The 55,487-nt window shown below is 60.9% G+C and carries 43 protein-coding genes and 1 tRNA gene (1 of these 44 cut by a window edge); 14 read left to right on the top strand and 30 right to left on the bottom strand.

All coding sequences use genetic code 11. The features are described from left to right. Positions 1-83: 83 nt before the first annotated feature. The 8 genes from ACFT1A_RS08045 to ACFT1A_RS08010 form a co-directional block, all read right to left on the bottom strand. Complete coding sequence (locus ACFT1A_RS08045) at positions 84-839, bottom strand: enoyl-CoA hydratase/isomerase family protein (RefSeq protein ID WP_378446529.1); 756 nt, start codon at positions 837-839, stop codon at positions 84-86. 121 nt (positions 840-960) lie between these two features. Further along, positions 961-1,812, bottom strand: coding sequence for a Bax inhibitor-1/YccA family protein (locus tag ACFT1A_RS08040; protein WP_378446528.1), 852 nt, complete (start codon positions 1,810-1,812; stop codon positions 961-963). A gap of 194 nt (positions 1,813-2,006) precedes the next feature. Next, positions 2,007-3,143, bottom strand: coding sequence for a class I SAM-dependent methyltransferase (locus ACFT1A_RS08035; protein ID WP_378446527.1), 1,137 nt, complete (start codon positions 3,141-3,143; stop codon positions 2,007-2,009). Positions 3,144-3,198: 55 nt separating this feature from the next. Continuing rightward, positions 3,199-3,885 (bottom strand): nitroreductase, encoded by a 687-nt coding sequence (locus ACFT1A_RS08030; protein WP_378446526.1) that lies wholly within the window; start codon positions 3,883-3,885, stop codon positions 3,199-3,201. A 68-nt stretch (positions 3,886-3,953) separates the two neighbouring features. Beyond that, positions 3,954-4,859: a TIGR03619 family F420-dependent LLM class oxidoreductase gene (locus tag ACFT1A_RS08025; RefSeq protein ID WP_378446525.1), complete on the bottom strand. Its 906-nt coding sequence runs from the start codon at positions 4,857-4,859 to the stop codon at positions 3,954-3,956. A 3-nt stretch (positions 4,860-4,862) separates the two neighbouring features. Next, positions 4,863-5,714: an SDR family NAD(P)-dependent oxidoreductase gene (locus tag ACFT1A_RS08020; RefSeq protein ID WP_378446524.1), complete on the bottom strand. Its 852-nt coding sequence runs from the start codon at positions 5,712-5,714 to the stop codon at positions 4,863-4,865. A gap of 46 nt (positions 5,715-5,760) precedes the next feature. Then, positions 5,761-8,151: a putative bifunctional diguanylate cyclase/phosphodiesterase gene (locus tag ACFT1A_RS08015; protein ID WP_378446523.1), complete on the bottom strand. Its 2,391-nt coding sequence runs from the start codon at positions 8,149-8,151 to the stop codon at positions 5,761-5,763. After that, positions 8,144-10,447, bottom strand: a complete 2,304-nt coding sequence (locus ACFT1A_RS08010; RefSeq protein ID WP_378446522.1) for a putative bifunctional diguanylate cyclase/phosphodiesterase — start codon at positions 10,445-10,447, stop codon at positions 8,144-8,146. The genes ACFT1A_RS08015 and ACFT1A_RS08010 overlap by 8 nt, the downstream gene beginning before the upstream one ends. A 299-nt stretch (positions 10,448-10,746) precedes the next feature. Between ACFT1A_RS08010 and ACFT1A_RS08005 the strand changes: the two genes are divergently transcribed. Both ACFT1A_RS08005 and ACFT1A_RS08000 read left to right on the top strand, forming a co-directional pair. Then, on the top strand, positions 10,747-11,424 hold the full coding sequence (locus ACFT1A_RS08005; RefSeq protein WP_378446521.1) for a tellurium resistance protein: 678 nt from the start codon (positions 10,747-10,749) through the stop codon (positions 11,422-11,424). 286 nt (positions 11,425-11,710) lie between these two features. Further along, positions 11,711-11,905, top strand: coding sequence for a hypothetical protein (locus ACFT1A_RS08000; RefSeq protein WP_378446520.1), 195 nt, complete (start codon positions 11,711-11,713; stop codon positions 11,903-11,905). 679 nt (positions 11,906-12,584) lie between these two features. On the opposite strand, the gene ACFT1A_RS07995 is transcribed toward ACFT1A_RS08000, so the two are convergent. Continuing rightward, the gene (locus ACFT1A_RS07995) at positions 12,585-13,625 is read right to left on the bottom strand and encodes a HEPN domain-containing protein (protein ID WP_378446519.1); all 1,041 of its coding nucleotides are present in this window, start codon (positions 13,623-13,625) and stop codon (positions 12,585-12,587) included. Then, positions 13,622-14,962: a DUF262 domain-containing protein gene (locus ACFT1A_RS07990; protein WP_082654791.1), complete on the bottom strand. Its 1,341-nt coding sequence runs from the start codon at positions 14,960-14,962 to the stop codon at positions 13,622-13,624. The genes ACFT1A_RS07995 and ACFT1A_RS07990 overlap by 4 nt, the downstream gene beginning before the upstream one ends. A gap of 290 nt (positions 14,963-15,252) precedes the next feature. Here ACFT1A_RS07990 and ACFT1A_RS07985 point away from each other — a divergent pair, with 290 nt between their 5' ends. After that, entirely contained in the window at positions 15,253-16,299 is a 1,047-nt protein-coding gene (locus ACFT1A_RS07985) for a DNA methyltransferase (RefSeq protein WP_058226239.1), read from the top strand. Positions 16,300-16,568: 269 nt separating this feature from the next. Here the strand turns inward: ACFT1A_RS07985 and ACFT1A_RS07980 are convergent. The 6 genes from ACFT1A_RS07980 to ACFT1A_RS07955 all read right to left on the bottom strand — a co-directional run bounded on the left by ACFT1A_RS07980 (position 16,569) and on the right by ACFT1A_RS07955 (position 21,242). Next, a tRNA-Leu gene (locus ACFT1A_RS07980) sits at positions 16,569-16,645 on the bottom strand. A 34-nt stretch (positions 16,646-16,679) separates the two neighbouring features. After that, positions 16,680-17,645, bottom strand: coding sequence for an exopolyphosphatase (locus tag ACFT1A_RS07975; RefSeq protein WP_378446518.1), 966 nt, complete (start codon positions 17,643-17,645; stop codon positions 16,680-16,682). Continuing rightward, positions 17,642-18,187, bottom strand: coding sequence for a DUF501 domain-containing protein (locus ACFT1A_RS07970; protein ID WP_378446517.1), 546 nt, complete (start codon positions 18,185-18,187; stop codon positions 17,642-17,644). Before ACFT1A_RS07970 ends, ACFT1A_RS07975 begins: the two co-directional genes overlap by 4 nt. After that, positions 18,184-18,621 (bottom strand): septum formation initiator family protein, encoded by a 438-nt coding sequence (locus ACFT1A_RS07965; RefSeq protein WP_153212074.1) that lies wholly within the window; start codon positions 18,619-18,621, stop codon positions 18,184-18,186. The genes ACFT1A_RS07970 and ACFT1A_RS07965 overlap by 4 nt, the downstream gene beginning before the upstream one ends. 308 nt (positions 18,622-18,929) lie before the next feature. Beyond that, positions 18,930-20,216, bottom strand: a complete 1,287-nt coding sequence (gene eno / locus ACFT1A_RS07960; RefSeq protein ID WP_347874312.1) for a phosphopyruvate hydratase — start codon at positions 20,214-20,216, stop codon at positions 18,930-18,932. A gap of 213 nt (positions 20,217-20,429) precedes the next feature. Further along, a complete protein-coding gene (locus ACFT1A_RS07955) occupies positions 20,430-21,242 on the bottom strand; it encodes a lytic transglycosylase domain-containing protein (RefSeq protein WP_378446516.1) in 813 nt (270 codons plus the stop codon). A gap of 140 nt (positions 21,243-21,382) precedes the next feature. Here ACFT1A_RS07955 and efeU point away from each other — a divergent pair, with 140 nt between their 5' ends. The 3 genes from efeU to efeB are packed head-to-tail and all read left to right on the top strand — an operon-like array spanning position 21,383 to position 24,711. Further along, a complete protein-coding gene (gene efeU, locus ACFT1A_RS07950; protein ID WP_378446547.1) occupies positions 21,383-22,285 on the top strand; it encodes an iron uptake transporter permease EfeU in 903 nt (300 codons plus the stop codon). Between the two features lie 14 nt (positions 22,286-22,299). Then, positions 22,300-23,430 (top strand): iron uptake system protein EfeO, encoded by a 1,131-nt coding sequence (efeO, locus tag ACFT1A_RS07945; protein WP_317556398.1) that lies wholly within the window; start codon positions 22,300-22,302, stop codon positions 23,428-23,430. Beyond that, complete coding sequence (gene efeB / locus ACFT1A_RS07940) at positions 23,431-24,711, top strand: iron uptake transporter deferrochelatase/peroxidase subunit (protein WP_378446515.1); 1,281 nt, start codon at positions 23,431-23,433, stop codon at positions 24,709-24,711. A 15-nt stretch (positions 24,712-24,726) separates the two neighbouring features. On the opposite strand, the gene ACFT1A_RS07935 is transcribed toward efeB, so the two are convergent. Then, the gene (locus ACFT1A_RS07935) at positions 24,727-25,986 is read right to left on the bottom strand and encodes an Hsp70 family protein (protein WP_378446514.1); all 1,260 of its coding nucleotides are present in this window, start codon (positions 25,984-25,986) and stop codon (positions 24,727-24,729) included. Between the two features lie 141 nt (positions 25,987-26,127). Between ACFT1A_RS07935 and ACFT1A_RS07930 the strand changes: the two genes are divergently transcribed. Together ACFT1A_RS07930 and ACFT1A_RS07925 are read left to right on the top strand one after the other, a co-directional pair. Then, complete coding sequence (locus tag ACFT1A_RS07930) at positions 26,128-27,966, top strand: serine aminopeptidase domain-containing protein (protein WP_378446513.1); 1,839 nt, start codon at positions 26,128-26,130, stop codon at positions 27,964-27,966. Next, positions 27,963-29,195 (top strand): lipase family protein, encoded by a 1,233-nt coding sequence (locus ACFT1A_RS07925; protein ID WP_378446512.1) that lies wholly within the window; start codon positions 27,963-27,965, stop codon positions 29,193-29,195. The genes ACFT1A_RS07930 and ACFT1A_RS07925 overlap by 4 nt, the downstream gene beginning before the upstream one ends. A 1-nt stretch (position 29,196) precedes the next feature. Here ACFT1A_RS07925 and ACFT1A_RS07920 read toward each other — a convergent pair whose 3' ends face one another. The 7 genes from ACFT1A_RS07920 to ACFT1A_RS07890 form a co-directional block, all read right to left on the bottom strand. After that, positions 29,197-30,612 (bottom strand): glycoside hydrolase family 71 protein, encoded by a 1,416-nt coding sequence (locus tag ACFT1A_RS07920; RefSeq protein WP_378446511.1) that lies wholly within the window; start codon positions 30,610-30,612, stop codon positions 29,197-29,199. A 194-nt stretch (positions 30,613-30,806) separates the two neighbouring features. Next, positions 30,807-32,618, bottom strand: coding sequence for a Wzz/FepE/Etk N-terminal domain-containing protein (locus ACFT1A_RS07915; protein WP_378446510.1), 1,812 nt, complete (start codon positions 32,616-32,618; stop codon positions 30,807-30,809). After that, the gene (locus ACFT1A_RS07910; protein WP_378446509.1) at positions 32,615-34,030 is read right to left on the bottom strand and encodes a hypothetical protein; all 1,416 of its coding nucleotides are present in this window, start codon (positions 34,028-34,030) and stop codon (positions 32,615-32,617) included. The genes ACFT1A_RS07915 and ACFT1A_RS07910 overlap by 4 nt, the downstream gene beginning before the upstream one ends. Then, positions 34,027-34,830, bottom strand: a complete 804-nt coding sequence (locus tag ACFT1A_RS07905) for an SGNH/GDSL hydrolase family protein (RefSeq protein ID WP_378446508.1) — start codon at positions 34,828-34,830, stop codon at positions 34,027-34,029. The genes ACFT1A_RS07910 and ACFT1A_RS07905 overlap by 4 nt, the downstream gene beginning before the upstream one ends. After that, positions 34,827-36,263, bottom strand: a complete 1,437-nt coding sequence (locus ACFT1A_RS07900) for an oligosaccharide repeat unit polymerase (RefSeq protein WP_378446507.1) — start codon at positions 36,261-36,263, stop codon at positions 34,827-34,829. Before ACFT1A_RS07900 ends, ACFT1A_RS07905 begins: the two co-directional genes overlap by 4 nt. Continuing rightward, positions 36,260-37,564 carry a hypothetical protein gene (locus ACFT1A_RS07895; protein WP_378446506.1) on the bottom strand — a complete coding sequence of 435 codons (1,305 nt, stop codon included), beginning with the start codon at positions 37,562-37,564 and terminating at the stop codon, positions 36,260-36,262. Before ACFT1A_RS07895 ends, ACFT1A_RS07900 begins: the two co-directional genes overlap by 4 nt. Before the next feature lie 164 nt (positions 37,565-37,728). Then, on the bottom strand, positions 37,729-38,991 hold the full coding sequence (locus tag ACFT1A_RS07890) for a hypothetical protein (RefSeq protein WP_378446505.1): 1,263 nt from the start codon (positions 38,989-38,991) through the stop codon (positions 37,729-37,731). Between the two features lie 409 nt (positions 38,992-39,400). Between ACFT1A_RS07890 and ACFT1A_RS07885 the strand changes: the two genes are divergently transcribed. The 6 genes from ACFT1A_RS07885 (at position 39,401) to ACFT1A_RS07860 (ending at position 45,029) form a co-directional block, all read left to right on the top strand. Then, entirely contained in the window at positions 39,401-40,693 is a 1,293-nt protein-coding gene (locus tag ACFT1A_RS07885) for a glycosyltransferase family 4 protein (RefSeq protein ID WP_378446504.1), read from the top strand. A gap of 82 nt (positions 40,694-40,775) precedes the next feature. Then, positions 40,776-41,813, top strand: a complete 1,038-nt coding sequence (gmd, locus tag ACFT1A_RS07880) for a GDP-mannose 4,6-dehydratase (RefSeq protein WP_378446503.1) — start codon at positions 40,776-40,778, stop codon at positions 41,811-41,813. Further along, positions 41,810-42,790: a GDP-L-fucose synthase family protein gene (locus ACFT1A_RS07875; protein ID WP_378446502.1), complete on the top strand. Its 981-nt coding sequence runs from the start codon at positions 41,810-41,812 to the stop codon at positions 42,788-42,790. The genes gmd and ACFT1A_RS07875 overlap by 4 nt, the downstream gene beginning before the upstream one ends. Beyond that, positions 42,787-43,323, top strand: a complete 537-nt coding sequence (locus ACFT1A_RS07870) for a DapH/DapD/GlmU-related protein (protein WP_378446501.1) — start codon at positions 42,787-42,789, stop codon at positions 43,321-43,323. Before ACFT1A_RS07875 ends, ACFT1A_RS07870 begins: the two co-directional genes overlap by 4 nt. Continuing rightward, the gene (locus ACFT1A_RS07865; protein ID WP_378446500.1) at positions 43,320-44,441 is read left to right on the top strand and encodes a glycosyltransferase; all 1,122 of its coding nucleotides are present in this window, start codon (positions 43,320-43,322) and stop codon (positions 44,439-44,441) included. The genes ACFT1A_RS07870 and ACFT1A_RS07865 overlap by 4 nt, the downstream gene beginning before the upstream one ends. A gap of 33 nt (positions 44,442-44,474) precedes the next feature. After that, complete coding sequence (locus ACFT1A_RS07860) at positions 44,475-45,029, top strand: YdcF family protein (RefSeq protein WP_378446499.1); 555 nt, start codon at positions 44,475-44,477, stop codon at positions 45,027-45,029. Positions 45,030-45,053: 24 nt separating this feature from the next. On the opposite strand, the gene ACFT1A_RS07855 is transcribed toward ACFT1A_RS07860, so the two are convergent. The 6 genes from ACFT1A_RS07855 to ACFT1A_RS07830 form a co-directional block, all read right to left on the bottom strand. Then, entirely contained in the window at positions 45,054-46,436 is a 1,383-nt protein-coding gene (locus ACFT1A_RS07855) for a sugar transferase (RefSeq protein ID WP_378446498.1), read from the bottom strand. 420 nt (positions 46,437-46,856) lie between these two features. Then, positions 46,857-47,693: a MazG family protein gene (locus ACFT1A_RS07850; protein WP_378446497.1), complete on the bottom strand. Its 837-nt coding sequence runs from the start codon at positions 47,691-47,693 to the stop codon at positions 46,857-46,859. 7 nt (positions 47,694-47,700) lie between these two features. Beyond that, positions 47,701-51,327: a transcription-repair coupling factor gene (mfd, locus tag ACFT1A_RS07845; RefSeq protein ID WP_378446496.1), complete on the bottom strand. Its 3,627-nt coding sequence runs from the start codon at positions 51,325-51,327 to the stop codon at positions 47,701-47,703. Positions 51,328-51,455: 128 nt separating this feature from the next. Then, positions 51,456-54,059, bottom strand: coding sequence for a glycosyl hydrolase (locus tag ACFT1A_RS07840; protein ID WP_378446495.1), 2,604 nt, complete (start codon positions 54,057-54,059; stop codon positions 51,456-51,458). 2 nt (positions 54,060-54,061) lie between these two features. Beyond that, positions 54,062-55,048, bottom strand: a complete 987-nt coding sequence (locus ACFT1A_RS07835; RefSeq protein WP_378446494.1) for a DUF1839 family protein — start codon at positions 55,046-55,048, stop codon at positions 54,062-54,064. Continuing rightward, positions 55,048-55,487, bottom strand: partial view of an amino acid--[acyl-carrier-protein] ligase gene (locus tag ACFT1A_RS07830; RefSeq protein ID WP_378446493.1) — the final stretch only. Its footprint extends 532 nt past the window's final position; the window shows 440 of its 972 coding nt (coding positions 533-972); the start codon falls outside the window, past its right edge; its stop codon occupies positions 55,048-55,050. The genes ACFT1A_RS07835 and ACFT1A_RS07830 overlap by 1 nt, the downstream gene beginning before the upstream one ends.

The following is a 55,487-nucleotide window of genomic DNA, read 5'->3' as shown; positions in this document are numbered from 1 at the left end:
GATCCCCTGAGCACGTCTAAAGCGGCCGCCCGGCTTCTGCCGGGCGGCCGCTTTCGTGTGGTCGTGTTCAATGTTCACGGTTTTCATGTTGTCGTGAATTTCTGAGCAAAACTCCCCAACTCGCGAATCAACTCTCGCGCAGCCTCGTCCTCACGCTGCACGGCGGCGCGAGCCTCTTCCGCCCAACCGTGACGGAGCAGTCGCTTGGCGGCCAGGACTGCCGGTCCGACGTTGGCGGCAATCTGCTCGGCACTCTCACGGGCACGCGCATGTACCTCGTCGGCAGCTACGGCTGCGGTCGCCAAGCCGTAGTCAGCCGCGTCGATGCCGCTGAGCCACCGGGCCGACAGGATCAGCTCGACGGCGCGCTGTGTTCCGATCACCTTGGGCAGCAACCAACTACTGGCAGCTTCGGGCGCCGTGCCCAGCGAGGTGAACGGTGCCCGCAAGCGTGCGTTCTCGGCAACGTAGACGACGTCGCAGTAGAGCAGCATGGTCAGGCCGATGCCGACGGCGGCGCCGTGCACCGCGGCGATCAAAGGCTTCGGAAACTCCACCAGCGCAATGATCAGCGGCGCGAATGCGTCGCCGAAGTCGGCATTGTCCGTGCCGGGTTCGGCCAGTGCGCGTAGGTCGACGCCACTGGAAAATGCCTTGCCTGCGCCCTCGACGATCACCACGGCCACGGAATCGTCCGACGCCGCGTCGTCGAGAGCCTTGGTCAAAGCTCGAAAGCCGGCCGCATTGAAAGCGTTCAGGCGGCTCGGATTGTTGAAGGTCAGCGTTCGCACTGCTCCGGCATCCGCGACCAGGACGGGTTCAGTGGTGTTTGTCGACATTCGCGCACCCTTCATTGAAAACCAAGCAGTTGCTAGGTACAAAGCACCGTAACCGCCCGCAGACGACAAAAGAAGGGCCCCTCGCGGGACCCTTCTTTTGTGTTACGAAACGACTCGAGAACTAGTCGTTGTTGAAGTAGCTCAGCAGACGGAGGATCTCGACGTACAGCCAGACCAAGGTGACGGTGAGGCCGAATGCAACGCCCCAGGCCGCCTTCTCCGGAGCCTGCGCGCGGATCAGCTGATCAGCGGCGTCGAAGTCGAGCAGGAAGCTGAAGGCCGCGATGCCGATGCAGACGAGGCTGAAGATGATGGCAAACGTTCCGCCGTCACGCAGTCCCAGTCCACCCTCGGTGAAGAAGCTGGCGACGAGGTTGCCGAGCGCCAGAACGACAACACCGATGAGCGCGCCGATGATCATTCGCGTCAGACGCGGGGTCACCCGAATCGCTCCGGTCTTGTAGACCACCAGCATTCCGAAGAACACGCCGAAGGTGCCGAGGACTGCCTGCGCGATCAGAGCCGATCCGCCGACGCCACCGAATTCGACGCTGGTGAACATGAACGACAGCGCACCGAGGAACAGACCCTCCGCGACGGCGTATGCCAACACGATTGCCGGGTTGTCCATCTTGCGGCCGAACGTGGCGACCAGAACCAGTACCAGGCCGACGAGACCGCCGCCGATGACCAGCGGGCCTGCGAGGTCGGAGTTGTTGTTGACGAGGAAGTACGACACCAAGGCCGAGATCGTCAGCACACCGAGCGTGATGCCCGTCTTGGTGACGACGTCGTCGATCGTCATGGCCCGCGAGGTGGGACCGGTCTGGTACGGCTCAGCCGGAGCGTACTGCGGCTGACCGAACTGCTGGGTTGCCTGCGAGGCGCCCGCCGTCGCAGATCCGAACGAGGCGTATCCGTTGCCCTCTTGCTTGGGCAGATTGCGGAACACCGGGTTGCTGGTGGTGCGCACCGTGATCATCCCTTCATCGTGGTGGCCTACGACGGGTGCGTCGCGGGTTCGCCGGACGGATCCGAGTTTCCGACACGGTCCGTGTACCTAACTAAAAGTAAAGCACTCGTAATTTACAACGTCGAAGCATCCGTTGTAGTTCCCGGCGCGTTTCCGGAAGGTCAACAGTCTTCGACACTCGTCCCTTTTCGATACTAGGACGGTTTGATCGACTTCATCACGATGAACTTCGCGTTCTTCGCCATCGCCTCACTGGGACCCACCGCGGCTTTCAACGGTTCGCGATAGCCCAGATGCGCGTTGTGGACAGTCCACAGCTCCCCTCCGGGGCGCAGGACGCGACCGGCGGCTTCGAACATCTTGAGCGCTCCGCCGGTGTGAACCGCCGCGCCGACGTGGAACGGCGGGTTCAACAGAACCAGATCCGTGCTCGCGTCGGGCAGCGAGCTCATCGCGTCGTCGCGCAGACCGCTCACCCGATCGCCGACGCCGTTCGCGGACGCGGTCGCCAGTGCCGAAGCGACGGCTGCCGAGGACTGATCCGTCGCGATCACGTGCACGTCCGGGAACTTGCGTGCGATCGCCGTCGCGAGAATGCCGCTGCCGCAACCCAGATCGACCACATCGCTCAACGGGTCGACCGCTATCTTGCCGAGATTCTCCAGGAGCAACCGGGTGCCGATGTCCAGGCTCGCACCGGCGAACACTGTGCCGTGAGCAACGACGTCGAGATCGAACTCGTCGAGGCGTTCGGTCAACGGGAACGTGATCGCAACATCGGCCTTGGGTTCCGAAGCCTTGAGTACGCGCGACTTCTGACGCCCACGCGAGGCGCTGACGTCGGAAAACGATTCGCCGAGAACCTTGTTCATCGCCGGGGTGATGTGCTTGTCACGCCCACCGGCGAAGACACGAACCGCCGGGTGGGCGTGGAGCGCGATCAGCTGAGCGATCTCGGCAAGTTCGGCGAGGCTACGCGGCAATTGCATGAGCACGACGCGGGCGCCGCTGAGCAACTCCTCGTCCAGTCCGTGGGAGGTGAAGGCGTCACTGAAACCGAGTTCGCGCGCATTGTTCGCGAGTGCCAGTTCTCCGGTGAGCGGATCCTGGTGAACCCGCACGCCGGCAATTCCGTGAACGAGCGCAACACCGGCGGTCAGCGCACCGTAGTGATCGCCGATCACGACGACGGAGTCCGCCGGCGCGGCAGCCAGAGCATCGGCGGCCTCGTCGAGGATCAGACGATCAGCCGCGTCGACGGCAAAGAGATTGGGTGCCTCGACATCGGGGAATCGGCGCAGACGATCGAACAGTTCGGGTGTGTCGGACATGCCACCAGTCTTTCAGGTGAATCAGCTCAACACTCAATCCTGGAAGTGCAGGTGATCAGTTCGACATCCACTGCACGACGTTGTCGACGGTTTCGCGTTCGGTGCGGAATCCGTTCACCGGGTGGTCGGTATCGGGGTATCCGAACGAGATAGCGCAGACGACCTTGCGGGTGTCGTCGATGCCGAAGTGTTCGTGAATGAACTTGGAACTGCCTGCGAGTGCCGCCTGCGGAATGGTGGCCACACCCAGACTCTGGGCCGCGAGCAGGAAGCTGTTCACGTACAACCCGCAATCGACGGCTCCGTAGGTGCCCAATGCCTCGTCGGTGGTGATGATCGCGACGTGGGGAGCGCCGAAGAGCTCGAAATTCTTCATCGTCTGCGCCGCGGACCCGGCGCGGTCACCGTGCTCGATTCCGACGCTCGAATAGAGCGCCATCGCGCAGTCGAACCGACGCGACTTGTAGATGCCCTGGTATTGGCGTGGGAACTCGAAGTCCGACTCCTGGGCGTTGGCGATCACGTACTCACCGAGGCCGGCGCGGAATCGTTCGGTGCCCTCCCCTTCCGTGATCGCGACCTGCCACGGTTGCGTGTTGCACCACGACGGCGTCTTCTGCGCCAACCGAAGGATCTCCTCGATCACCTCACGCGGCACCTGACGGTCCTCGTAAGCGCGGCAGCTGATCCGGGCATCGAGCAAGGCTTCCAGGCTCGTATCCACGACGATGCTCTCGGTCATGCGTTCTCTCCTCGATCAGGCTGCACTACAACACTTCGCACGATAGAACTACCGCCTCGACGCGATGGTCAGCGGGTCACCTTTGCGAAGGCCGCCACCAGCTCGCCGAACTCCTCCATCGCCGCATCCGGGTCGGGATCAACCGCTGCCAGTGCGACCAACACATCGGTAGCTCCGGATTCGAGCAGCTGTTCGGCGCCGAGCATCGTCGTCGGGAGGTCGATCGAGCCGTCAGACCCGCGAACGACGGTCAATCGCCCACGAATCTGCAATTCCGCCGGATCGCGTCCGAGATCTGCCATTGCCTTGCCGATGACGTTGATCCCAACACGTAGGTCGTCGTCGACGGCGCCCATGATCGGAATCCACCCGTCGCCCCAGGTTGCGACGCGTCGTACGACTGCTTTGGAGAGCGAACCCGACACCCAGATCGGGATTCCTGCGGACGGCCGGGGTGCGCAGTACACGTCGTCGAATTTCAGTCGAGGAGTGTCGATGCTCGCGGGCGCCGAACTCCACAGGGCCCGGCACACCGCGAGAGCGTCGTCGAGCAGGGGTCCTCGTTTGCCGAAGTCCATGCCGGCAGCTTCGTATTCGCGTTCCTGCCAACCGGTTCCGACGCCCAGGTCGAGGCGGCCGCCGGAGAGCAGGTCGAGTGTCGCGGCAGTTTTGGCCAGTACCGCTCCCCCGCGCAGTGCGGCGATGACGATTCCGGTACCCAGGCGAATCGTTTGTGTCTGTCCGGCAACAAAAGCCAGGACGGTCAGCGGTTCGAGCCAGTTGGCGTCAGGCTCGGTGGGAAACGCCGACCACGTGTATGCCGAGTTGTCCGAGCCCATCACCACGTGATCGGTCACGAGGACCCGGTCGAAGCCGGCAGCTTCCGCGCTCTGACAGACCTGGACGAGTTTTCCGTAGGAGTCCTCCGCGAGAGTAGTGCCGAAATTGGGAACATTGAGACTGAAAGTTGTCATGTGTCAAGCCTTTCGGGGCCGGTTGGTCCAGCCACCCTCTTCTGTGGGGAACCAGCCACCAGCAGCGTGCGAGCCGCCGTCGACGTGGATGACAGTTCCGGTGATGTATCTCGCCAGGTCGGAAGCCAGGAACAGTGCGGGACCGGCAATGTCGACCGGCTGGCCTGGTCCACCCAACGGCGCCCACCCCGGCCACTTGTCCCAGTCGTCCGCAGAAACGATCTTGCGGTACGGCACCTGCACCGACTCGATCAGATCCGGGGCAATCGCGTTGACGCGCACTCCGGTTCGACCGATCTCCACACCAAGACTTCTGGTGAACTGTGTGAGTGCCGCCTTGTATGCCGAGTACATCGTGTGGCCCGGGATCGCTCGATGCGCCTCCACCGTCGTCAGGTTCACGATCGATCCACCCGAACCGCGGTCGATCATGCCGGGAAGCAGGGCATGGGTCAGACGCACGACGTGATCGAAATTGATGTTGCCGGCCTCGGACCAGAAACCCGGATCAGTTCCGGTGAACGCTGTCGGCGGATTCAGGAAATGCCCCACGTTGTTCACCAGGACATCTGGTGCGAACTCGGTCAACGCGACGGGGACTTCCGGCGCCCGCACGTCGCACTCGAGATGTTTGATCGAACCACCTGCAGCGGAGTCGAATTCGCTCTCGTTCAGCGGAGCCACGTCGACAACCAGAACTGACGCGCCGTGCGATGCGAATGCTCGAGCTATCGCTGCTCCGATTCCCTGGGAGCCGCCTGTGACCACTGCCTTCTTACCCACCAACATCGGCCCTGGGGAGTATGCCGATCCGACCTCCACGAAGACACCCTTCTGCAGTTCGATGTGAATCACTTCGGCGTACCGTCACACATCGATTCGCAAAACGGGCACTAAGTTCTCACTCAGTGGTAGCCGCTACACCCCGCCTGCTCGGACCGCCGAGTCGCCGGTTCAAATAGTCCGGAATCTCGGCTGCCCGTATCGGCACTCCCTCCAGGTACCCCTGGATCACGTCGCATCCGCACTCGGTCACTATCGCGCGCTGCCTATCCGTCTCCACCCCTTCGGCGACGGTGTCCAGCCCGAGAGATTTGGCAATCGCAATGACGGCTCGCAGGACAGCGAATCTCGAACTCGAGGGATCCGCGTCCAGTGGTGCGACGAACGCCCGGTCGATCTTCAACCGATCGAGTGGCAGGCGGGCCAAGCTGGCAACCGAGGAGAACCCTGTGCCGAAGTCGTCCATCGCAATGGCGATTCCGAGCGCCGACAGCTGTACCAATACGTCTCGGTCGGCGTCGTCGATGACCAGCGATTCGGTCACCTCGATCTCGAGTCGGCTGGGGTCGAGGTTCACCTCGTTCAGTGTCCGGCGTACCGACTCGACGTATCGACTCGAACGCAGTTGCACCTGAGAAACATTGACGGCTACCCGAATGTCCTCCGGCCACGTTGTCGCTGCCGTGCAGGCAGCCCGCAAAACACCTGCACCGATCGGCACGATCAAGCCTGTTTCCTCGGCGACCGAAATGAAGTCTCCCGGCGAGACGAGACCTGAAGTCGGATGGTTCCACCGCAGCAGAGCCTCGAACCCGACGACAACTCCCGTCGCGGCTGAAACCTGCGGTTGATAGACCAACTCGAACTCTTCGTCGATCAGCGCACGACGAAGATCCAACAGTGCCCTGGCCCTACCGGTCGCACGATCGCGCAAAGTCGCATCGAAGGCGCGGATCTGGTTCCGGCCGCTCTCCTTTGCGTGGTACAGCGCGAGGTCGGCAACAATCACCAGGTCTTCGAGGCTGTCGGCATCGTCGGGCATAGAGCCGTAGCCCAGGCTGGCGCGAATGCGAATCTCGTTGCCGACCAGTGAAAACGGTCGTTGGAATGCGTCGAGAATTGTTTGGAATCGCTCCTGCACCTCGTCTGCATTCCCGATGTCGTCGAAGGCTATGTCGTCGAAGGCGATGGCAAACTCGTCACCCCCCAGTCGGCCACAGATCTCGTTCGATCGCAGAACGCTGTGCAGTCTGCTCGCTACATCACGAAGCACGTCGTCTCCGACGTGATGGCCCAACCGGTCGTTGATCGACTTGAAGTTGTCCAGATCCAAGATCGCCAACCACACTCTGCGCCCGTCCCGAAGCCGCGAAGACAGTTGAGCGTTGAAGCTGTACCGATTTCTGAGCCCGGTCAGCGAATCGACCTCCGCCAGTCTCAAGATGTTTTGACGCTGGTGATAGGAGTGCGTGATATCGGATCCGACGCCGCGCCATCCGTAGTCCGACCGCTCGCCGTTGCCGGGGTGACCTGACATCGACCACCAGCGAGTGTCGCCCCGCACGACGACCTGCAGTGTGAGGTCCCGAAACGCCGTCCCTGCATCAAAATTCGCAGCGAGGAGAGCCAGGGACTTCCTGCCCGCGTCTGTTCGGGATGCGCCGATTCCGATCAGAATCTCGTGCATGGTGCGGCCCCGGATCTTCGCTGCCGGTAAACCGACCTGCTCGGCGAATCGATACGACACGGTACTGGCGATACCGCGCGAATCGGTCTCCCAGAGCCAATCCTGGGCACCGTCTTCGAGATCGTTGAGCAACAATTCCACGAGATCTCGTTCGTCCTCGGCGATGAGCTCGGCACGTAGCCGTCTCTCGAAAAGGTTGGCCAACAGCAATGTTCCGCTGTAGAGCGAACCCAGAAAGATGACCAGTACCCCGATCAGTACGTAACGCGACGTGCCTGGTTCCGTCCAAAACGCTCCGACCAGACCGGCCCCGACCAGGCTGATCCAGACGACCGTGATTCCGCGAAACATCATCGTGGGAAATACGCCGACCGCGATCCCGCCGATCAAGGTCGAGCTCAGTACCAATTCGTCACCAGGTTCGAGCATCGGGAAGAGAACGAGAGCCAAACATGCCAGGAGCAGTCCCCAGACAACGATTTCGACTGTGAGCACCACCAATTCGGCGGTCTGCGACTCGGAGACGCCGAGACGCGCGCGCCGCAGCCAATAAACACTGAATCCGGCGCTCGACAACAGCATGACACTCGACCAGGCGAAGCTGAACCATCCGGCATCCACCGGCAAGAGCACCACGATCGCTGACAACGCAACGGCTGCGGTCAGAAACGACCACGGAAGAACCCGCGCGGTGAACCGCAGCCGTCGATCGAGTAGACGACGGCGATCGTAATCCGAGAGGTGTTGTTCCGAGCCGCTTCGACCGAGCTTGCGCACCGACGTCTCGACACGACGCCTACGGAGTGCTGCCGGGTCATCCATGATGGCCTGCTGTCACCAGTGCAACCTCGTCGACCGACATGACTCCGCCGGCGGCGTATCCCTGGACAGTCCGCACTCCTGCTGCGGCCACGGACTTCAGGTCCTCCTCACTGTCCACTCCCGAGACGACGACTTCCATTCCCAGGGCGCCGACCAGATCTACGACAGCTTCGAGAATCGGCCGGCCGCCGGGCGCCGCACCGGAGATGGAGCGTTCGATCCGGACTCTCGTGAAAGGAAGGCCGGACAGTGATGCAAGGGAGGAGAATCCGGCGCCGAACTCGTCCACCGTCAGCGATACCCCCATTTCCGCGATGGCGTGCAACGCCGCCCTGGACTCGTCGGTGATCGCCGAGGATTCGTTGAGTTGGAGTTCGAGTTGGTCTGCACTGGCACCTGATCGTCGAAGCGAATCCCCTATCGAGTCGACGAAGGAATCCGATTCGAGCTGACGCGTCGATACCGCGACTGCTACCCGCAAGTGATCGGGTAGGCGTGACGCCGCCGCGCAGGCCAGCTCGAAAACTGTTGTCCCGAGCGAGTACGCCAAACCGGTGTCGTCGGCGACGCTCATGAATTCTGCGGACGTCACAGCCCCCAACCGGGCGTTGTGCCAGATCACACGAACCTCCACAGCCACGATCTCGCGGGAGACGACGTCGATCCGGGGAAGCAGCTCGAGTTCGAGGTCCTTGTCGGACACGGTGTTCCCCAGATCCTCGAGAAGGCGGGCACGCCGATCTGCCACGGACTTCATCGAGTCTCGATATTCGCGTACAGCGCCACGCCCGGATTCCTTCGCGGCGAACAACGCCAAGTCCGCTGCGCCCATCAACTCGTCGGCGGAGGCCGGGAGAGTGTCAGGGCGGTAGTACCCGATGCTGCACCCGATCTCCAACCGCGTACCTGCCACTGTGATCGGCTCATGGAGTGCTTCGATGTAGCGGCCGAGCAGAGTTCGCACGTGCGAACTGTCACCGACATCGGTGAAAAGAATCGCGAACTCGTCGCCGCCCAAGCGGGCGAACAACTGTGACACCCCTCCGGCTTCGGACAGGCGATCCGCGACCTCCCGCAGAACCGCGTCGCCAACCGTGTGTCCCAGTGTGTCGTTGACCGATTTGAAGTTGTCGAGGTCGAGCATGGCCAACGCGAGACCGCTTTCGCTTGTGTGCGGATCGCGCAGCAGACGTTCCAGCTCGGTCCAGAAGCTGTGCCGATTCGGCATTCCGGTGAGTGCGTCCACCCGCCCCATCCGCACGATTTCGTCGCTCTGCAGTTTCACTTCGGTGACGTCGGAACCGACTCCTCGCCAGACGAACTCGTCGGGTGTGCGGCCGGGCCGGGGCCGTCCGGACACCTGCCACCACCGGATTTCTCCGTGCACTCGGACAGGAACGAGGACGTCGACGAATGCAGTTTTCGTGTGGCGGGCTTGCTGCAACTCCATGAGCGCATCGATTCCGCCCGGGATTCGTAACGTGCCCAGCTCCATGAACAGGTCCTGCCACGCCGTTCCTTGCAGCTCGGTGGAGTCCAGCCCCGCTTCGACCGCCAGCCGCGTCGGGATTCGGTTGAACTTTCCTTTCTGGTCCGTTTCCCATACGAAGTCCCCGGCGTTGCCTTCGAAATCTTCGAGAAGCATCTGCACGACCGATCGTTCCGACGCTGCGCTCAGCTCAGCTCGGTAACGCGATTCCAGATTGCCCGAGACCACTATCGTGCCGCCGATCAGAGCGGCTCCGTAGGCGATCATTCCAATGAGTATTCGCTCGAACTCGGGTCCAGGTTGAAGCCAAAATGCCACCCCGAGGATGACGAGATTGGACAGCACCCAGGTGAGCCCCACCACCCGCAACATCGCGGTGGCCACGGCTCCGGCCCCGGTGATGGATGTGGTGACCACTATCAGGATCAGATCGCCGGAATCGTCCAGGACCGGGTACAGGACCAGGGCGAGCGAGGAATACAGGATCCCGACAACGGCAAATTCGACGATGAGAAACGCGTAGGACATCCGGTAGGTGGGCGTTATCAGGTTGAAATGAATGGCGAGCCCGACGCACATCCCCACCAACCCGATCACCCCGGACAGAAATGGCCACAGGCTTGGTAACAGTCCGCTGTCCGGTGGAATCACATACAGCGCCAACCCGAGTGTGACGACCAGGTGGACAGCTGCGGCCCATGGCAGCACGCCGAAGGTGACGGCGATCTGTTCACGCGTTACGTCATCGCGTTGCGCGGGAGTCAGTCTTTCTCTCGGGTGCGGTTGCAGACGAGAGAGGACCGTCATCACTTACCTCCCACTCCCACGCCGCAACTCGAAACGGACGTCCGACTGAGCAATTCTCCCGTAAATGGGCACTGTCGTGTCAACCAGTACGTCCGACCTTTTTCGGAGTGAGGTCCGCCCACAGACACAGTAATCAGCAAACTGCTGGTCTGCCCGGTGGTTGGCGCAGCGAGTTGCGTGTCCTCGGATCGAAATTCGGATATGAGGGACAATGGCCGGAGATCGCCGATCACGTCGGTGGAGATTCCTCGACGGGTAACACGATCGGACTCATTCGAGTTCAGACAAGGACAATCACGATGGCAATCGACTACACCCGACGTTCCGGCGAGTCCACACCGTCGCAGGCACCGGTCAGCCTGAGCAAGATCACGCTCACCAAATCAGCGCCGACGGTCAACCTCGCGAAGGCGGGTGAACGACAAGGCAATATGCGCGTGAACCTCAACTGGTCACAGGGAGCGCCGGCGAAGAAGACCGGTTTCCTCGCCAAGCTCGCCGGCGCAGGTTCCGGCGCGGTCGACCTGGATCTCGGTTGCCTCTACGAACTCGCCGACGGGTCCAAAGGAGTAGTCCAGGCCTTGGGCAACAGTTTCGGTTCGCTGACTTCCCCGCCGTACATCTCCCTCGACGGCGACGACCGCAGTGGCGCGAACACCGGCGGCGAGAACATGCACGTCAATCTCGGTGACCCCAGCGCTTTCCGGCGAATCCTCATCTTCGCGATGATCTACGACGGCGCTCCCAACTGGGCGGCCGTGGACGGCGTCGTCACCCTGTATCCCACCAACGGGCCCGAGGTGGAAGTGCGACTGGACTCCGCGAGTAATCAGGAGCGACTGTGCGCGATCGCGCTCATCCAAAGTTCAGGTCAAGGCGTGACGGTGACCCGCGAAGTGCAGTACGTCAACGGTAGTCAGTCCGATCTCGATCGGGCATACAACTGGGGAATGAAATGGGCAGCCGGACGAAAGTAGGTGTCGCGGCCGGGGTGTCCCCCATCCGAATGACAAAGTCCGAATCGTCCCCAATGTCGCAAATTACTGGATAGTGTCGAGAAGTGGGGTCGGACATGAGGGGTCACGCTCGACACCGATAGTGGGTCGGTGACGCTATGTGCTTGGCGACGCCGACGTTCGACCGGAAAGGCCCTCGATTTCCCCCGAGATCGAGGGTCTTTTCGTATCTTGCGTCACTGTTCGCCCGTTCGTACTAGTTGATTGTTAAATTAAACGTTCACCACTGCACTGATGGAGAACGTGAATGTCCACGAATTCAGATCGACGCCCTCGCCTGCCCGTGAGAATCGCCTACCTCGCCGCGGGGATTCTTTTCGTCGCCGCAATGCTCCTACTGGCGAGCGTCGTCAACCCCGACCGGGACCGCGATTTCTCCATGAACCACGTCCCCGCGGGGACGTCGGCGACGTCCATCGTCGCCACCGCTGACCTCGGCTAACGAAGGTACTGGTACGTAAGTGGCGCGCATCACGAAGTGTGGGTACCTTCAACGCCAATGGTTTGCCGTAGGTCGGTATTGAGAGGGACGGCCAACCACTGCCCTGCCTGGTTGCCCCACCCAAGCAGGTAGGGCACCCCTTCAACTCCATCGACTTTTCTGCGGATCCACGCCGACACACTCCGGCGTCCGGACTGTCTCACCGCAGCGCCGGCAGTAGTGAGTCCGATGCCCGCCGTTCTCTGTCGCGGCACACCCACACACCTCCCAGCCGACAAGGCACGTATTCGCCGTGAGTCGGTGTCCATTCGGGCAGCGGTCCGGGGATCGCTCGGTCAACCGCATCTCCACATTTTCGCACACGCGTTCGATGATTGGCAGCGGGTGACAGATCGTCACGGGTAGCTTCTACCCATCCGTCAACACACGTGAACCACCAAACGAAGATCGTCGACAAGTCGATGCCTTCACCATCGACGCCGGACTGTCCAAGGCGCCGGGTGACAGAATCTACGTTGACTTTACAAGACCACGACGACGCCCCGCCTTTCCCAAACAAAGCTCGGGAACACTTCCCTTCCACCACACAACCAGGGCGAATCCCCGGAAGGTCGATACACCCTTTCGTCAGCAGTCAGTTCCGAGTGGTGAGATTCGGCCCTAACTGCTACGCAGTGACTTATGTACCGGACGGAGATTCCAAGGGGCCCCGGTCCCCGAAAATCTTGCCGGGTGGCGGACTTAAATCTTCTATCGGCGTGCGCCAAAGGTGCAAATCCGAATTCTTATGCATCACAAAATCCAGCTCAATTCCCGCTTCAACGCCCGGCGGCGCACAATCAACGGATTCATCTTCAAGCTGAATTCCTAGTACAGTTCCCCAGCGAGTCTTCTCCGAGTTGGAGGACCACACAACGTCACCCACGGAGATTTCCGCACCCAGCGATGCGATTATCACGACTCGGCGCGCTTGGTAAAGGTCCGCAGGAGCACCCAAACTGACACTATCCCCCCTGGACAATGTTGACTTCAGTATACGACCACCCAAAGATGCAATTAGAGCCAAAGATATCACTTCAATATACTCAACAATATCAACTACCCGTTCAGGCGACAATATCTCATCAGGGATACCTCGATGAGCAATTTCATTGCGCCGTTCTACAAGCAATTTTAGCTCACTTTCGATTGTGTCGACAGCAGCCAGGTCTGGACGCTGCGCAAGCCCTAGCCACTTCGTCACTGCATCCGTTTTTCCTACACTCGCGCGAAGGTCTTCGAACGCCCACGCAAACAGCGCGGACAGTGCGTCCCAACGCAAATTTGAGTTATGCAAAGTTACTATTTCTTCACGAAGATCGTAGGAATCAGAGTCATCAAGGCATGACATCAGACTCCTCGCTACATCAAGCTCTGTTACATTCTCATATCGACCCGAACCCAACGTTTTTGCCAGTAATGTAGACGAGTTGGCGATGTAGCGCTTTCTCAATCGACTCATCTCTTCCGCGTTGAGACTGTCGGGGTAACTCAACATTATCTGAGCAAACCGGAAGGCGACACGTTCTGCATAGCTCTCAAACGAGGAGTAGAGAGTCGAGACACTCGCAACATATGCAAACTGTCGTTGGACGCGTGTAGGTTTACTCGCAGATATATCATGAAGATAACTTCGAATCCGATCAAGATCACCCAAAAGTTCCTGGTAATGCGAGATCATGAACGACCCTGAGCCTGCTCAAGTGCTTCTGCCAACGCCTCCAGTGCGTGTGTATTTCGCGAGCGCGCATCCACCGCGTTCGTCTTCCTTCCCCCAAAAACTTCGGCATGGTCAACAAACATCCGCCGCACAGTTTCATGTAAAGTACTTGGGTCCTCCAGCAGAAGACTTCGCTGTTGATCAGAGATCGCGGAGCTAGCATACATCAACGCATCGTAAGCTACTTTACTGAAATGACGCCTACTGTTAACTTGAAAGGCATCTTTTCCTGAAACCTTATACCAAAAACTGATATTCGCCAAGAATAGCGTTTTGTAATATCCCAGCGTTTCCGCGTCAAATTCGTTCGCCTTCGATAGAAACTCGTCGAGGAACTCGGTGACTCTGTTCAAACCCTGCGGAAACTGATCTAGATGCCTGTAGGCAAAAAACCGGAGAACCAGTTCGACATCCTCCATCGACTCAAACATCTTGCGTCCGAGGGTCGATATCTGAACATCCCCACCCTCCGTCGGCTCGATTAGATCTCCACCGGAATCTTCATCATAGGATGGGATCGCCATCTGCTGATCGGGAGTTCCAAGCACAGCGCGGAGCTCAAATGTCTGAGACAACTCCATACACAAATCATTCAACGGCCCATTGTAAACAGCATTTCGGGTCTCCTGTCCGCTAAGTCGCACACCTCCCGAGTTCAGCCTCTCAAAAACAAGCTTCTTCAGGACGGCCGCTTGCCCCTCTGATGCTCCAGTTTCGTTAAGTAGGATAATCGATGACAGATATCTTCGATCTATCCCATTTTTTATCGATGAGGGCAACTTTGAATATGTTCGACCCTCTAAATCTTTCCAATACTGCAGATCTGTCAAAATCAAATTGTCTTCATAGAAATCCATCAAGGCAGTAAGCCGCTGGCGCCCATCCATAACTTCGTAGCGAGCAAGCTCATTTTCGTATAGAAAAACTGGCGGCACTGGTACATTCATTAGAAATGACTCAATCAAACGAGACTTACGTCCGTCGTCCCATCGATGCCTCCGCTGATATTCAGGATCCCTCTTGTAGATGTGTTCCGTCTCTCCCTCATCAGTTTGAAACGTGCCGGAAAACATAGCCTGAATCTGATTGAGCGGATATCGAGCTTGCTCGGTGACGATCCGAACGCCCTCTTTCACATAGCGGGCGTTCAATTCCTGATCAGTGGGCGCCCGAAAGATGTCAGGCTTCGGCACTTCTATCTGTTCGCCGGGGAAGATGTGCACTCGTAAACCATGTTCGGCTGCCTCTAGCGCCACCGTATTGCCTCCCGAAGAATTGAAGCGCGCCGCACGATTCATCCAGCCCAGTCGCGACCTGAGGTCAGCGCGACCTCGAACGTCCGACGCGTTTCACTCGAAACTGCCTGATACTGCACAACACCATACAGTCCTAGTGGACAATGTCCCGAGGGGAGTAGACGTAGAGTTGGAGCAGCTTTCCATTCATTTGTTGCCGGATCGCACCTGTTGTACAGCTGGTAGTTGCTTGCCGGTATGCTCTGGGGGTGGTGACGCAGTCCTTGAGCAGTTCCGTGATCGCCATCCCGTCTGTTCATCAACGCTTGAACACCGCGTGTCCCTACTTCACCATGTTCCCGCTTGAGTTCCCCCTCGCCAGACTTGCACGCGCCAGAAAAGGTCAGTGGGTACTGGATCCGTTCTGTGGGCGTGGGACAACAATGTTCGCTGCGAGGCTCCGAGGACTAAATTCGGTGGGTATTGATGCGAGTCCAGTGGCTGCCGCAATAGCGGCCGCGAAGGTTGCCCGCGCCGATCGCATCGCGGTCGAAACCCTGGCTATTCAGCTATTGCAGACTTCGCCGGCCCCCACGTCCGTGCCCTCTGGTGAGTTTTGGGAGTGGGCGTATCACCCAAAGACCCTGATCGAAATGTGTGCGTTGCGCGAGCAACTCGCGAACATTGCCTCAGACCACGAGGATGCAGCCGTACTTCGAGCGATCGTGCTCGGTATCCTTCACGGCCCGCTCACTAAAGCTGTACCGACTTACCTGTCTAACCAAATGCCACGAACTTATGCCACAAAGCCCAACGCCGCTGTGAAATTCTGGCAAACCCGCGCGATGAGACCTCCTTACGTGAATGTGCTTGACGCAGTGTTACGCCGAATCAGATACACACTCGCCGACGTGCCCAGAGAGCACGGCGGCGATATCTACTGCGGTGAATCGTCGGACGTGCTGCAGCGTTTGCAGCACTCTTTCGATTGGGTCGTCACGAGCCCACCGTATTTCCGCATGTACACGTACATGCCCGATCAATGGTTGCGGTCTTGGTTCCTCGGTGGGCCGCCATTCGTTGAGTACACGACTGACAATCAGCTTCGTCACACCAGCGTTGATATATTTGTGAGCGATCTCGCGTCGGTATGGGCCAGCGCGGCTGAACGGAGCAACCCTCAGGCCAGAATGGCTATTCGGTTCGGCGCGTTGCCTAGTGTGGACGCAAAACTGTCCCCGGAGAACCTGTTGAGGCGCTCGCTAGAGGAATCAGGTCGCTGGAAAGTGACGCGTGTTCGTGACTCCGGGCAGCCGAACAGTCAAGCACGTCAATCAAGCCAGATGGGTAAGGCTGGCACATACGCCGACGAAGTCGATGTGCTTGCACGATTGATTTGAGTACTACAATGAGATGAAGAAGTAGCCAAAAAGGGACTGCAGATCCTAAGACCCGCCGTTAAGCCGACTCCCACTTTGTGACCTCCAACAGCACACGAGTCGATTGGTCTTCCGGACCGCGTGCAAGCACCACTTGCCCGTTCATCATTGCCGAATAGCTATATTCGGGCGATCGAAGGACAGCCCTTTTGAGTTGAAACCTTGCGCGCTGCTGACATGCCCCTTCGAACAGCTAACGCGAACTGTACTGGTTCGAACTCCGTTTCGAGTGGTGCCCCCAGTCGGACTCGAACCGACACTTGACGGATTTTAAGTCCGTTGCCTCTGCCAATTGGGCTATGGGGGCCTTGTCGCACCCGACTGGTCGGGTGCGACAGGGATCAGACTATCGGGTGGGCTTGAGCTATCGACATCGCGATACCGTCGAGGATGTCGTGTTCGCTGACGACCAGTTCGGTGATCCCGGCTTTGGCCTCGAAGGTCTGAGCCAGCACCGTGGTGATGATCGCTCCGCCGCCGATGACGTCCACCCGCCCCGGATGCATCGGACCGAAGGCAGCACGATCAACCCGCGGCATGGCAATGAGACGCTCACACACGTCGAACAGTTGCTTGAACGGAATCCTCGACAGGTGCACCTTCTCAGCGTCGTACTCCGGAAGATCCTGCGCGATCGCGGCCAGCGTCGTCATGGTTCCAGCGACACCCACCCACGTGTGCGCCTTCTCGACGGGTACGACCTCGAACGCCTCGGCCAATTTCGCGGTCGCAAAAGCTGTCGCCTCGGAAACCTGCTCTGCCGTAGGCGGATCCGACGGTAAGCACCGCTCCGTGACGCGCACACAGCCGATGTCGGTGGAGTACGCAGCTTGGACCCCGGACGCCTCGCCGAGGACAACTTCAGTGGATCCGCCGCCGAGATCTACCACCACGAAGGGGCCCGCCGACGGATCGAGTTCTCCCACAGCACCGCTGAACGAGAGACGTGCCTCTTCGTCGCCGGTGATCACCTCGGCTCCGGATCCGGGAATCACCGCACCGAGCACGTCCCGCGTCATCGTGAAGAACTCTTCCCGATTCGCAGCGTCGCGAGTAGCCGAGGTGGCGACCATGCGAACGGCGGTTGCTCCGGCGTCGGCGATCATCGACGCGTACTCGACGAGCGCAACCCGGGTGCGTTCGATGGCCTCGGGCGCGAACGCCCCTGTTGCATCAACGCCTTGACCGAGTCGCACGACGCGCATCTCACGTCGGACATCCACCAGACGACCGTCAGCTCCGACGTCGGCGATCAGCAGTCGAATGGAGTTGGTACCGCAATCAACTGCGGCAACACGGCGAGTCACTGGTCGGTGTTGTCGGCATCGTCGATGCCAGGCCAGTCCGCGGGAATTGCAGTGCCGCGGAGCTTTCCGTGACCGGCCAACGCCACGGACTCGTCACCGAGCGGATTCACGCCGGGACCCTTGGCAAGCGAATGCGCCATCAGCACGTGCAGGCACTTGACGCGATCCGGCATCCCACCACCGGCAAAGTCGGTACCGAGAGATTCGATCGCGTCACGCTCGGCGAGGTACGACTCGTACGCCCGGCGGTAAGCCGTGGCAAGATCGGGATCCTGCGTCAGACGTTCGGTCATCTCACGCATGACGCCGGCGGATTCCTGACGGCTCGCTTCGGCCGTCAGTCGCGGGTCGGTGAGGTAGTACAACGTCGGGAACGGTGTTCCGTCCGGAAGTTTGGGGGCAGTCTTGACGACGCCCGGCTGACCGTCCGGGCTGCGGTACGCGATCTCGATCACTCCGCGTGGCTCACGGCCCAATTGAGCGGCAACGGCGTCGAGGTCCGCCTGTGAAACCTGTGGGGAATTTTCGGACGTGTTGCTCACCCGGTGGGTACTCCTTGTTCTTCTGGCTCTATCGGCGCCAACGGCATCGGGGCCGGTGTCGTCGTCTCGGGAACCACTGGCGGTTCCGAAATCGTTTGCCACAGGTCGCGATACCACGGACCTGTCAGCGGTGTTTCCTTTTCCTGCTTCTTCTCCGGCTCCTTGTAGTCACCGGGAAGTTGAACCTGAAACGGGGTCTCGCCCGGTTTGACGTACCGAAGGCGTTCTCGTGCAAGAGCTTCGATGTACGCAGGGTCGTCGAAACGTGCGTTCTGCCCTTGCAGCTTTCGCAGCTCTTCCTCGAGCACCTGACGTTCGGCCGCCACCTGCGCGGCGTCCGATCGCTGGCTGATGTAAGTACGCAGCGGCACAGCCAGTGTCAGCGCCAACATGAGTACAACCATCGCGAGCACCACGGCCCGGCTGGTGGACAACCCGAAAATGGTGTTGTCCGACTTGGGAAGTCGAGACCAGAACTTGTTGGTTCCGCTCTTCCCTCGAGCCGATTTCGACCCGCGTGCCGACGCCTTCTCTGTCGAGGCCCTCGACTGCGCGGGGTCTGTCACAGCGGAATCAACTGCTGCCGGATCTACCGAAGGTTCCGACGCCCGTGGGCGTCGAGCGCTGTCACGACGCGCACGAGACGGTGTGTCTCCACGACGGGAACCACGACCCCCCGGACTTCCGCCGGGGGATCGTGGCTTACCGCGCTGTGCAGACACTACTGAATCTTAGATTTCCGTCAGGCCTCGAAAGCGAAGCGCGGGAACGCAACCTCGCCGGCGTAACGTGCTGCATCGCCGAGGTTCTCCTCGATACGCAGCAGCTGGTTGTACTTGGCAACGCGCTCGCTGCGGGCCGGAGCACCGGTCTTGATCTGGCCGCTGCCGACGGCAACTGCGAGGTCGGCGATGGTGGTGTCCTCGGTCTCGCCGGACCGGTGGCTCATCATCGTCTTGTAACCGTTGCGGTGAGCGAGATCGACAGCGTCGAGGGTCTCGGTCAGGGTGCCGATCTGGTTGACCTTCACCAGGAGTGCGTTGGCCGCGCCCTTGACGATGCCTTCTTCGAGACGCTCGGGGTTGGTGACGAAAAGGTCGTCGCCGACGAGCTGGATCTTGTTGCCGATCTGATCGGTGAGCGCAACCCAGCCGTCCCAGTCGTCTTCGTCGAGCGGATCCTCGATGGAGACGAGCGGGTATGCGTCGATGAGGTCGGCGTAGAACGCCGCCATCTCGGCCGCCGTGCGGTTCTTGCCCTCGAACTTGTAGCCGGTGCCGTCGGTGTAGAACTCGGTGGCGGCGACGTCGAGAGCGAGCGCGACGTCGGTACCCAGCTTGAGGCCGGTCTTGTTCACGGCGATCGTGATGAGGTCGAGTGCTTCCTTGGTACCCGCGACGTCCGGAGCGAATCCGCCTTCGTCACCGAGACCGGTGGAGAGGCCCTTCTCCTTGAGAACCGACTTCAGGGAGTGGTAGACCTCGGTGCCCCAGCGCAGCGATTCCTTGAAGCTCGGTGCGCCGATGGGCGCAACCATGAATTCCTGGACGTCGACACCGGTGTCGGCGTGTGCGCCACCGTTGAGGATGTTCATCATCGGGACGGGGAGTACATGAGCGTTGGGGCCACCGACGTAACGGAACAGCTCCAGGCCCGAGGACTCGGCAGCGGCGCGAGCGACGGCAAGCGAGGCACCGAGCAAAGCGTTTGCGCCGAGGCGGGACTTGTCCGGGGTGCCGTCTGCGTCGAGCAGCGCCTGGTCGACCGTGCGCTGCTCGGTCGCGTCGATGCCGATGATGGCAGGAGCGATCTCGCCGAGCACAGCCTCTACGGCCTTCTCGACGCCCTTGCCGCCGTAGCGCGCGCCACCGTCGCGCAGTTCGACGGCTTCGTGCTCACCGGTCGAAGCGCCGGACGGCACCGCAGCCCTGGCGAAACTTCCGTCTTCGAGCAGAACCTCGACCTCAACCGTGGGGTTGCCACGGGAATCAAGGATCTCGCGAGCTCCGACCTGCTCAATACTGGCCACTGTGTGGTTCTCCTTCGAATGGGCTTCGCATTGGGGCACGCACTGCGTGCTTGACACTTGGGCTCCGACCCCTCCGGTCGAAAGAGGACCACGATCGCCGCTGGGCCTCTGCAGTGCCAGCACCTCTGTAGTGCCAGCACACAGCCTAACCGCACCGGCCGAAGGCTTCTTTATCGACGCGCGGTCATGGCCCCGACCTGCGGTCGATCACCGTCAGTCCGGCCGAACCCCGACTGAATATGCCGACGCACGATCACGGACCAGCGCGAGATAGTCGCCCGAGAGGTTGTACGCCATCAGCGCCTGCTGCCAACCGGCAGCGGTAGTGAGGTCTCCCCCACGTGCGCACAGGTACCGGGCAGCGGTGAGGGCGGCGTCGTCGATGTTGTCCGGGTCCACGCGGCCGTCGCCATTGGCGTCGACACCCCATTTGAGCCACGTCTCAGGGATGAACTGCATGGGCCCCATGGCACGGTCGTGCACGGGGTCGCCGTCCATCGCTCCGCCGTCGGTGTCGGGGATCTCGGCAACTCCCGGGCCACCGTCGAGAGGGATTCCCCGAATGATCGGGGCGACCTGCCCCAGCGCGTCGACCGACGAACCGTCGTAGGTCCCGTGGCGGCTCTCGACGCTGCCGATACCGGCCAGGGTTGTCCACCCGATTCCGCAGCCGGGAAGCGTCTCGGCCATGACCGCAGCGGCATACCCGTATGCCTCGAGTGCAGTGGTACCGATCCCGATGTCGTCGGACAATCCCGCCGCCCAATCGGCAAGTTGATCGGCACTGCGGCCGGGAGCGTTGATGTCGATCGGCGGTGTCGGAGCACCGCTACCTGGGGGTATGCCCTCAGGAATGGCAACCTTCGGTTCGTTCGATCCACACGCCACGACGCCAACGCCCAGCAAAGCTGTTCCGGCAGCTACTGCGGCGACGGCTCTCGAGAGACGCCGGGGACTTCTGCGGGCAGCGGAGGTTCGGTACACCCTTCCATCATCCACATGCGAGCGAACTACTCCCGAATCCATTGGTAAAGACCAGCAAAAGTACAGGTCAGGGCATGGTTCCCCGCTGATTGTGGAGTATCTTTTTCTGAGTTAAGGCTGGCCTAGCCTCATGAAGCTGTCCGAACCTGTTTCACCCACTCAGTCAGGAGTCGCCCGTGCCCGTGTCGGTACTCGCTGCCGCGAGCACACCGTCAGTTGCCACTCAGCTATTCGGCAGTGGCCTGATCGGTCTGCGCGAAGGCCTCGAAGCAGGCATCGTGGTGATGATTCTCGCTGCCTACCTTGTGAAGGCTCAGCGCAAGGACGCACTCAAATGGGTGTGGCTCGGCGTCGCGATCGCCGTCGGGATGGTGGCGATCATCTTCTTCGCGATCCACTACGGAACATCGACGGTCGACGGCTTGACCGCCGAGATCATCGCAGGCGTTGCCTCCCTGATCGCCGTCGTCATCGTCACGATCATGGTCCTGTGGATGCGCACGGCAGCGAAGAACATTTCCGGGGATCTGAAAGCCGGAATGGAAAAGGCGCTGATCGCGGGACCCGTCGCCATTTTGTCGCTGTCGTTCTTCGCGGTTGGTCGTGAAGGCGTCGAGACGGCGTTGCTCATGGTCGGATACGCCGAGAACACCGCGGGCAGCTCCTGGCCGCTGGTCGGACTGCTCCTCGGAATTCTCGTGGCCGCCGCCTTGACCGTGGCCATGTACTTCGGCGCTCTCCGCCTCAACCTGACGACATTCTTCCGGTACACAGCGATCTTCCTCATCGTCGTTGCCGCCGGAATTCTCTCGTACGGCGTTCGCGCTCTGCAGACCGGAAACGTCCTGCCTGGCGGATCCTCTCTCGCGTTCAACCTGACGCCCGGATACGACCCGTCGACCTGGTACGGCACCGTCCTCGCCGGAATCTTCAATTTCCGGCCGGATCCGACTGTCCTGCAAGCCACCGCGTGGGTTGTGTACCTCGTCGTCGTTCTCGCGCTCTTCCTTCGTCCGCTTCCGTCGAAGCCGTCCGAGCCGACGGCCCCGCCTGCGCACGACACCCATGTTCCCGAAAAATCCTGAGAGGCATTGCCGACATGCGTAAATCCACCCTCGTACTGGCCACAGCTGCGGTACTTCCCTTCTCCCTCGCCGCGTGTACCGAGAAGACGACGGCGAGCGACGGCGACATCGTCGTCACCGCCACCGACGACTCGTGTGAGGTCAGCGCGACGACGGGGACGACCGGCACGTCGACGTTCCAGGTGACGAACAACGGCTCGAAGGTCACCGAGTTCTACGTCTTCGCCGAGGGTGATCGAGCGATGGGCGAGGTCGAGAACATCGGCCCCGGCCTGACCCGTCAGCTGATCGTCTCCCTCCCCGAGGCCGCGACGTATCAGCTCGCGTGCAAGCCGGGCATGGTCGGAACCGGAATCCGTCAGGACTTCGTCGTCACCGGTGATTCGCAGGCGGCCACCGACGAGAGCGGCCAGCTCGCCGAGGCCGCCGACGGTTACCGTCGATATATCCGCAGCCAGATCGTCGCCTTGCAGGACACCGCAGCGCAGTTCGTCGCCGCTGTGCAGTCCGGCAACGTCGACCAGGCAAAGGCACTCTTCCCGATTGCACGTACCTACTACGAGCGCATCGAGCCCGAAGCCGAGAGCTTCGGCGAACTCGATCCCAAGCTGGACTTGCGCGAAGCGGATCTCGAGCCCGGTCAGGTCTGGACCGGATTCCACCGCCTCGAGAAGGATCTGTGGGTCACCGGGCTGCAGCCGGATACCAACGCGGTCGCCGATCAGCTACTCGAAGACATCCAGTACCTTGCCGACCAGGTGAACGCCGACGATTACACGATCGATCCCACCAAGATCGCCGGCGATGCCCAAGGACTGCTCGACGAGATCTCGACTTCCAAGATCACCGGTGAGGAAGACATCTTCTCGCACACCGACCTGTGGGATTTCCAGGCCAACGTCGACGGCTCACAAGCTGCGATCGCGGCACTGAACCCGATTCTGCAGGAACGTAATCCCGAGCTCGCCCAGCGCATCGCCGACCGATTCGCCGACCTCGATGCCGCGCTGGCACAATTCCGCGTCGGCGACGGATTCGTGTACTACGACACCGTTACCGAGGCGCAGCGTCAGGAACTCTCGCGTAAAATCGACGCCCTGTCCGCCGAGGTCAGCCAGGTCCAGGAAGTAGTTGCGGGACAGTAGATGACTGATTCACCAGAAGGCACACCCACTGCGGAAAACGCAGCACCGCATGCAGTTTCACGGCGCCGATTGTTCGGCGCCGTGGGAGCCGGCGCTGTCCTGGCCGGTGCCGGCGCCGTCATCGGGCGGGTGACCGCCGACGACAATTCCGGCGCAAATTCCGCAGATGTGGTGGCCTTCCGCGGTGAACATCAGGCAGGCATCACCACGCCGGCCCAGGATCGCATGCACTTCGTCGCTTTCGACGTGACGACGAAATCACGGGACGAACTGATCACGCTGCTGCAGACGTGGACGGCGATGGCCGAACGAATGACTGCGGGTCAGGAAGCAACCGAAGACGGCGCGACCGGCGACGGTCCGTACGCACCACCGAGCGATACCGGCGAGGCTCTCGATCTGGCGTCTTCGCAGCTCACCCTGACCATCGGATTCGGACCGTCCCTTTTCGACGACCGTTTCGGGCTCGCGGACAAGAAACCTGCTGCCCTGCTGGATCTTCCCCACTTCCGTGCTGACAACCTCGATGCCAATCGCAGCGGCGGCGACATCGCCATCCAAGCGTGCGCCAACGATCCCCAGGTTGCCGTGCATGCGATCCGTAACCTCGCACGAGTCGCTTTCGGGACTGCGTCGGTCAAGTGGTCGCAACTCGGGTTCGGACGAACGTCCTCGACCTCGACGACGCAGGCGACACCACGAAATCTGTTCGGGTTCAAGGACGGAACCGCCAACATCAAGGCAGAAGATCCAGACGCACTCGCCCAGCACGTCTGGGTCGACCCCACTGACGATCAGGCCTGGATGGCAGGCGGATCGTTCCTCGTCGCCAGACGCATCCGGATGCTGATCGAGCAGTGGGATCGCGCAGTGCTCAAGGAACAGGAAGCCGTCATCGGCCGATCCAAACGGAGCGGAGCGCCGCTCGGTGGCAAGGACGAGTTCGACGAACTCGATCTCGATTCCAAAATGGGACACGACTTCGTCATCCCGGAGGATTCACACGTGCGTCTGGCCTCGGCCGAGGAACTCGGTGGGATTCAAATCCTGCGCCGCGGATACAACTTCACCGACGGCTCCGACGGCTTCGGCCACCTGGACGCGGGACTGTTCTTCGTCGCGTATTGCCGGAATCCAGTCGAGCAGTTTGTTCCGATGCAGCAGAACCTTTCACGGCACGATGCGTTGAACGAATACATCCAGCACGTCGGTTCCGCAGTCTTCGCCTGCCCCGGCGGTCTCGCCGACGGCAAGGACTGGAGTTCTCAACTGTTCACCTGATGAGCATCTCCACATTCAGTATCTCCACGAACGCACCAAATTGACCGGCGCCCGATTCCGCTCGGTCAGTGGATCGATCGCCTTGGTCGTAGTCGGTGGCAGCAATGCCGAAGTAGGTACCGGCGCGACAATCTCAGTTGTTTGCGCCTGCGGCGGTTCCGCCTGTGCCGGATCCGAGAACGGGCGCAGCACTGCCCACGCGAGGAAGCTGGTCAGTGCAACCAGCGAGAACCCCACGCCCACAAGGATTTGCATTCTCCCAAGCCCACCTGCGGGTGGCGAATCTGATTCGGTGCCTTCTTCGGTTACACCGACGCTGTGCACCTCGGCCTCATCGGGAGACGCTTCGACCGCATCCGTTGCGATTTCCGAGTCCGCGACTTCCGAATCCGGAAATTCCGAATCCGTGACTTCCGAGCCTAGGTGTTCCTGATGTAAGACCTCGGCTATCAGTGCGGCGCCCTTGGCCGAGGCGAGCTCGGGCTCGGCCGGCCTGATCACCGGTACCGAAAACTCCCTCTCGAGAATCTTCTCCACCAGTGATATTCGGGCGCCTCCCCCGACGAGGACCAAGGCGTCAGGGACGCACCGGGCTCGCGCCGCGACTTCTCGAATCACCATCAGCGTGTCTTCGACTTCCCGTGTGACAACCGAATCGAAACGGATGCACATGGATTCGGGAACGGGCATCACCTGCGCACGACGGGAGCCGCTGGCAAGGTATTCCTTGACTGCACGTGCGTCGAACACGCCATCACCGTCGAAAGCCACATCAGGACCGGTTGCCGACAGCAACTCCGCGACGATTCCGTCGAGCCTGTCACCGGCGAGCGCCGTCGACCGCGTGGACGCGATAGTTGTCGCAGTTCCAATCTCGATCATCGAGACAGTCACTCCGGTTCGGCCGATATCGAGAACGGCCAGTAGCCGAAAACCTTCGGCCGCACCCGAAGTCCGTACCAACGCGACAACGGCCACCGCTTCCGGCACGGTGACGGCGCCATCGACACCTCGGGCACGCAATTCCGATTCGAGCGCTACGTTCTGTCGCTCGTCGGGAACCGCGATGACCATTCGAGACGTGTCCCCGCGAACTGCAGCACCTAGATGAATCGCGGCTGTCCGCGCCGGAGATGCGTCGAATGCGTCCACCGTCCGAGTCAGGAATCGACCGCCGCTCTCGGATCCGGTTTCCGGCTGGGGGTCGGCGCGAACAATACGAACCGATGCAGCGCCCAACGACGCACCGAACACTGGATCCATCGCTGTACGCACCCCCGTATCCAACCCTTGCACTGTTTATTCGTCACTAAACATACTTGCGGTATGTTATCCGTAGCGGGAAGTTTACCGGATCCCTCGGAGACCGGAGAACTACGCGAAACTGGCAGGCCGAATCAATGTGTGGAGAGGTCCTTGAACAAATCGATGGCCAACATGACAACCGTGATGTCCGCACTACCCATACCCCGCCCCTCCCTGCTGGCGACCACCACCCGACACCTCCGCGACCGCCAGACACCGACCGGGATTCGCACGATTGACACGTGGATTCCAGGCCCTGGTGATGCGGCACTGTTCGCCTCGCTTCACCTGCCTACGGACGCTGCCGTGCGCGGTGCCGTCGTCATATGTCCACCCCTTGCGAAGGAACACATCAGCGCTTATCGGGGACTGCGCCAACTCGCCCAGGAACTTGCCGGGCGCGGATTCCTCGCTCTTCGTTTCGACTATGAGGGACAGGGAGATTCGTCCGGTCGGCAGGACGACCCGCTAGCAGTTGCGCACTGGCAGGCCAGCGTGGCGGCAGCCGTGGCGTACGTGCGGCGTACAGGTATCGAGTCCGTAGCCGTCACAGGTTTGCGCGCAGGAGCTCTACTCGCCGCATCCACCGTGGATACCCTTGGAGACCTACGTGCGATGGTCTTGTGGGATCCGGTCATATCCGGTAGGTCCTACGTTCGAGAACTGACTTCGATGTACCGCGTTTCCGTCGACGACGACCCCCACCACGACGACCGCACATCAATCGTCGGCGGCCTGCTGGCTTCCGCGGCGATGAAAGACCTTTCCGGACTTGACCTCAGCACGTTCGATCCGAGTTCGTCGACAAAAGTCCTCGCCGCGATTCGCCCTGAATTCGCTGATTCGCCCCGCACGGTTCGGATGCTCGAGCGATCCGGTGCTGAACGCATATTCGTCGAACGGCAGAATCAGTTCGTTTCCCCCAGCAGTTTCGTACTCTCGGTGCCTACGCACGACATACAACGGATTTCGAGTTGGGTATCGCGACAATTCGGCGAGGACAAGACTTTCGTCGATCCAGAGATCACGTCGGCGGCGCATGTCGCGACGGCTGACGACGGCGAAGAAATCTGGGAAATCTTGGAACGACGGTCCACCGGATCACTCTTTGCAATCTCCACCGCATCCCGCACGACTGCGAGCCACGCTGCCACTGCGATCTTTCACAGCACCGCGAACGAGTACCGGATCGGGCCGGCGAGGCTGTGGGTCGAGTCCGCTCGAACTCTCGCCTCGCATGGTATCCGGTCGATTCGCTTCGACAGGATGGGCACAGGAGACAGCGGAACGGTCTCCACCGACGAGAACACCCCCATCGTGTCTCCGGAAGCGCGCCGCAATGTGCTGGACCTCGTCGACGCCCTCGGCGTGCCGCCGTCCCGCCGGATGCACATCGGAATGTGTTCCGGTGCCTGGATGGGTGCCTACGTGGCTAGCCAGCGCGGGGCACGGTCCGTGGTGCTGCTCAACATCGTGAATTGGTCGATCAACAATCGACGACCACCGGTGAAGAAAGCGCACGTCGATGCAATGGAGTCTGACGTTGCAAACCGAATTTTCATCGTGGCCAGAACAATTCGCAACGCCGGACGGCGAGCCCAGCAGTACTTGCCTTACCCGGTGTGGCTCGGTCTCGGCTTCCTCGGATTGGTCAATGCCCCCGAGTCGATGCTTCGCACCTTGACCCGCCGCGGGACACAAACTGCCGTGTCCCTCTCGCCGGAAGACGAAGTTTGGTTCGAAGCGAACAGAGGCCGACGAGGTGTCACACGTCTTTCGAGCTCGAAGAATCCCCCGCACGTCTTGTTCTCCGGCTCCGGTGATCACAACCTGTTCCATCGCAGTTCGCGAGAACGCGTCGGCCGGTTGATCGTTGCATCTGCACTCGACGCGTTCGGAGATCGAAGACTTGCCGTGTCGGCGCGCGACAAGGAGCGACTCGGAGCATGATTCGCACGTCGACCCGGGTCAACATTCGAACGTCGTCCCACGTATTCGTAGTCGTTGCAGCGACAACCGCGGCGCTTCTGACCGGTTGCACTGCCGACACGACGCCCGCAGAACCGACTCCCACGTCCGCGCCCCTTCCCTCGATCAGCGCCGACGCCGCCGGGGCCAGAGGCAAACTGGAAAGCGCGTCCGAGTTCGACGACGTCGATCCACTGATAGCCGACGTGGGCGCGACTGCCCACCAGATCACGTACCGATCAACTTCAGGCATGGACGGAAGTTCAACGGTCGTGTCTGGAATCGTCTTCGTTCCGGAAGGCGATCCACCACCGGGCGGGCGACCTGTTGTCACCGTCGGTCACGGCACAACGGGAGTCACGGCGGAGTGTGGACCGTCGATGTACCCCGATCTCCTGGGCTACGCGAGCACGATCGTCCCTTTGATGAAACTGGGATTCGTCGCGGTCATGACCGACTACCAAGGGTTGGGTCCGGCAGGCGGTACCAACCCGTACCTAGACCCGAACACCAGCGCCTTCAACTTGATCGACGGAGTTCGCGCAGCGCGGGAAATGGTCCCGGACACGTCCTCGAAATGGGCAGGACTCGGCGTGTCGATCGGTGGACAGGCAACGTGGGCGGCAGCAGAGTTATCCGGTTTCTACGCGCCCGAATTGAATTTCGTCGGGTCGGTTGCGCTGGCTCCCGCCGCAGATCTTTCCAAACTCGCCGACTTGGCCCAGTCGCAGTGGCTCACACATGAACAGCAGATCATGATGTCGTACGTAGTATCTGGGCTGACCACGGCCCGACCCGGGACCGATCCAGGCAACTACCTACACGGCGCGCTGTCGAGTAACTCTGAGATGTGGTTGGCATGTGCGGGTCCGGCGTTGAAAGAACGCGGCGAACAAGCATCACGACTGAATCCCGCCGACACCCTGCCGAGCTCCGACGAGGCCGGAGCTGTCCTGCGCGACTGGCTCACATCGATCGCCCTCCCCCAGCGTCCATCCGGAGGACCACTGCTGGTCATCAACGGCGACGCTGACGAGACGATTCGTCCGCAGTGGGTGCAAGAGGCCGTCGACAATGCTTGTGCGTTCGGCGATTCGGTGCAGCACATCGTCAGAGCAGGCCAAACTCACAACAATCTGGATCCGGGGTCGGAGACTGCGGTCTGGCTCCAAGCGCGCTTCAGAGGCGAGTCGCCGCCGTCGGACTGCTGATTTATCGTCGAAAACTCGAATCGACCAGGTACTCCATATTTTGAACCGAAGGTGTGGACACGACGTCTGAATGTGCCTTCACCGAAGTCACTTCCGTCCCGTTCCGAACCACACTGACCGAGACGGCACCGACCGCAGAGGGAACCGTGCACACATCCATCCCTGAATCAGCACTGCACGTGGTCGTCGAACCACCGACCGTAACTTTCACTTCTGCACCCTCGACCAAGAATGTCAAAACCTCGATCGTGTCGCGAACCGGGGACGACCCCGCGCGCAGAATCATCGGAGATTCCGAGGGAAGTGCGGGTTGCGCGGACGACAGTTGGTTCCGGTAGCTGACGTAAGCGACGTCACGTGTAATCGTCGGTGCCGTTCCGGTTTTGAACCAGTCGACAAAATATGCGTTCAGATCGAGCAATGCCCGACCGTGCCCCTCACTCGGCGCAAACGCCGTGCCTTCGCTGTAGTCGTTCCACGAAATAAGTTGCACCCATTCACTATCCGATTCACGCGCAATCTGCCAGGTGTTTCGGAGATTCCCGGTATTCTGCGCTTCGTCGAAAACCGATTGGCTGGGACGCGCATCCTGGAATGAGACCGACTGCATCCATATCTTGCCCAGAGCATGCGCTCGATTCGCCTGATCCAGTGGCGAGCCGATTCCGGTGTCCGCCACTGGATTGAAGGCGGGGTTACGTCCACCCCACGTCGACATTCCGTAGCTTATCGACGCGAATGAATCCATATTTGTAGTGGAGTTCAGGAAGAGCGGAACGAAGGCTACCTCGATCCCGTAGCGGGCCTTCATTATGTCGAGAAACTGCGACCACCACGCCGGATCGTGTTTCTCGGCAAGAAACGGCGAAATTACGACCCTGTTGTCCGCCAATCGAAAAACTGACGGCGATGACGCATACTGTGACAACTCGTCTGCCAGATCTGCGGGGTCCAATGTGCCGAGTTCGCCATTCATATCCGGCATCAACATTATTTCGAACGCGGGATCGACTGCCGCTGAAGCCGCGAGAAGTTCGGCCGGAACGGAAGAAGACCACAACGCGTTCGACGACTTCGTCAGAATGTCAACCGAGAAGCCACCGATTCCCGCGTCGATTGCCTGCCGCACTTCATCTTGCAGATCTCGCTGCCTCCACTGTGGGTCAGCTGAAACGGGCCGTGATTGTGGCCGGTCTCGGAGAAACCCTCCGACTGCGGCGTACGCGCCTCGTTCACCGTTCGGGTTGAGATACTGCGTGGCGTAATAGTCCTCGCCCGACGGTAGATTGTCGATCGAGACGGGATACGGCGGGAAGTAATGTGCAAAGACCATCTTGCCGTTCGCCTGTCCGAAGACCGGAACATCGAAGGCGAGATGCGACGACGCCGTCTCGTCAACTTTCGCGGTTCGGCCCATTCCATCAGAGAGTCGAAAGCCGGCCGCTACGAGAAGCGCTGATGACACCAGCGTAATTCCGATGGCAATTGCACGAAATTGCCTGCCCCGCGAACCTTCGATACTCACCCGTTTCCGATTTCGAGCATCGGCGTTCACCGAATCAGCCACCCCTTCTCGCGCACGGTCTTACGCCGCAATGCCCGGTGACGTTGTCATCCAGAACCTGGGAATGGCATTCCAACTTGATTCTGCTGCAAAGAATCCGAAGCTTGCGGCGGGTGATTCGACCTGGAATCGGAATCGCCGTTTCCACCGAGTGATCTTACCTGCCGCTCATCGGTCGGCAACTCGTCGCTCGAGCGGTTTGCCTTCTGCGCGACCTTCGTGCGGAGCATCGAGCGAGGGATTGCCACTGTGGGACTGTCCAGATCACTGCGCGTGTAGCGCCCTTCGGTCTCTGCCGGCTCCCATTGGTCGAAATCGATGCGCATATCTTCGGCCGGAGATTCGACCGAATCACCCGAATCATGCTTGTCCACTTCATTCTTCCCCGTCGATCCGACACCTGGTTCAGCGTGGACTCCCTGCGCAGCAGCTCGCCGTTCGACGGGAGGCCACGCGCCGACTGGTTCATTCGGTTCATTTTTCACCGGAGGCTCGTTCGCCGCAGGCTCGTCCACCACGCTCACTCGGCTACGGCCCTTGACCGAGCTACTACGTCCGACACCCGTGAGCACCGCACCCAACAGGTTCGCGCCGGCAGCGCGCAGCGTGGTCGCTGCGTCTTCCACCTCGTCCACCGACGAAATACTCTGTGTTGAAACAAGAACCACGCCGTCGACGACTGAGCCGATCACAGCCGAATCGGAATAGAGCGACAAAGGTGGACCCACGACGATCGTGTATTCGAATTTCTCGGAGGCCTCCAAGAGGATCTCGCGTGCCGAGACCGATGCGATGGCGTCACCGGAATCGGATCGTATCGAGCCGGCGGGCAGCAGAGTCAATGAGCGACCGGGTACCTGAACGAGCGCGTCCACGAGCGGAATCGCGCCGGCAAGAACGTCGGAAAAGCCGGCTGCCGGCTTGATACCGAGGTATGAATCCACGCTCGGCGACCTCAAGTCACCGTCCACCAACAGCACTCGACGTCCCGCTTCGGACAAGACAACCGCGAGATCGGCTGCGAGACACCCCGCAGGCTCAGAGTACCGAGGTGAAGCGATGAGGACCGAACGGATCGCGTCGGCACTCGGCCCGGCGAACTCGATACCCGTCCTGAGCTTGCGTATCGACTCGGCATACGCAGTCGCGCCGTCCGAAGGGAACGTCAACGCGTGAGATCCCCGCGAAGCCGATTCCGGAACTGTCGCCAAAATCGGTACACCCGCAACGGCAGAGAGCATGGAAGCACTTCGAACTGATCGATCGAGCCGCCCGAGGAGCACCCGGACGCCGATGCCGACTACCAGACCACCAACGAGGCCGAACAGGGACGTCATCACGAGATTCGAACCCCCACTGGCATCTTCAGCGTTGGCCTCGGTGACAACCTGGACAGACGTATTCGGACGGCCACCACCGTTAGGGGTCTCCAACTGCCCGACATATTGTGCGAAATTCTTCGCATACGCATTGGCGATGCCGGCTGATCCTTCGGCCGTCGAATCCGTGACGGAGACTTGCAAGAGCACGGTTTTCTCCACTGCTGCAGCCGAAACCTGCGAGGCCAACTCGTGTCCGCTCATTGGAAGACCCAGGTCGTCGATCACCTTGACCGCCAGATCGTCGCTCGAAAACAGTTGGGCATAGGTCGCCGCTCGTTGCTGAGAAAACAAATCGCCCTGATAGGCGCCAGCCGAGTCAGCACTGATCGGCGAGCCGATGAACAGCACAGTTGTCGACGTGTAGGACGACGGACTCGAGATGGCCATGAAAGCACCGAGGATCAAGCCGAGCACCGCGAAGACAGGTATTGCCCACCCCCGCCTCAGAATTCGCGCGGCAGTGCTGAGTACATTCATGTGTTCGCCTTTCTTGGAGACCGCTGTGTGCGTGTGTCTCCGTCGCGCCGTGGCGTGTGACTTGCCACCGAGTCAGTTGTGTCTGGCCGACCACCGGGCAACACTGCCCCTCGCTGCGTTCGGCGCGTGGTGGCCAGCAGCACCGAGCCTTCGATCTTCGCACCTGCGATTTCCAGATCGTGAATCTTCGTCATCAACGTCTGCTTGTTTGTCGAATGAGATTGAACGACAAGGATTATCGAACGGCATACCTTGGCCAATCGGCTCGAGTCGGCGTACTGCGTCCCGCCGGAGTCGAAGACAACCACAACGTCGAACCTGGCACTCAAATCTCGCAACATCCGCCTGAACGACTCAGACTCGATGACTCTGTCGGGAGTTTCGGTCGGCGAACCGCTCCGGAGGAGAGTCGGCCGCAGTGGCGTCGAGCTCAGAACATCGTCGAGGGTGGTGTCCGACATGACGATGTCGGTGACACCCAACTCGATCTGCGCCCGCGACGATCGGAAGTTGCAGTCGACGAGAACCACCGAATATCCCAGAGCGCAAGCAGCATCGGCGATGCCGACAGCTGCGAACCTGCTGATCTCCCCCTCGTCGGCAGCGGTCACGAGCACGGGTGACGCGGGCGTACCTGTCCCGATGAGGTCTCGGTTGAACTGCAGTCGCGCAAAAGAACTTTTCAATGCCGACTGATCGCCTTCCTCGGCGGACGATCCCCTGCCACCGAGGTACTGGATGGACTCGAGCACAGGTAGACCCGTCCAGGCCGCCAATTGGTCGACACTCTGAACTGCTCTCGACCTCGCAGCAGCCAAGGTCACGCCCGTCACTCCAACCATCGATCCGACGACCAACCCCATAAGAACGTTCGGAATCGTCTGCGGGCCGGCCGGGCTCGTCGGTGCTGACGCAGTGACGACAGTCAGCGGCTGAACAGTCGGGATCAACGTCCCACTCGGCGTCTCGAGCCGCCGGATCGTCTCGTTCATCTCGTCCGAGGCCGCATTCGTCAGTTGCAACGCCCGGTCTGCGCTGTCGGCGATCCCAGAGATTTCGAGCAACACGGTGTCGGGTACAACGCGAACCGAAATGCTCTCGACGTCACGAAGACCACTCTCGCCCAGACGACTTGCGACCCGGGCCGCGAAGTCGGAACCTTCCGCCAGACGCGTGTATGTACCCGCTCGTTGCTGCGAGAATTCGTCACCTTGGAAAGGGCTCGAATCTGCATTGCCCAGAGTTGTCGGTGTTCCCCACCCTGGCGTGGTGAGAAAGAGTTGGGTCGAGGTCTTGAAAGTGGTCGGCGTGAGCAATGTCAGCAGAACGCCTACCAGCAGACCGAGCACTGTCGAGATGCCGACGACAATCCACCTGTCACGAAGGACCTCGAAGAAACGGGACGGGTTCATCGGAGAATCCCCCCATTCGGCGCGCCCTCGCGAATCACACCGGAGGCGGTCAGCGATTCCACCAGTTTCTGAGCAATCACTGCATTCCCCACTGCATTCGGATGCACACCGTCCTCGAATTTCAGTGTCGTGAGGTCCACGTCGGCGTACCAACCGTCGGCAACAGGATCGATCACGGTCGCGGCAACCGATTCCCCGTAACTTCGCAGCGCTGATACGAATTGGTCGTATCCGTCGTACGGCACAGGTGTGACGTATGTCGGCACGATGATCACCAGACGCGCATCCGGCCAGGCATCCCGGACGGCATCGATGTACGACGTCATGACTGGAAACAAATCCATCGGACTCATGTGCAGATCGTTTCGCCCACCGTCCACGAAAATGATGTCCGCTCGATACCGCTCGATCGACACCGGTAGTCGATTCGCGAATCGTGTTGTAGTTCCCTGATACTCGGGTGCGCCGTCGTTGGTGAAACCGGTGCTTCCCTGTGCATCGACATTGCAGTCCCACCCCATCCGGACGCAGATGATTCTCGGGTACGCCCCGAGCCCGATTCCGTTGATGCCCGCAGTGAAGCTGTCGCCGAACCACATCGACGCCGGCGCTGTGTCCGGCGGCAATTGAGGAGCGGTTGTCGCTGCCGTGAGGGCGGACCGGCCGTTTTCGGCAGCCGAATTCTGACGCACGGCCAGCGCCGTCGCACAAACGACCAATACCACCAGCAGAGCAAGGCCCACGAGTTCCAGCGGGCGACGGGCAGAGATTCTCGACGAGAATCGGTTCGTCCGAGTCATCGAATCGCCTCCCGTCGTGAGACGAAGAATGCACAGCCGATGATGACGAGGAAGTACGACATCGCTTGCAGCAGTGATCCTCTGAGAAGAATGATCAGGTAGAAGGGCAGGATGCAGGCAAGAATCGTCGGCGCCCTGGACTGGCGCAGCGACAATTCGATTCTTCTGTCCTGAATCCCTGCGATCAAGCCCAGAGCAACCATTCCGGCAATCAACGCGATCCACCCACCGTTGACGAACAGCTCGGACCACAACGGCGCAGAAAGGTTCTTGACCGTGTAGTTGCGGCTCTCCGCGAGCAGGATGCCCGTGTCCGTAGCTTTGCCGGGCCAGATGGTCCGCGGAATCCAGAAAAGTACAACTCCGAGTGCCTGCTTACCATCGGTAACCCCGTGCGTATTCACAAAATTGACGGTGTTGTTGACCTGTGCAAATGCGTCGTAGTCCGGAGACGTGAGCGATTCGAGAGGCGAACTTGTCTTGAACTGTGCCGACGTGCTGTACCTGAACGCATCGGCGAGTGGAAAGACCAGGACAAGTGCAGCCACGGCAAGCAGGGCAACCACACGGAAACGAACGCGGGTCGCGAAGAGTCCGAAAAGTGCCGCCACGGCGAGTGCTGCAGTACCGAACAGATACCTTGCACTCGAGATCGGATTGAACGTCAACAACAGCACGGCCCCGAGCACGATGGCGCAGAGAAGAAACAGACGATCCGCTCCCGGATTCTGATCACGGTATTTGACCACCGCGATGAATGCGACGAGCAAGGACATCATCGCGACGGCGCCGATGATACTGGCGACCGTGGATTGCCCCAGCGACGCACTCGCCTGCTCCACCACGGCACTTCGGCTCGACAGAAGCGTCCCTACACCGAGTTTCTTGATGTAGTACGCGTTGGCGACGAGGGCGCAACCGGCCAGAATCAAAACCCGAACGGGATCCACTCGCACGCTCGTGGCGTTTCCCCATCGCGTGTCTCTGATTCGACGCCACACCGCTCCGGAGAACACTATTCCGGCCAGGAAACCGCCGATCCCCAGAAGGACGATCGACACCGCTGTCGAGTTGAGGGACGGATCCACTCGGGGCGTCGTAGGAGGAATCTCTCGCAGGCGGAGCTGGGCAAGTGGAGCAAGACCCATGAAGACATAGGTGAAAACCCAGAACGACATCTCGACGAGCCGACGAAAGCCCTCGCCGACAATCCACGCGTAGCGCAATCCCGAGATCGTGGTGACGGCAAGTACCGCCATCCATACACGCCCTGGCGGTGTCGGAGTGAACTCGACGACTGCGAAAGGCACGATGATCACCATGATCACCGCGGTCCAGATCGCAATCAGCGGTGGCATCAACGAGTCCTGCCGGCTGACGTCGAATTCCGCGAACTCCTCAGGCTTTGTCCGCCCGCTGGAAATGGTTTTCACGTGGTCGTCCCGGCCAGTGCGCCTGTTCGTGTTCGGCGCAGATCGCCTGGTTCGGCACGATCAGCAGTGGACGGCACGCTCGCGGGGTCTTCACGGCCGGAGTGCTTCCGTTGGGCAGCGACCACCAGGCACACGGCAACGAGGACGGATGAGACCGCCAGCCCGATCGCGACTCCGACAGCGGTTCCAGTGAGGGCTGCAGCCGCGCTGCAGATGACGATTGCCGTGAGACTCTGGATGATTCGCAGCTTGAGCAGTCGTCCGCTGGCTCCTTGAGTGCGGTAGAGATTGTAGACACCCGCTATCCAACAGATCGCCGCGTACTCGAGTCCGAGAAACGGCAGAACATGGCGAGCCTCGGCCCAGGACTCTCCGAGAACGACTCGGCCGAGTGCATCGGGAAGGAAGGGAGCGGCGAATCCGATCGTTGCCGCCATCGCAGATGTGAGCCACGCTGCATAACGCAGTGTGCTCCACACCTGGCGCGCGGTGTGGCCGGCCCGAACCGATTCGGGAATGACGATCAGAGGAAGCGAACTGATCAGCACGGCAAACGGACCCAGGACGGTCACTGCTCCGCGCAAAGACGCGGCAGCCACCGTTCCGATGAAGGCTGTGGACACCGCGACGATCACGATTGCAGCCAGTTGGTCGATGCCACTCTCGAATCCGAACCGGATTCGATGAGTCCAGAACGACGCCCACCAGCGATACACACCAGTCAGTCGCGGTAGCGTCTGTACGCGAATCATCAGGTAAACGAGTGCAAGCGCTCCGGCGAGGGACCACAACCAAATCATCTCGGCGATCGAAAGTGCCTCTGGTCGAATCCACGTCACGACAAGCACACCGAACGCCGCACTCGCCCACAACGCATCGCTGAAGAACGCGTGTTCCGGTTCTCCCATCGACATCGCGGTGAACCGCAAGGCATCCTGCGCGAGAACAACCGGTGCGGCGACGGCGTATGCAATCCCCACCTGCGGTTCGTGAAGGAAAACTGAGACTCCGAGGGCAACGATCCCAACCAGGACTCCGAAGATGGCTGCACCCGAGATCGCATGTCTGCTCTCCGCGCGAATCCTGTTGCGACTGTAGGCACTCATCAACAGCAGGGGTGTGCCAACTGCACCTCGAACGAATCCGAGCGCAGCCGTGAGGATGGAGAAAACAAGGATCGCCAGACCGAACTCACTCACCGAAGACGGTCCGGCCATCGCGAACAGAATCAACGCGTTACTTACGCTGGACAGCACTTGGTCACCCGCACTGAACAGCACTCGCAGCTTCAGACCTGCCACGACCCCACCTCCCTTGCACACGCGGTGTTTCCAGACTGCGATCAAATTGAAACCGTCGGTCGGCTCAGCCCACCCGAAACAGTCTATAGGATTGTTTACTGTGAAGTAGCCGGGGTGGCCGTCGCGCATTCCTCCAGAGAGAACCTCCTCCAGACGAACCTTCTCTAGTCGAAGTGAGAGCCAGTGTTGACCGCGATTCGAAGCCCGAGGTAGGCGGCCGCAGCGTTCACGGCCGAACGCATCTTCTCGAGATCGACGAAATGACCCGAATGGCTGTATGTACAGTCGGCGTAGCGGCCCGTCGTGCGCATGTTCGACGCGAGAACTGCCGGCTCGAGTGTCTGCATTCCCCTCGCGAACGCCAGATCACCACCACTGAACGCATGATCTCGATCACCGGGCACTCGAAAACACGACATTGTAGTAGCAAGCACCATCGGGGACGCCACGCCATCAGGGTCGGCCGGGGACCGACTATTGCGCCGTCCGACCAACTCCCCAGCAGCACGCCGGACGAGCGCCTCGCCGGAGCGAATCCTCGACCGAACCTGCGAAGCCACTTCGAGGGGGCTACTAGCTGTCCAATCTGCCCGGAAAGGAATATGACTGAACGCATTCCCCCCTGTCCTCGCCAGCAGGGGCGATGCCGATCGCAGGTCGACAACCACGTGATGAGTGACGTCGGGGCCGCACTCCAGAGCCGCGAGCACTGCGCAATAGAAATACACGGAAGGCACACGAGTTCCAGGTGCGGCAACCAAACGAACGGAGAGCCACCACCCACGAACAGGTTCCGTGGATACGGCCGAGGACGAGATTTTGTTTCCCGATGCCCGTCGACTCACCACCTCACGCTGGAACATTCTTGTACCACTGAGGATTCGCCTCAGGGACGTCGCGGCAATCAAGGGATTGGTCGACGCCATCAAAAGCCCGGCCGCAACGATCCGACGCTTCGACAACCCGCGCACCGCGGGAGAGTGCGGACCAAGCGCCGGATCCAGGCCCGACAACGCAAGAAAGAGTCGTTCTGATTTCGGCATGAAGACCGTCTCGTCACCAAACATGTGTGAATAGATCAGGCCGATCATGTTGCGTGCAACGACGACAGTGATCTCGCGAGGGTCACTGAATCGTCGCGCATTGAAATACTTGAACAATGCCCGGTCGAATACCTCGACGCCTATCGCCCAAGACACGTCGGCCACGTGCAATCCTTCGACGGCACCCAGTTCGTGTAACGAGGCAGTAGGCGAACCCTCACCAGCGGTACGCATCTCGAAAATAAGGGGGAAGACCCCGATACCCGCTTCGAAAGTCTCCGAGATCCACTCGTTGACAACGGCTGCGACACCAGCCCTATCGACTGGGCCGAAGGACTCCTGTGCGTGACAGCAGTACGTGCTTGCCAGCGGATCGACCTTCACTTCATCCCTCCACGATCACGTGTGCCCGAAATTCAATCCTCACCGACCAATTTCCCTTCGTTCGCGGCAAAACAACCGTGCGCCGGTTTCAGCGAGTTTTGCAGAACCTCCGAGGGAACCCGCGGCCGGATCGAAATCTCCGCCTTCCGCCAGTGCGCTCCGCCACATTCGAAATTGCCCATCGACGCCAGTCCACCCATCACACTGCTGCAACCTGCTGGTTAACACTACGCACATACAGGCTCGTCTCCATTTGATGCAGCAACATCGCTCCCGGTGACCGAACCACAACATGAGACCGGTTGATAAACCGTGGAAATCCGGCTTAAATAGCGTAAACCAAACCATTTGACGGTTTGAAGCGCAGTTTCCCAACCGGAGGTTCGTCATCAGTACACAGACCGACCAGATGCACGACCACCCTGGCGGCGATTCCGCGATTTCCGAGTTACCGACAAGTGCCACCGTCGGCTCGCTGAACATCACGATCCTCGGCATCAACTACGCGCCGGAAACCACGGGGATAGCTCCGTACATGACGGACCTTGCCGAGTCGCTCGGTGAGCGCGGGCACGAGGTGCACGTCGTCACCGGGTATCCGCACTATCCGGCATGGGAAATCGACGCTTCGTATCAGGGGCGGTCGATAGACGAGGTCGTGAACGGTGTTCACGTTCACCGACGGCGCCATTTCGTGCCGAGCCCACCGAACGCATTGGGCCGAATCAAAATGGAGCTGAGTTTCGGCGCACGTGCCGCCAGTTCCGGGTGGAACACGCCTGACGTGATCGTGTGCACCAGTCCGGCATTGCTGGCCACTGCGATGGTCCTTGGACGTGCTCGGCTGACGCCCAATCGTCCGGCCATCGGGGTCTGGGTCCACGACCTGTACGGACAAGGCGTCGTGGAGACCGGCGCAATGACAGGCCGCAGTGCCCGCGCAACGTCGAGGCTCGAGGCGGCTGTCGTGAAGTCCGCCGACGGAATCGCCGTCGTCCATGACCGTTTCGTCGACCACGTCGTCAACGAACTTCACGTCCCACGCGAACGAGTCACAGTCGTTCGGAACTGGACGCACGTGGCGCCGATCGATGTGGACGATCTCACCGCCGCACGCACCAGATTCGGGTGGTCGCCCGACGAAACCATAGTTCTGCACACCGGAAACATGGGTGTGAAACAAGGTCTGGAGAATGTGGTCGAGGCGGCTCGACTCGCCGACGAGCAGAATCTGCCTATCCGATTCGTTCTGGTCGGTGACGGTAATCAGCGACCGAACCTCGAAGCCGCGGCAGTGGGAGTCAATCGCATCGACTTCGTCCGTCCACTCGACGACCGGGACTTCCGCACGGCCATGGCCGCCGCTGACGTTCTACTGGTCAACGAGGCACCCGGGATCGTCGGGATGGCAGTGCCGAGCAAGTTGACGTCGTACTTCAGCAGCGGTACCCCGATTGTGGCCGCGACCGACGTGGCATCCACGACTGCTGACGAGATTCGTGCTTCCGGTGCCGGGGTCGTCACTCAGAACGGTGATCCTGCCGGCCTGCTCTCCGCGGCCCTACAACTCGCCGGCGATGCGGAGACTTCCGCCAAACTTGGTGCCGCCGGAGTCCAGTACTGCGCTACCTCGGTCGGCAAAACCGCGTCCATCGACAAATGCGAACAGTGGATCCGCGAGCTGGTGGCCGGCCGCAATTAGAACGCGAGCCGCTCGGAACAAAACTCACACATCTCGACTCGGATCTGTAGACGACGAACACAGACAAGGCAGCTGACGCTCGATGACCAAACGCGCACTCATCACAGGGATCACCGGACAGGACGGTTCCTACCTGGCAGAACTGTTGTTGGCCAAAGGCTACGAAGTACACGGATTGATCAGACGCGCATCAACTTTCAACACGTCACGCATCGATCACCTCTATCAGGATCCTCATGAACAGGGCGCACGGCTGTTCTTGCACTACGGTGACCTGTCCGACGGTGCACGTCTCGTCACACTTTTGTCGAAGATCGCACCAGACGAGGTGTACAACCTCGCTGCGCAGTCGCACGTCCGGGTCAGCTTCGACGAGCCTGAACACACCGGCAACACAACCGGAATCGGGTCTATCCGTTTGCTCGAGGCAGTCCGCATGACGGGATTGCAGTGCCGCTTCTACCAGGCTTCGAGTTCGGAAATGTTCGGGGCCAGTCCGCCTCCACAGAACGAGGACACCCCGTTCTATCCACGGTCGCCGTACGGCGCCGCGAAGGTGTACTCGTACTGGGTCACCAGGAACTATCGCGAGGCGTACGGAATTCACGCGGTGAACGGAATCCTCTTCAACCACGAATCACCGCGTCGCGGTGAAACATTCGTCACGAGGAAAATCACGCGTGCGGTCGCCCGGATCCAAGCCGGAATCGAAGATTCCCTGTACCTGGGCAATTTGGACGCGGTCAGGGACTGGGGCTACGCACCCGAGTACGTCGAGGGCATGTGGCGGATGCTTCAAGTCGACGAAGCAGATGATTACGTGTTGGCCACCGGAGGAAACTTCACGGTCCAGGATTTTGTCGTGGCCTCATTCGAACATGTTGGTCTCGACTGGCAGAAGTACGTCAAATTCGATCCTCGCTACCTTCGACCGACAGAGGTGGACGCTCTGGTCGGCGACGCAGGCAAGGCCGAGGACAAACTGGGCTGGAAAGCGACAGTGCAGACCCCAGAATTGGCTCGAATCATGATGGACGCCGACATCGCAGCATTGGCGCATGCCGGCACACCTTGGATCGACACGCCAAATCTCCCTGATTGGAAGATCTCGCTCTCATGATCACAACGAATTCGATTGCACCTCTTGATCGCAGCGCCCCGACATACATCGCCGGACACAAGGGACTGGTGGGATCCGCGCTCTGGCGCAAACTCGAGCAGAGCAACTTCACCGACCTGATCGGTCGCACGTCTGCCGAACTCGATCTGCGAAACCGCGCAGACGTCTTCGCCTTCTTCGAAGCCACCAAACCGTCGTGCGTTGTCTTGGCTGCCGCGAAAGTCGGGGGAATCGTCGCGAACAACACTTACCCGGTCGACTTCATCTCCGACAACCTCCAGATCCAGACCAATGTGCTCGACGCAGCACTGCGGCACGGCGTGCATCGATTGCTGTTCCTCGGGTCCTCGTGCATCTACCCGCGCCTGGCACCACAGCCGATCACCGAAGATCAGTTACTCAACGGCCATCTGGAACCGACCAACGACGCTTATGCGATCGCCAAGATTGCGGGAATCATCCAGGTCCAGGCTGTTCGCAGGCAGTTCGGGTTGCCTTGGATCTCGGCGATGCCGACAAGCCTGTACGGACCGGGCGACAACTTCTCGGAGAATGTATCGCACGTACTTCCTTCGATGATCCGTCGACTCGACCAAGCCAAAAAAGATGGAATCGAATCCGTCACGAACTGGGGTTCGGGGAGCCCACGTCGAGAATTCCTTCACGTGGACGACTTGGCCGACGCACTCCTTCACCTACTCGACACTTTCAACGAGTCCGGACATATCAACGTCGGTACCGGTCACGACGAAACCATCAAAGATCTCGCAAACATTGTGGCCGAAGCGGTGGGATATGAAGGCCGAATGGACTGGGACACAAGCAAACCCGATGGCGCACCGCGCAAGCTACTCGACGTGTCCACACTGATGGCCACCGGCTGGCAACCACAGATTTCAACCCGGGAGGGCATCGAGTCGACCGTTGCCTGGTATCGCGAGCACGTCCAGGACGCGTCTGCAGCGGTCCGACTGTGAGCACAGCCCGCACTCTGTCCGGGTTCACCGGTGCAGGATACGACAAGGGTCGCGGCCCGCTCGTTCAAATTTCCTGGCTCGTGATTTCCGGTGTGCTGCTTTCGCATTGGTGGTGCCCCAACGGAATGCGCATTGCAATTCTCAGGAGATTCGGAGCAGACATCGCCGACGGCGTCCTGATTCGACACCGCGTCCGTGTCCACTGGCCGTGGAAACTGACGGTCGGAGCAGACTCGTGGATCGGCGAGGGAACCTGGATACTCAATCTCGAACCCGTCACCATAGGGGCGAACACCGCTATCTCGCAGGATGTCCTCCTGTGCACGGGCAGCCATGATCACCGAAGTCCCACATTCGAATTCGACAATGCCCCCATCGTCATCGGTGACCAGGCATGGATCGCAGCCCGCGCGACAATCCTCCGTGGTGTCACGATCGGGGAAAACGCAATCGTCGGTGCAACGGCTCTGGTGACGTCGGATGTTCCCGCCGGAACCACGATGTTGGCGCCACGGGCTGGCGCTGCACGATGAAGATACTGCAGATCGTCACTCTCTTCTCACCGGACGCCGCCTACGGAGGGCCTATCAGGGTCGCCCTCAATCAGTCGAAAGCACTGCAGGACAATGGTCATGACGTAACTATCGCCGCGGGTGAGCGTGGGTACGCGGTACCCCCTACACGCGAGCAGGGAATAGCTCTGAAATTGTTTCCGGCGCGGACCGTGATCCCGAAGATCGGGTACGCGGGCATCGGCGCGCCGTCGATGCTCGTGTGGCTCCGCAAGCACATCCGAGAATTCGACGTCGTGCATATTCATCTCGCGCGTGACCTGGTGACACTTCCTGCAGCGAAGCTGGCTCTTGCATACGGTGTTCCAGTTTTCGCACAGACTCACGGGATGATCGACGAGACAGACAAACTACTGGCAAGACCGTTGGACGCTGCTCTCACCATCCCGGTCCTCAAACGAGCACGGACAGTGTTCTATCTGACCGAACGAGAGCACGCAGACCTGCAGTCCGTCGTCGGAGACGGTCGCGTCAACTTGGTGGAACTCAACAACGGGATTCCCGAGGCCGAAGACCGCGAGTCGCGGCCAGTCAACAGTTGCGACCCGCCCGAGGTCCTCTATCTCGCACGACTACAGGCAAGAAAGCGACCCCAGGTCTTCGTCGAAGCCGCAAGAGAGTTGTTGGACAACGGACACGCGGCTCGATTTTCGATAGTCGGACCGGATGAGGGTGAAGCAGAAGCCGTCAACCGGCTGATCGAACACTCCGGACATAGCAGTTCCATCCGGTACGAAGGCCCACTATCGTTCGACAAGTCTGCCGCACGATTTCTTCAAGCCGCGGTATATGTCTTGCCCTCCGTGAACGAACCGTTCCCGATGTCTGTGCTCGAGGCGATGGCCGCTGGACTGCCCGTAGTCGTCACCGACACGTGCGGCCTCGCGCCGCTGATCCGCGACGGACGCTGTGGCCTCGTGATCGACGACGCCACAGAGTCACTGACTGCGGCGATCTCGTCGCTCTTGAAGGATCCCGTCGCCGCCGCAGAGATGGGCGACCGCGCGCGAAGTGTTGCTCGCGAACGCCTCGGAATGCCTGCCGTCCGTGCGGTACTCGAAACCCAGTACGGGCTCTGAGCCGCTCCCACATTCGCATTACAGGAAGTCATTGTGAAATCCACTCGACACAAGGTTCGTCGACGCATGTTCGTTCTCAGCGGGGCGGTCGGCGGACTTGCTGCAATCACCGCTGCCGGCTGGCCGGTCTACGTCGATCCGGTGATCGACACACCCGAAATGGCCGACGCGATAGTTGTTCTCGGCGGCGATCACGACGGCAGAGAAGAGTACGGACTGTCCCTGGCCGAGCAGGGCTACGCCCCCCAGATAATCTTTTCGAATCCGTATCGCAGCAATGATCCGAAGATCAACGCAATCTGCGAAGGAACCTACGACTTCGAAGTCAGCTGTTTCAAACCAGATCCATCGACCACTCGGGGTGAGGGACAGGAGATTCGGCGTCGCGCAGAGGCACAGGGTTGGAAGCGCGTCATCGTTGTGACCTTCGTTCCCCATGTCTCTCGCAGTCGCTACATCATCAACCGATGCTGGGACGGTGATATCGACGTAGTCGCGGACCCCCGACCACTTCCGTTCTGGGTCTGGGCCGCAAACTACGTGTGGCAAACCGCCGGGTACGTTCGCGCCCAGTTTCAGGAGTGCTGACCGGCGCTGACCGCCTCTGGCCGCTCAGTACGCTCCATCGCTCCTGAGCACTGCGGATACGGTCTTGGTGATGATCGAGATATTCTGCGCCGCAGACCAATTCTCCACGTAGGAAGAGTCCAGTCGAACAGATTCTTCCCACGAGAGGTCGCTGCGTCCACTTACCTGCCAGAGACCGGTAATGCCGGGTTTGACCAGCAGGCGCCGGGCAACCTCGTCGTCGTACATCTCGACCTCGCGCCGCAACGGCGGCCGCGGACCGACAACGCTCATCTCTCCGCGAATGACGTTGAAGAACTGTGGTAGCTCGTCGATGCTCAATCGACGAAGAATCTTGCCGACGGACGTGATTCGTGGATCCTCACGCATCTTGAACAACACTCCTCCCGCGCCTTCGTTGTCCCCCATCAGATCGACAACCTGCTGATCGGCACCTTCCACCATGGTACGAAACTTGAGCATGGGGAACGGTTTCCCGTTGAGGCCGATGCGTTCCGCCTTGTAGAACACCGGACCTTTGGACGTGAACTTGACTGCAGCAGCAGCGGCGATCATGAGCGGCGCCACGAGGAGGATCATCAACATCGAGAACGCCGCGTCGAAAACAGCGGGCGCGAGCCGGTTGGCGCCCTGATAGCGCGGTCGCGCAACGTGAATCAACGGGAGTCCCGCCGCAGGGCGAAACATCAAGCGAGCCTTGGACACATCGGCTACGACCGGTGAAACCACCATGTCGACACCTTCGGCTTCGAGGTCCCACATCAGTTTGCGTATGCCCACCTGCCCGAGGTCTTCGGTTCCGGTGACGATGACGGTGTCTGCGCCGCTTGCGCGCATCGCCTCGACCACCTCGAACTCGTTGCCCAATACCGGGACTGCTGCGCCGTCGACGACGATGTGATCGTCCAACGCGGTCGCCCGACGCGGAATGCACGCTCCCACAACGTCGTAGCCTGCCGAGGAATCCCGCACGAAGGCTCGCGTAGTAGCAACGACGGACGCGTGTCCACCGACCAACAGCACCGAGTTGCGGCAATCCCCGATTGCACGCTTCTTTCGGATGTCGCGTCGCCAGAGGTAACGCCCGAGCAGTAACGCAGCGAGCCCGACGGGCAGCGCGATCATGAGATAGCTACGCGCGATTCCTACGCCGAGAATGATCCCGGCCAAGGCACCCACGCCGAAAACCTGACCGGTAGCGAGCAGTACCTTCTCGTACTCGTCACTGCCCTCACCCAGCATCGACTGATGACGGCTGCGTCCGCGTGCGAGCGCGATCATCCACAGCCCTCCCAGCGCTGCAGACGCGATCACCTTGAGTGGTGTCAGCCACTCGATGGGATGCGGCCACATACTGCCGATCTGAGCGAGAGCGATCACGAACAGAACCGTGATCGAATCGCTCACGGCGATCCGTTTCCTGTATGCACGACGCCAGTCGGTGCCTACATCAGCGGAATCCTGCAATGTTGCCGACCGGGTCCCCACCTCAGCATGAACGCTCATTTGCCATCAGTCTTTCTTGTCATTCGAACGGCTTCAATGGGTCCGTACAGCTTCAGCGGGTCGCTGATCGGTAGCCACCTCGAGCTTCCAGGAACGGCAACACCCCGCCGGTTGCCGTACCTCGCCGCTCGCAGTGCAGAAATGAACTCTCATCGGACCCCCCTACATAACCGCCGATCAAGGGCCGATTCGTGCGAGAAAACGACCCCTTGTTGCTCATTCCGTACGTAAACATACCTTAGGTTTGTTTCAACTGCACTTACCGAACCCAAGCTATTTTCCGGTTGCCAGATGATTACCGGGCAATTACGTCAAAGTGGGCTAATCCTCCACGTTTTCGAGACGTCGTCTCTCACGTCTCCGAATGTCGGCCATCAGCACGTCCAGGGCGCTCAGCAGTTCGGTGTCGGCGCGTCGGCACCGTTCTATCAGGGCTTCCAGATCAGCTTCATCGGTGCTCACGATCACACCGGCTTTGGCAGCCCTGCTCAGTACTTTCTCGGCGAGGAGCAAAGGCGGTTGCGACCGTGCGATGCCGTCCATGGACGACGCTCGCGCCTTCTCGGCAGCTTTCAAGGCGTCCCACGCGCGCTCCTGTTCGGCGATGTCGACCACCCCTGAACTGATCAGGTGCGGGCTACGATGGACAAGTTTCGCGATCAAAGCGCCGGCCACGTCATCCAATTCGAAAACGCCGTGTGATTGAGCGATCCGCGAGTGAAACAACACCTGAAGCAGCAGGTCGCCGAGTTCCTCCCGGAGATCGTTCTCGTCGTCGCTTCGAATCGCGTCCAGCACCTCGTAGGTCTCCTCGACGAGGTAAATCGAGAGGCTCTCGTGTGTTTGAGTCGACTCCCACCCGCCTCGATTCCACAATCGGTCCATGATCGACGCCGCTTCCACCAGTCGATCGCCGTGAACGGGTTCGGCGCGAATCACCCTCACCGAGGAAGCGAACAACGACTCGATCCGCTGACCTGGGGTGTCCATCTTCACAGTCACGGCGGCACCGGGTGTCGGGATCGGCAGTGCACTGCGAACCGACTCGGGAACGTCGGGGTCGATGTCGAGCACGCCGGACAAGAACGGCAGTGCCGCAAGCGGAAAGACGTGCGGCCGCGATGGATCGAGCAGTATGACGACGGGCGATTCGTTCACCGTGCGCTCACGCCTCGACAAGGACTGCACCCGCGGCTCGCCCGTCTATCGCCAGGATGAAGTCCGCGATGTACTGCAGCAGTTCGACGTCACGGAGGCGATCAGAGCCGACTCCGCCGGTACGTGGCAGCGGGAGTTGCACGAGCCCGGTCGTTGCCCGGTACTGCGCGCTCGGATAGATCCTCTTGAGCCTGATCTGTTTGGAATCGGGCAGTGCCATGGGCGAGATCTTGAGCTGAGTTCCGGTGACGGCGACTTCCTCCAGTTGATACTCGCGGCAGAGCAGTCGAAGTTTGGCCACCGAGATCAGCCGTCGAACCTCTTCGGGCAGTGGGCCGTAACGATCGACCAGTTCTTCGACGACGGCAGCGATACCGTCGGAATCCGTCGCGGCGGCGAGCTTGCGGTACCCCTCCAACCTGAGTCTGTCACTGGTGACGTAATCGGGCGGGATGTGCGCGTCCACAGGCAGGTCGATCCGGACCTCCTTCGTGCCCTCGTCCATCGTGATCGGTTTGCCGTCGGCTGCCGCCCGGAAGGCTTCGACTGCCTCTCCCACGAGCCTGACGTACAGATCGAACCCGACGCCCGCCACGTGACCGGACTGCTCGGCGCCGAGGACGTTTCCGGCTCCACGAATTTCGAGGTCCTTCATCGCGACTGCCATACCTGCGCCGAGGTCGGAGTTCTGCGAGATCGTTGCCAGTCGGTCGTACGCCGTTTCCGTCAATGGCTTTTCAGCCGGATACAGGAAATAGGCGTATCCGCGTTCGCGACTACGCCCGACTCGGCCGCGCAGCTGATGCAACTGCGAAAGCCCCAGTGAATCCGCACGTTCGACGATCAGTGTGTTCGCGTTCGAGATGTCGAGGCCGGTTTCGATGATCGTGGTACAGACCAACACGTCGAAGTCGCGCTCCCAGAAGCCCTGCACGGTCTTTTCGAGAGTGTCCTCGTTCATCTGACCGTGTGCCACGACGACGCGAGCCTCCGGAACGAGTTCGCGGATCTTCTTGGCTGCCTTGTCGATCGAGCTGACGCGATTGTGCACGTAGAAGACTTGGCCGTCGCGCAGAAGTTCACGCCGAATGGCCGCGGCAACCTGCTTGTCCGCATACCCACCGACGTAGGTGAGGATCGGATGACGTTCTTCCGGCGGCGTGAGGATCGTGGACATCTCGCGGATGCCCGCCATGCTCATCTCGAGAGTACGAGGGATAGGGGTAGCCGACATCGTCAAGACGTCGACGTGGGTTCGTAGTGCCTTGATGTGTTCCTTGTGCTCGACTCCGAATCGCTGTTCCTCGTCGACGATCACAAGCCCGAGGTCCTTCCAGCGGATCCCGGTCTGCAGCAGCCGATGAGTACCGACGACGATATCGATCTCACCTTCGGCCATGCCGGCGATGATTTCCTTCGAGTCCTTGGCATCGGTGAAACGGGACAGCCCTCGCACCTTCACCGGGAACGACGCCATACGTTCGGTGAACGTCTGAAGATGTTGCTGTGCAAGCAGAGTCGTGGGCACCAGCACCGCTACCTGCTTGCCGTCCTGTACTGCCTTGAACGCGGCGCGAACGGCGATCTCCGTCTTGCCGTAACCGACGTCGCCGATCACCACCCGGTCCATCGGAACCGGCTTCTCCATGTCGGCCTTGACCTCACTGATGACGGTCAACTGGTCGATGGTCTCGGTGAACGCGAATGCGTCTTCGAGTTCCTTCTGCCACGGCGTGTCCGGGCCGAACGCATGCCCGGGGGCCGCCTGACGCGCCGCGTAGAGCTGAACCAACTCACCCGCGATCTCACGAACCGCCTTGCGGGCCTTGCGCTTGGTGTTTGCCCAGTCGGATCCACCGAGCTTGCTCAGCGCCGGCAACTCTCCACCGACGTACCGGGAGAGTTGATCGAGCGATTCCATCGGGACGAACAGACGATCACCCGGGTGACCACGCTTGCTCGGCGCGTACTCGATGACCAGGTATTCACGACGCGCCCCGCCGATGGTGCGTTCGACCATCTCGACGAACCGGCCGATACCGTGCTGATCGTGCACGACCATGTCCCCAGCCGACAGCGCGAGGGGGTCGACCTGATTGCGGCGCTTGGCCGGCAAACGCTTACCGTCGCCGACCGCGGCAACACGGTTGCCCGTCAGATCCGACTCGGTGACGATCACCATCCCGGGCGTCGAGTCGTCTCCGGCGAGTACCAAACCGTCATGCAGTGATCCGCGGAGCACCGCGACCTGTCCACGCGCGGGGGTAGCGCCGGCGTCGAGCATCTTGGCGGGCACTTCGGCTTCACCGAGTCGCTCCACGACGCGGCTTGCCGTTCCGGCACCTGCCACCACGATCGCCGCGCGACCGCCCGTGCTCACGTGCGCCCGGAGGCTGACGAACAGTTCGGCCAACAGGTCGTCGGAACCACGCACCTGCGGTGCCGCCTGAACCGGGAGTTCGAGTTCTTCACCGTTTCCCGACGCCAGCGGGCTGACCGTCCACCAGGGTCGGCCGGCAGCTTCGGCAGATTCGCGAACATGGCGAAGCGACCGGTACGCGGAGGCGCCGAGATCGACTCCGCCGCCGTTGAGGATCGACGTGTCGAGCGGTGCGGCGCCGCCGATCGACGCCGCCGTCCACGACGCTTCCAAGAACTCCTGTCCGGTGCGCACCAGGTCGGTGGCGCGGGTGCGCACCTTCTCCGGATCACACAGAAGGATGTGCGCCCCTTCGGGAAGAACATCGGAAAGTAGTTGCAGTTCACCGGGTTTGAGAACCGGGAGCAGAGCTTCCATGCCTTCGACGGGGATTCCTGCCGAGATCTTGTCCAGCATCTCGACCAACGACGCGTCAGCCTGGTTCTCAGCAGCGAGTGCCGCAGCTCGATCACGAACATCAGCTGTCAGAATCAGTTCACGACACGGTGGCGCAATCACGGAATCGACGTCGACGTCCGGTAGCGAACGCTGATCGGCAACCGAGAAGTATCGAAGCTCCGATACCTCGTCACCCCAGAATTCGATACGTACCGGATGATCCGCGGTCGGGGAGAACAGGTCGAGAATGCCGCCGCGGACCGCGAACTCTCCGCGCTTTCCCACCATGTCGACACGGCTGTACGCCATCTCCACCAGACGTACGAGAACGGAATCGAAATCGATCTCGGTGCCGACGCGCAACGTTATCGGCTCGATCTCGCCCAGACCTGGTGCCATCGGCTGTACGAGAGAGCGCACCGTGGTGACGATCACCCGAAGAGGCGAACCGTACGAGGCGTCGTCTGGTCTGGCGAGTCTGCGCAGTACCTCCACCCGTCGCCCGACGGTATCCGCGCTCGGCGACAGGCGCTCGTGCGGCAACGTTTCCCACGACGGGAACTGCGCGACACCTCCGCCGAGCATCTCGGTGAGTTCTGACGTCAGATCGTCGGCTTCGCGACCGGTGGCCGTCACCAGCAGTACCGGCGTGCGAGCGGCAAGTGCAGCGGCGATGAATGGCCGAGCCGGCTTCGGGGCCACGATGTCCAAGGCGGCCGCGCCGATCGAGTCGATCACCGGAGTGAACGCGGCGTCAGCGAGGGCGACCTCGGCGAGTCCAGCGAGCGCAGTCTGGGCAGAGGACAAGGAAGTCAACGAACGCGCTCCTGAACAGTGATGACGGGTTGCGGACGCACAGCCCGAGCGCAAGATCCCCACCGAGGCAGAGTTGTGCGCCGGTTCGATTCTATCGGTGCGCGATCTCGAAGCGCAGTCCGATCCGTTCAGTTTCCCCTAGCGCTCGTCTTCTTCGACGTCCGCTTGGCCGGAGAGGATTGCGTGGCCGGTGCACTCGGCGGCGTCACGGCCACGCTGGTGTGAGAGTTCAGCGCCCGAACCCGGCCGATCACCTTCGTTGCCTTGCCGGTTCTCCGTAGACGTACGGTTCTGCGACCGTTCGGCGCGAGGTGAAACCAGGAGTCTTCGGGCTCGAAGCCCTGCAGTTCGAGGGCTACGTATTGGGCGGCAGCATCGGTCGTGACGTCGACGACCCACTCTTCGTCCCCGAGGCCTCGAGGCCGGCCGACGCTACGAGCAGTAGCGACAAGCCCGACCGACCGCTCGAGGGGCCGCGCCGGACCCCCCAGGAGATGCACCACTTCGTCCACCAACTCGCCGTCCTCGTCTTCGAGTGTGACGGTGACGGCGTCGTACGTCCGCGCCCCGAACCGAAAGACGTGGGTGAGGTCCGTGAAACGGCCGACAAGACTGTCCACGGACCAGGTCAGACTTGAATGCGCTTCCACCTTGACCGGTAACGCGACGTCGACCGGGACGACACCTGACCGACTGTGTGCTCGAAACCTGATCTCGCCGACGACAGGATTGGCGGTCTCGTTGATCGCGTCGAGCCGCAATCCATCCATGCCGTCGTCCGTGACGAGGAGCGCGATCGGTTTGGCGCTCCGACGGAGCACGAACCACGGAGCCTTGGGACTGCCGCTCCAATCGAGGACCCCCCATCCCGGTCCGGGCTCCAGGTCTCGCAGTGCGAGTGTCAAGGCGCCGTCGCACCGAGAGTCCGGGCGACGCCAGTAGCCGAGCGTCGATGCGAACGCCTCACATACAGCTGCGCGTCCCAGGTCGAGATAGCGTTCCGGGTCTGACCACCTGACTTCACGAGGGTCTTCGCCGAAAAGGGTGTGGACGTAGTGGTCCCGAACATCCTCGAAATCCCACGACGATCCGTTGTCCCGCGGCACCGCGGCTTTCCATGCCGGGTGGTGCCCTGCGACGGCGAGCGAACCGAATTCGTTCTCGATCACCGCATTCGACGGTGGAATCGAAAATGCCAGTGCTTCGGTCGCAAAACGTACTCGCGCGCTGAGCACGTCGGCCAGTGGACGACGATAGGCACCCACCCCGAAGTAGTGAGCGACCCCGCTTCCGACGTGCGTAGCCAACTGCTCCCCCCCGGGAGGCGCCGAGGGCGACGACGTCACGTACTCGAGTTCAGGTGCCAGCGTCGAGATCAGCTCCGGCAGTCTCGAATGGATGAGCGGAATGTGTTGATCGACCAGGCCCAGCATGGTCGGCTGCTGTTCGGTCTCGCTGCCCCCGCAGAAGACTACCAATGCCGGATTTCCACGCACCCTGCGCAGGAACGCTGTGACCTCGGCGGCAACAAGTTCGAAGAATTCGTCGGTGTCAGGCGGATCAAGCGTCGCCAACATCATGTCCTGCCACACCAGAATGCCCAGACGCGCGCATTCGTCCCAGAAGTGGTCGCTCTCGTAGACCATCGTTCCCGGGATTCGAATCATGTTCAGACCAGCCTCGGCCAGCCGTTCCAACACAAGTGTGGTGTCGGCGTCGCCTTGAAGCGAGATCGGGTCGGTCGGCACCCACACCGAACCACGGCAGTACACCCCGATACCGTTGACACTCAACCGGAATCCACCATCCGATCGATCGACTTCCACCGTCCGGAAGCCAACCGAACCGATGTGCTCGGAGACTCCGTCCGTTTCTATCGTCACCGGATAAGTACGTGCGGCGCCATGCGTGTGTGGCCACCACAACTGCGCATCCGGCACCTCGACGATGCCGGACACCTCGAGGAATCCGTCCGGCCCGGTAGCCGTAGCGAATTGTTGCGAGTGTTCGCCGACGCGCACGGTGACGTACTCCAGCGAGACCGGCAATCCGGTGAGCCGAGCACTGATGGCAACGCGACCGGTTGTGCCGTGGACACTTGCATGCTTGACGGCAGAGACGACGGTGGCAACTCCCCTGTCCAACAACCGGATACCTCGCCACGGACCCACTGGTACCGGCGCACCACTGAATACGGGAGCCATACCGAGCATCGTGGTTCGGATCCACCGAAGTCCCTGTTCGCGGACCATCGACGAGCGCCATCGCCCTCGTGGGCGCCTCGATCTCAAAGTCGCGGAGAGGGAATGAAAATGAACAGCCACCTGGACACGTTTGCCTGCGCCGACTCCGGCCGGAATGCTCACTTCTCCAGGTGTGAACATGGATTGAGTGGACGCGACGAGGACGCCGTCGATCCAGACGTCGGCAAACGCCGTCACACCGTCGAACTGGAGCAGCCACGACCCCTCACCGGTCGTAGCCACGGTAGTCACGAACCACCAGTCCGAGGCTGAAACAGACGATGATGAAACAGACGATGCTGCACCAGGCTTTGCGCGTCCGGCATCGGATTGCGCCTCACGCAACGCGCCGGCGACTGTTCCCGGCACGGGCGCTGTCATCCACTCGGTCACGGTTTCGAGGGCATCCGGATCGGTCACGGACCCGGGTTCGGTTGCAGCGCATCGCCATATCGCGCCGGCCAGCAGGTCTGCTGACGAGCGAGGCACTGTTAGACCAACCTCAGGTGTCGGTGCGAGTCGACGCCGACTGTGTCGGCAACGACGTCCATCGCCCTCTTCCACGACACGGCCATCTCGTCGAGTTGCTCACGTGGGTCGACCGCGCGCCCCCTGGCGGCGCGTGCCATCTGAAACTGCACGCTCTTCGCCCCGGACGCCACTTTGCGGAAATCCGGCGCAGCCTCGACTATCCCGGAGAAACCTGCAGTCTCCAAAAACTCGCTGGCGTCGGCCGCCAGCTCCGCGCTGGCACCGCACTGACGAAGTAGCCCGAAGGACCAGAGGTGATAAGCATCCATGCCCGCCCCCTGCACCCATTCGAGGTCGTCGATCACCCTGCGGCCCAGCTCTCGTACGGGATTACCCGCCGCTCGAACCGCTACATTCCGCCGAGCCACTTCGGCGATGTTTCCGGCGTTGGTCGCGTGAACCGGATTGAGCCGGATCTGCTCGACGTAGGGCACGAACGAAGGAAGTGAGGAACGATCGAGATCGAAAACGCCGGAAAAGTCCTCACCTCGCAACATGTAGTACCCGCTGTTGTGGAAGTACTCGAGTTCGCCGGCGACGCGATCGATCCGATTGGGCACGATCGTAGTTTTGGTGTGCCCCTCGTGATAACTCGTTCCGAGAGTGTCGGGAAGCCAGTATCCGTCCACCTCGACCGTCGACAGCATCCCGACCGCGAGGTTGTCCTCGACATGGATCAGCGGTGCCCGCCAGACGTTCATCTCGGCGACTTCGATTCCGTACAGCGCGTAGATGTCCTCCGCCTTGAGCTTGAGGAACGTCCACTGAGTCCCGTCGAACCGCGACGAGAAGGCACACGCCAATGCCGGGACGGGGTCCAATCCCAGCGAATGCAACACTTCGATCCACAGATCCGTGTAGCAGTTGGTCTGCGCCCACACCCGGTCGTCCTGGTGCAACGCGTGTGGCCGGTAGCGATCAGGTGAAATATCGACGAGACGTGACATCAGATGCCCATTCGCTCACGAACGGAAGTTGGCCACGCAGCCACATCAAGACCATGAGTCCGCAACAGGGACAACGCGATTCGCTCCATCCCGAAGCCGACGCACGAGCTGTGCGCCACCTCGCCCTCCGCTGTTCGGATGTCGAAGTTGACACCGAAATGGTCGAGATGGTTGTTCGAGGACACGATGGCCGTGCCCTCGTCGAGATCTCCGTAGAGCCGAACCGTCAGTTCCGTCTTGAGATTCTCTTCACGCTGGTTGGCTGCAAGCATCTTTCCGGCGCGCCCGAAGAAAGGATCATTGGCGATCACCGCGGTGGCCTCGAGCTCGAGCAGGCCGAGCACCTCGAGTCCCCGCTCGATCCAGTGCTCGCGATGCGCCCGCGCTGCTGCGGCATCACCGATCGTCACGAACTCGTGCATCCGAAACGCTTGCATAC

This window comes from Rhodococcus sp. NPDC057135, from assembly GCF_042670865.1.
Lineage (GTDB): Bacteria > Actinomycetota > Actinomycetes > Mycobacteriales > Mycobacteriaceae > Rhodococcus_F.
Note: the sequence above shows the minus strand (reverse complement) of the source record. Positions and strands in the feature narration are given on the sequence as shown.

Coding starts and splice junctions, on each gene's coding strand:
- ACFT1A_RS08045 (WP_378446529.1), bottom strand. CDS start 839: ATGTCGACAAACACCACTGAACCCGTCCTGGTCGCGGATGCCGGAGCA.
- ACFT1A_RS08035 (WP_378446527.1), bottom strand. CDS start 3,143: ATGTCCGACACACCCGAACTGTTCGATCGTCTGCGCCGATTCCCCGAT.
- ACFT1A_RS08030 (WP_378446526.1), bottom strand. CDS start 3,885: ATGACCGAGAGCATCGTCGTGGATACGAGCCTGGAAGCCTTGCTCGAT.
- ACFT1A_RS08025 (WP_378446525.1), bottom strand. CDS start 4,859: ATGACAACTTTCAGTCTCAATGTTCCCAATTTCGGCACTACTCTCGCG.
- ACFT1A_RS08015 (WP_378446523.1), bottom strand. CDS start 8,151: ATGGATGACCCGGCAGCACTCCGTAGGCGTCGTGTCGAGACGTCGGTG.
- ACFT1A_RS08010 (WP_378446522.1), bottom strand. CDS start 10,447: ATGACGGTCCTCTCTCGTCTGCAACCGCACCCGAGAGAAAGACTGACT.
- ACFT1A_RS08005 (WP_378446521.1), top strand. CDS start 10,747: ATGGCAATCGACTACACCCGACGTTCCGGCGAGTCCACACCGTCGCAG.
- ACFT1A_RS08000 (WP_378446520.1), top strand. CDS start 11,711: ATGTCCACGAATTCAGATCGACGCCCTCGCCTGCCCGTGAGAATCGCC.
- ACFT1A_RS07995 (WP_378446519.1), bottom strand. CDS start 13,625: ATGATCTCGCATTACCAGGAACTTTTGGGTGATCTTGATCGGATTCGA.
- ACFT1A_RS07990 (WP_082654791.1), bottom strand. CDS start 14,962: ATGAATCGTGCGGCGCGCTTCAATTCTTCGGGAGGCAATACGGTGGCG.
- ACFT1A_RS07985 (WP_058226239.1), top strand. CDS start 15,253: ATGTTCCCGCTTGAGTTCCCCCTCGCCAGACTTGCACGCGCCAGAAAA.
- ACFT1A_RS07955 (WP_378446516.1), bottom strand. CDS start 21,242: ATGGATTCGGGAGTAGTTCGCTCGCATGTGGATGATGGAAGGGTGTAC.
- efeO (WP_317556398.1), top strand. CDS start 22,300: ATGCGTAAATCCACCCTCGTACTGGCCACAGCTGCGGTACTTCCCTTC.
- efeB (WP_378446515.1), top strand. CDS start 23,431: ATGACTGATTCACCAGAAGGCACACCCACTGCGGAAAACGCAGCACCG.
- ACFT1A_RS07925 (WP_378446512.1), top strand. CDS start 27,963: ATGATTCGCACGTCGACCCGGGTCAACATTCGAACGTCGTCCCACGTA.
- ACFT1A_RS07920 (WP_378446511.1), bottom strand. CDS start 30,612: ATGGGCCGAACCGCGAAAGTTGACGAGACGGCGTCGTCGCATCTCGCC.
- ACFT1A_RS07915 (WP_378446510.1), bottom strand. CDS start 32,618: ATGAATGTACTCAGCACTGCCGCGCGAATTCTGAGGCGGGGGTGGGCA.
- ACFT1A_RS07910 (WP_378446509.1), bottom strand. CDS start 34,030: ATGAACCCGTCCCGTTTCTTCGAGGTCCTTCGTGACAGGTGGATTGTC.
- ACFT1A_RS07905 (WP_378446508.1), bottom strand. CDS start 34,830: ATGACTCGGACGAACCGATTCTCGTCGAGAATCTCTGCCCGTCGCCCG.
- ACFT1A_RS07885 (WP_378446504.1), top strand. CDS start 39,401: ATGCACGACCACCCTGGCGGCGATTCCGCGATTTCCGAGTTACCGACA.
- gmd (WP_378446503.1), top strand. CDS start 40,776: ATGACCAAACGCGCACTCATCACAGGGATCACCGGACAGGACGGTTCC.
- ACFT1A_RS07875 (WP_378446502.1), top strand. CDS start 41,810: ATGATCACAACGAATTCGATTGCACCTCTTGATCGCAGCGCCCCGACA.
- ACFT1A_RS07865 (WP_378446500.1), top strand. CDS start 43,320: ATGAAGATACTGCAGATCGTCACTCTCTTCTCACCGGACGCCGCCTAC.
- ACFT1A_RS07835 (WP_378446494.1), bottom strand. CDS start 55,048: ATGTCACGTCTCGTCGATATTTCACCTGATCGCTACCGGCCACACGCG.